We start from the raw sequence: 57,671 nt of genomic DNA, 5'->3' as shown, positions 1-57,671 counted from the left end.
GGATTAAAACCTGGGACGAGCGTTGCCGCGAACCCGCCCATCGTACGCCGGGGAGGACCCAGCCAGAGCTGCTCGGCGTGCCAGTGTGGGCCGGATCGCGCCACGTGGAATCGAACAGCCGGACGTTCAACCCGCGGGCGGTTGGGCAGATCCCGATCCGCGGGAACCGCCTCTGCAGCAATAGTGCGGCAAGCCGTCTCGCCGGTCGTGATGTTCCAGATACCCTGCGAACGGTGACCGACATCACGATAGCATTGAGTGCGGAATGTCACCTGAAGGTGCCCGCCGCCCATCGCCCGACGCGGTCGGCACGTTCCGCCGGCGCTCGCAGGACTCAGGCAGTCTGCACGGCGTGCTCCAGATCCCGGATGAGGTCCTGCGGATGTTCGAGCCCCACCGACATCCGCAGCAATCCGGGGGGCGCCATCGTCTGCGGCCCTTCCACGGACGCCCGATGCTCGATCAGCGAGTGGGTGCCTCCAAGGCTCGTCGCACGCGTCACCAGCTGCAGGCGACTCGCCGCGCGCATGGCGGCGGGTGCCCCACCGCGCACGATGAACGACAGCATGCCACCGAAGCCGGTCATCTGTCGGGCCGCGAGCGCGTGACCCGGATCACTGGGCAGCCCCGGATACAGTACCCGCTCGACCGACGCGTTCCGCTCGAGCGACTCAGCGACCAGCTGTGCACCCCCGCAGTGCGCGCGCACGCGCACGGGCAGCGTCTGCATGCCACGCAGTGCGAGCCAGCAGTCGAAGGGGGAGGGGACGCTGCCCTTGTGATGCTGCACCATGCGCAACGGCCGCTCCAGCGCCGATGCGTGCGGCAGCAGGACGATGCCAGCCATCATGTCTGAATGGCCGCCGATGTATTTCGTCGCAGAGTGCATGACGGCGTCCGCGCCGAGTTCCAGTGGGCGCTGCAGCACCGGCGTCGCCCAGGTGTTGTCGACCACCGCGAGCGCGCCATGCGCGTGTGCGACGTCGCAGATCGCCTGCACATCCACCACGCGGACGAGCGGGTTGGAAGGCGTCTCCATCCACACGAGGGCCGTCGGCGCGACGCCCAGCGCGGCGGTGAAGGCGCCTCGCTTCCGTTCACCATCGCCGCGCCGACGATCACCCGCCGCCCGCCGCCGCCTGGAGCGCCGCACGGACCCGGCGGCTCAGCGCGTCCGTGTCGTCACTCGCACTGCCAGCCCCTGCCACCGCGCCCCGGAACGCGCGACGGAACTCGGCGTGCGGCCGGCACCGCTCGCAGTGCGCCAGGTGCAGCTCGATCTCGCGCATCCGCTCGACCGTCAGCTCACCATCCAGGTAGTCCCACAGGCGACGCATCACCGTCTCGCAGTCCAGCATCGACGTCATCATGAACGGAGGTCCTCCCTCGGCACGTCGGGTGTGGCGACGGCGGCGAGCCCGGCATCGCGCGCATGCTCGATCAGGCGTTGCTGCAGGATGCGCCGCGCGCGAAACAACCGTGAGCGGATCGTGCCGACCGGGACGCCGAGCACCGTCGCGGCCGCGTCGTAGGTGAGTTCGTGCCAGTCCACGAGCAGGGCAACGTCCCGGAACGGCTCGGGCAGGGTCACCATCGCATGACGAATCGACTCGCGCAGGTCGTCGCGCTCCAGCAGCTCCACGAAGTGCCCCGGTGTCCCGGACGCCGTGAGTGCGCCGACGGCGAGTGACTCGAGCTCTGCATCATCCACGGGCACCTGGCGCTGCGCCCGCGAACTGATGCGATAGAACCGGTGCCGGCAGATCGTGAAGAGCCAGTTCCGGCAGTTGGACCCCGGGTCGTACTGGTCCCAGCTGCGGAGCGCGGTCAGGTACACGTCCTGCACGAGATCCTCGGCCGTGGCCTGGTCGCGCGTGAGGGACCGCGCGAAACGCAGCAACTCGGGCAGGAGCGGCAGCGTGACGGCTTCGAAGGATGGCAGGGCGGTGATCAGTGCCGTGGTCATGTGGTGAACATACGACGGCTGACACAGGCGTGATGCGAGTCGGCCATCGCTCGGTCCGGAGTGTCCCCGCAGTGTGTTCGACGTGTGAGACGATGACTGGACGCGCCCGCCGCCCATCGTTCCCGGCGCACGCGCTGGGTGCGCTGGGCGACAGTTCCCGACGGTGGTACCGCACGTCCCGGCCGAGGCGATATGACCACAGCGCAGCGACACCGAGCACGGGACGGCATCCGCGAGAATCATACGCTTGACAATATATATAACAAGGTATATGTATTGGCATGGCCCCCGACTTCAACGCACTCGCCGACGCCACGCGGCGCACGATCCTGGCGCTGCTGCGACTCGAAGGTGAGCTGTGTGTCTGTGAGCTGGAGGCGGCGCTCGACCTGATCCAGCCGGTCGTGTCCAGGCAGCTCGCCCTGCTGCGCGAGGCAGGCTGGGTGGAGGGGCGCAGGGAAGGGCGACGGATGTTCTACCGCCTCCCGGCGGCGCTGCCAGCGTGGGCCCTCCTGGTCGTCCGCGGCTGTGCCGAGGGTGGCGTGCCAGCAGACCATGTCGTGCGGGCGCGGGCCCGGTTGCACCGGTTCGAGGGGCGTCCCACGCGCACGGCAATCCAGGTCGCGTCGTGAACGTCGTCCTCGGCTTCCCGCGGCGCAGCCCCCGGCTGTTCGTCGGCGTGGCCATCGTCCTCTGGTTCGCGACCTACCGGGCGCTGGCGCCGTTGGCGACGGCGCTCGTCGCGTCGCTGCCGGTGGCATCGGGCAGCCACCTCGCCGAGTCGATCACCTTCTTCCTGTACGACGCGCCGAAGGTGCTGCTCCTCCTCGCCGGTGTCGTGATGGTGATGGGCATGGTCAACTCGTACTTCACGCCCGAGCGGACGCGAGTTCTGCTTGCCGGCCGGTCGGAGGGGGTCGGCAACGTACTCGCCGCCGTCCTCGGCATCGTGACGCCGTTCTGTTCGTGTTCAGCGGTGCCGCTGTTCATCGGGTTCGTGCAGGCCGGTGTGCCGCTCGGGGTCACGTTCTCGTTCCTGATCGCGGCACCGATGGTGAACGAGATTGCGCTCACGCTGCTGTTCGGGATGTTCGGGGTGCGCGTGGCCGCACTCTATCTCGGCCTCGGGCTCGGCATCGCGATCCTCGCGGGCTGGGTCATCGGGCGGCTCAGGATGGAAGGTTCGCTCGAGGACTGGGTGCAGCAGATGCCGCGGACCCGGGCGACCGCCGTGCACGACGTCCTCACGTTGGCCGATCGCATCGAGGCAGGGTTCGCGGCGGTGCGGGAGATCGTGGGCAAGGTGTGGCCGTACGTGCTGGGCGGCATCCTCGTCGGTGCGGTCATCCACGGCTACGTGCCCGAGGAGTTCATGGCGCGCCGGATGGGGCGTGACGCGTGGTGGTCGGTACCGCTCGCCGTGCTGGCCGGGATTCCGATGTATGCCAACGCCGCCGGCATCATCCCGATCGTCGAGGCGCTGCTGGCGAAGGGCGCGGCACTCGGGACCGTGCTCGCGTTCATGATGAGCGTGATCGCGCTGTCGCTTCCCGAGATGATCATCCTGCGCAAGGTGCTGAAGGTCCGGTTGATCCTCACCTTCGTCGGGGTGGTGGCGTGCGGCATTCTCGCCGTGGGATACATCTTCAACGCGGTGCTCTGAGCACCGACGAGGCAGGCATGACGACGATCAAGGTGCTGGGCAGCGGCTGTGCGAGCTGCAAGGCGACGGTGACGCTCATCGAGGACATGGCCCGGGCTGCCGGCAAGTCCGTCACCGTGCAGAAGGTCGAGGACTTCCAGGACATCGCGCGCTACGCCGTGATGTCGACCCCGGCGGTCGTGATCGACGAGACGGTGGTGCATGCCGGCGGCGTGCCGTCGCGCGAAAAGATCACGGGATGGCTCAGCGCGGTGTGACTTCGGTGACACGTGAAACCGGTGACATGAATTCGGTGACAGTGCACGAATAGAATTCGGTGACAGTGCACGAATGGCAGGCAAGAAATGCACTGTCACCGGATTGCCCGAGTGCACTGTCACCGGATTGCCCACCGACTTCCCACCCGGCACTCACTCCGTCGTGATGCCCGCGAAGGTCTCCGTGTCCGCCTCGGCGTCGGCGCGCGTGTGGTGGCGGACGCCGTCACGGTGGTTCGGCGGGGAATAGACCGTGTACACCTTGAGGGGCTCCGCACCGGTGTTGACCAGGTTGTGGGTCGTGCCCGCCGGCACGAGGATCGCGAAGCCCTCGCGCACGGCCGTCGTCACACCATCCAGGACCGCCTCGCCCACCCCGGCCTCGACGCGGAAGAACTGGTCGAGGTGGTGCACCTCGGACCCGATCTCGCCGTGTGGCGGGATCGACATCACGACGAGCTGCGAGTGCGTCGCGGTGTAGAGCACCTGGCGGAAGTCGGTGTTCGCCTCGGCGATGGCGCCGAGGTCCCTGACGAATCCGAGCATGACAGTTACCGGAAGTGAGGACGACGGTGGCGGATGGTGCCACCATCGCATGCAATCAACGACGCGTGACGAGGGTGCGCCAAAGAGCTCGGTGTCACGCCGCATGTGCTGGCGGGTTGGGAGACCGTGGACTCGCCGACCGAACCGCAGTTGGTGGCCCTGGGGAAGCGCTGCTTCGCGGCGCATGCGAGCCCGCTGGAGCGCTTGCGGAAGGCTGAGCAGTGGACCCGGAACGAGTGCACTGTCACCGATTTGTGCCTGAGCGGTGGACCCGGAATGGGTGCACTGTCACCGGATTGTCCACCGGATTGCCCGAGAAGATCACGGGATGGCTTGGCGCGGTGTGACTTCGGTGACACGTGAATTCGGTAACACGAATTCGGTGACATGAATTCGGTGACAGTGCACGAATGACATGAATTCGGTGACAGTGCACGAATGGCAGGTAACGAGTGCACTGTCACCGGATTTCCCGAGTGCACTGTCACCGGATTTCCCCCGAGTGCACTGTCACCGGATGGGCGCTCGCAACGAGTGCACTGTCACCGGATTTCCCTGTCACCGGATTTCCCGAGTGCACTGTCACCGGATTTCCCGAGTGCACTGTCACCGGATTGCGCCATCGATTTGCGCGATGCACACGGGCATCGTGCAGGGCCGCGACCTGCCCTGGAACGGGAGTGACAGGACGGCACCTGCAGCGAGCACATGTATCGCGACGTCAACCAGCAATCGCACGGGCGCGCCAGGCACCTCACGCCGATGGCGCCCTGACCGTGGGAGGCGGGCCGGGCGCCATCAGGTCCTGCCCGGTCAGGAGAGCGCGCGGGCCGTGGCGGTGGCGACCGACGTGACGCCGTAGCCGGGCTCCGTCGGCTTCTTCTTGTCACAGGCAGCGAGGAGCAGGACGATGGCCGCGATGCAGAAGGCAGACTTGCGCATGGGGAGAGTTCCTCGGTGGGTAGGATGCTCGAACAGGTGGCGTACCTGCGAATGACGCGCAGGCGGCACGGGTTCTTCTCACTCTGCATGCGGGCCCGGCCGCGCGCGTCCTGCGGATGCGGGTCAGCGCGCGCGCCGGATCCGCAGCGGGATGGGTTGCGCGAGGCCGGCGTGCAGCCCCCAGCGGCGGTCGGTCACGAGCCCGCGTGCGACGTCCACACGGATCGCCGCCCTGCGCAGTCCTGCCAGCCCGAACCGCAGGCCGGCGCCGCCATCCACATAGACGCGATGCGCGGCGCTCGCCGGCGCGAGCACGGCCGCGTCCACGAAGATTCCGGCCCCGATCGACAGCGGGCCGCGCGTGGTGATGGTGCGGTCGGCCGAGGCACCCCCGTGCAGCACCCGATGCGAGATGCGTGTGGCGGGGAGTACGCCGCCGGCGTTGTACGGATGGGCACGCAACGGGATGTCACGCAGGAGGTCGCCGCCGGCGAGAGGTTGCAGCCCTCGAGGCGTGTCACCACTCGTCCAGGCGCCGCCAGCCCTCAGCGCCCAGCGGTTGGCCCAGCGATCGGGAGGCGGGTTGAGTGTGACACGCGTGTCGAGGCGCCGGTACCAACGCCCGCGGCCGACCGGCGCGGCATGCTCCGCCGACAGCACCCACACCGTGCGATCGCGGCGGTCGTGCACACCGACGCCGAGCAGCAGCGCGAGGCGTTCGCCGCGATCTGCCCACCGCTCGTGCCGCAGGCCGGCCAGCCCCTCCATCGCGGGCGCCATCCAGCCGGTGAGGCTGGCCTGGGTGCTGCTGCGCCGTTCCTCACCGAAGCCGGCGGGAAAGCGGAACCGGTCCCAGCTCCGCTCGACGTGCAGCACGGCCGGTGCGCCGACCCTGACGGGGATCGAGAGCCGCAGGGCCAGGCGCGGGTCCGAGGACTGCCATCGCCACTGCGCCGACCATGTCTCGCCGGCGCCCAGCGGCGAGACTACCACGAACGTGGCATCGCGGCGGATGATCGCACCACCGATGCCGAGCACCAGAAGCTGGGGCAGGGGATCGACGAGCGGCCGCTCGGTCACCGCAGCGCGCACTTCCACCACGCCACCCGCGACCGCGGCGTAGCCCACGCGCGCGCCGTCGAGCGCCGGCACGTCAGCCAGGCGGCGCGCGGCGAGTGCGAGTGCCGCATTGGTCAGCACTCGCCCGTGCGTGATGCCGATGGCATCAGCAAGCACGCGGAACCGGATCCGCCGGCTGCCATCGATGCGCAGCAGGTCCGTGACGGGCTTGCCTACGGCTCGCCAGGCGCGCAGCGCACCGGCCTCGTCGCCCGCCAGGTACCGGCTGGCGGCCAGGACCTGCCAGCCGCGCGCGTCACCGGGTACGCGCTGTGCGTACTCGGCGGCGAGCAAGCCGGATTCGACGTGCCTGCCCTGGAGGAATCGCACACCGGCGAGTTCGCGCAGCACGACCGGCTCATCGGGGCAGAGTCTGGCGGCGGTTGCGAGCAGCTCCTCGGACTGCGCCAGGCGCGCACCGGCAGCGGCGTCTGCCGCACGGTCAAGCCAGGGGCGGCAGGGCAGCGCGTCGGTGACCGGGCCGTCGCTGCGGTCACCGGTGGGCCGCGGGACCGGCGCTGTGATGGCTGCGGCGGACGGTTGCACGACCATCGCCCAGTTCCGGCTTCCCGACCAGCGGCGCAGGAATGTGGCGCTGTCCACCCGCACGAACGGAGACGCGGCCGGGTCGTGGTAGATCACGACGCCGTCATGCCAGCCGGTGATGACGACGTAGTGGAACCGGCGTGGCCTGACCTCGATGAGTGCGATGACCGGGGCGCTGTCGGCCAGCAGCATCTGCACGCTTGCGGCATCCATCGCGGCGGCCGACACGGTCCATCCCCGCTCACGCATCACGCGCGCGAGGTCGGTGGTGCGGATGCCACCCTCGTCGACTCGCACGAGCGACGCGAACTGCTCGGCATACACGCCTCGCCGGCCCCACCAGCGCTCGACCATCGCGGCGGCAGCGCCACCGCAGAGCAGCACCGTCTGTGCGAGGTACGGCACCTGCAGCGCGACGGCGGGGGCGGCGGCTGCAGGCACCGCCTCGGGCAGCCGCAACCGCGTCGTGGTGCAGGACGCACACAGCGCCGCCAACCCGGTGATCATCCACGGGCGGCGGCGCACGTGCAGGCCCGGCAGCGTCAGGCGCGCGTCAGCACGAGGATGAGCAGCAGGCCGATGATGATGGCGGTGGTGCTGATCACGACGGTGGACTCACCGCCGGCCAGCACCTGGTCGGCAACCTGCCTCACGCCGGCGTCGTCGAGCGTGGCGAGACGCGCGGCGACAGCCTCCGGGCCAAGGCCAAGCGTCGCGGCGGCAGCACGGGCGCGAGGAGTGGTCAGGATGGCGGTGACTGCCGCACGATTCGAGTCGGGGCGGGCGGACATGGCCGCGTCGAGCGTACCGGCATCGACGATGCTGCGCGACTGCGCTGCGAGCGGCGAGGCGATGACGATGGCGGTCAGCGCGGCCATGGCGCCAAACGATCTGTGCAGAGACACGTGAGCTCCGGTTGTGATATGTGTGCGACACCGGACTCCTGTCGCACCATGCACGCTACGGATGCGTGCGCGAATCAGCCATCGCTCTCAGGGCTCATCCTCGTGTACGCCGGTCATGTCACTCCGGCCTCGGTCGCTCGACTGGCGCTGGCGTGAGCAGGTTCACCGATCGCTCGAAGCGCGCCGGGATCGTCGTCGAGCGTGGCACGGCGCCTGTCGGCCTCGCCACGAACTGGCCGAATGCCAGGCGGCGCTTGACGGTCGAGGTCGAGAAGACGTGCGCCAGCCACACCGACGTGCCTGCGGGATCGAGGCTGATGCCGCCGATGTCGGTGGTCAGTCCTGTCCACCGTCCGCTCCCGGACTTGAGCAGGCGACTCGAGCGCAGGTCGTCCTCGCCGGCATACCAGACGCTGTAGCGCACCTCCTGCCACGTCGAATCCGTCGCGGGGTGGCGCACGTAGCTGACGACGAGATCGCCCGCCGCGGTGATCGCGAGCGCCGGGAACTGATAGACGAATCGCGCCGTCGGACCGTCCTCGACCTCGGATCGCAGGCCGAACCGACGATCGATGTCGACCTTCCCCTTGGCGAGGTTGATGCGCGTCAGCCGGATCGACGTCAGGCAGCCGGGCTGCCCCGGCCAGCAGTCGTGATGCGCCACCCAGATCATGCCGTCACGGTAGACCGCGCTCATCGGCCACTGCCAGTCATGATACGCCTTCGGCAGGATCGGGTAGCGCGTCACCGTGATCGCATCGTTCATGTACGTGTAGAGCGTCAGGAAGTTGATGCCGGCGACGAGCGAGCGGTCGATGTACGAGGTGACGAAGAACGCCTCTGCAAATGGTGGCGTGTCGGAGAGCCGCACGTGGGGGTTGTACATCGTGACCGGCCGCACCCCGCGGGCCATGCCATGGGCGAAATCCGTCCTCGCATTGTCCGCCCAGTCGGTGACCCAGTTGTCGTGGTCGATGAACAGGCCGAATGATCGCCCCGTGGGACAGTGCGCCACGCCCCCTCGCCCGCGCGAGACCGAATCGCAGCCCGCCGCCAGCTTGTTCGCGTCGATCAGCATGAGATGCGAGTAGAACGGGCCGCACCACTTCGAGAATGTCCCGTGGTGGATGAAGCCGGTCTCGCATCCACGCCATCGCTCGGCCTTGGCCAGGGTGGAGACATCGAATGCGGGATTGAAGTGGTTCACCGCCGCCGTCACCGTGAACGTCTTCTGCGCGATCGCGATGCTCGGATAGTCGCCGCCTTCACCCGAGATGGAATAGTCTGCATCTCCACAGGGCTGCGCGACGTTGCACGATCCATTGCGGTACGTCTCGTCCCACCAGTAGGTGATGAATCCGTCTCGCGGATCCTCCGATCGAGACACGGCCACCATCGACTTGTTCCGGCGTGTCACGCGGAGGATCGGAAACTGCACCAGTTGCGTCCCGGTGTCGGGGCGCAGGTTCCGCGACCTGGCATAGACCCAGAACCGGCCGCGATATCCGTCGTACGCCACGCGCACGTCGCCGTATCCGACGATGCCCTTGTCGAATTCTGCCGGCACGTTCGCCGGCATGTTGAGGTGCGTGTTGGCATCATCCTTCGCCTGCCGGAACAGCCTGCTGATGCTGATCTTGAGCGGAAAGACGCCGCGCTGCACGAGCGTGCCGTCCCGCCGGTACACGGCAATGCCGTTCTCGTTGTCGCTGAGCAGCACGAAGTGCCTGCCCGCAGCAATGCCGGGGTCGATGCCACCGAGCTTCGCCGTGTCGACGAACACCGAGAACGGTGGCGGCGTGCGCACGTCGTTCGGCTGCGCCGCCTGCGGCGTCACGATCTGGGCGCGGACGGGGTCGTTCGCGTCGGGAGTGCCAAGTGCGTTGCCGGGCACGAACCAGGGCCCGTGAATCGTGAAGCTGCGCTTGGGGATTCGACGCGGTTGTGCGTCGGCAATCGTCGTCGCAGCGGCGAGCATCGCCATCGCTGCCAGGGCAGTGACCCTCGTGACCGTGCGCATCGCGTCCTCGTGGGTGAGTGTTCCGCCATACCTCTTCTGCGCAACGCAGTTGTTGCGCATTGAGGTGACGTCGAACTCGATCGCACAGTCTCGCGCGAATGCAGCCTCAGCCTTCCGTATGGTGCCGGTCAGGTCGACGTGACGGCAGTACGACAGGAACCGAGAACAGTACAGTTCGGTCGCGACGCACGGCTGAGGCTACTGAATGTCAACTGAGTTCCGGCGTCGCGGTGACCTGCCCGATGCGCGATGCGCCGACCGCCGCCGCATGCGGCTCGGTGCACGACATCCGTCAGGATGGAGTGCCGGCACCGTTCCCGTTACGACCGTGCGGATGCGTCATTGGCGGGGTCCACCGCGCAGTCACGCAGCCGGCTTGCCACCGCTCCGAAGGAACTGCGCGAACTCCTCGGGCAGGCCGGCGGCCACGACGCCGCGCGCTGCCGCCTCGACGTCATACGCGACGCGCACGAACTCGACCGCCGGCCCCGTCGCCGTGAACGCCAGGCGGACGTAGCCGGCACGCCAGTCACCGTCCTTCGGGCGCCCCACACTGCCGGTGTTGATGAAGTGGATCCCGTCCACCTCGCGGAGCCACGGCTTGTGGGTGTGCCCGAATGCGATCACGTCGCCCGCCTTCAAGCCCGCCACGGCGGCCATCTTGAGGCAGAAGTCGTCGCTGCGGTCCTCGGTCCAGTAGAGCGTGTTCAGCGTCGGTGTGCCGTGCACCAGCACCAGGCGCGGTCCGACGGTGTGACCGCCATGCGGCCGGATGTCCAGCGAGAAGGGCAGGGCGCCGAGTGCGCGCTTCGTGGACGCGCTCACGGTGCGGCGCGTGTACTCGTAACTGATGTGCGCCAGCTCTTCCTGGCGCGGGGTCTCGCTGCGGCACCCGCAATGCTGGTAGTCTGTCGCGACCGTGGAGTCGTAGTTCCCGGCGATGCCGGTGATGCCGCGCCCGGCCAGCCGCTCCACCACCTCGTTCGGGTGCGCCGAGTAGCCCACGAGATCACCAAGATGGTGGATGGTGTCCGTGTCGCCCCGCGCGTCGATGTCCGCCAGCACGGCGTCGAGGGCGTGCAGGTTGGCGTGGATGTCCGAGATGAGGGCGTAGCGCATGCCAGTGGCCGTGCCCTGCGTTGCCTCGCGGTGGGGGGTGGTGCGGGACGGCACAGACGGTGACGATCACGAGGGAGGGAGCCAACCGATGCGGAGAGGCACATCGAACTTGCCTGCATGCGCATCAGCGCGTCAATCACATCACCCGCACGGTGACGCGTGCGTGACGGAGACGCGGTGCCGCGGCCGGGACGTCGCGACTCCAGCGCCGTCCTGCCTTCGGACCCACTGCCGCGCCGGGCGCCCGGCTACCCGGTGTCCGGCACCGGGTGGCCAGCGCGGCTTCCCGTCAGGACAGGGTGCCGGTCCCGACGAGGGGCGTCGTGACCCCAACGTTTGCGGCGGGCTCGGCGGTCCGGGCGTCGACTTCGGTGGGCTGCTTCTTCTTGTCGCAGGCGGCGAGCAGCAGCAGGGCGGCGGCGAGGCGGAAGGCGTTGGTGCGCATGGGTGGAGTTCTCCTGGGGAGTGGCGCGTGACGAGCGGGTGATGCTGGTAGAGACGCCACGGAGGACGCGGTCCTTCTCACGGATCACGCGCACTCACCGTAGCACGCGCACTCACCGTATCACGCGCAAACACGCGTGACCCTCGCCTGGAGCAACGGGCTCATCGGCGCCTGCGCCGTGGCATCGTTGGCCGATGCCGCTGATGCAGGGCGCCGCGGTGGCGCCTACATGCCGTGCGTGTGGGCCGACGCGCCCGCGCCCCGCGCGATCATCAGGTGGTGCCGCGTGTGGTGTGCCCCCTGCACCAGCAGCCCCATGAAGCCCAGCCCGCGGATCCGGGCCACGGTGGCACTGTCGGCAGCGTCCCGGGCGACGACGGTGAAGCGCAAGCCGCCGGCGATCGGTGCGGTGCTGGCGCGCCAGCCGCCGAGCGACTGCAGCATCGGTGCATGCGCACCGACCATCCGACGGATCGAGGCCGCCACGGTGGCATCGCCGGTGACGTCCATCACCAGGCCGCCCGCAGTCAGCGTCGGCCGCACGCGCGCGCGCATCGTCACGTTGTCCATGTCCAGCAGGTGCTGGCGGAGTGCCTCGAGGTCCACCCGCGTCCAGTCGGTGGTGGAGTCGGCCTCCAGCAGCGTCACGATCTCGGTCACGGCGGCGAAGACGGCCTGGCCGGACTGGGTTGGCTGTGGCGGTGCGGCCGGATGCTCCATGCCGGGCGTGTGCTGCATGCCCGGCGTGTGGGTCATGCCGCCCTGCGCGCCGAGGGGATGGAGCGCGCCGAGGCTGGCGAGAATGAGCAGGGCTGGGATCTGTCGCATGGGGTGAACTCGGGGTTGGGGCGTGGCGAAGAGTAAGCGATGCAGGCGCGTCGCCACGGTGCGTCGGCAGCCCGGCTCGAGCGCGGCGGCGGCCGGACCGGTGAGGCGGACGGCCGGGCAGGTGCGCGGGGCGGTGCCGCCCACCCAGATTCCCGAATCACGTTGTCCCGATGCCTGCTTCCCTCGACCTGCCCCACAGACCCATGCGTCCCCTGGCCGTCGTGATCCTCGCTGCCGCCACCGCGGCCCGTGCCGCCCAGCTCCCTGCGCAGGCGAACCTCGACACGGTGCAGGTGCGCGTGACGGCACTGGCACCGACGCTGCACGTGTTGTTCGGGGCCGGAGGCAACATCGGCGTCTCCACCGGGCCGGACGGCACGTACATCATCGACGACCAGTTCGCGCCGCTCACCGCGAAGATCGTGGCCGCGATCCGGACGATCACGCCGACGCCGGTGAAGTTCGTCTTCAACACGCACTTCCACGGCGACCACACCGGCGGCAACGAGAACTGCGGCAACGCCGGCGCGATCATCATGGCCCACGCCAACGTGCGGAAGCGGATGTCGGTGGCGCAGTTCAACGCCGCCGTGAACCAGCCCGCGCGGGCCACGCCGCGCGCCGCCCTGCCGGTGATCACCTTCGTGCAGTCCGTGACACTGCACATCAACGGAGACTCGGTGCAGGTGATCCACGTGCCGCCCGCCCACACCGACGGTGACGCGATCGTGCACTTCACGCGCGCCAACGCGGTGCACATGGGCGACGTGTTCAACAACACCGGCCTGCCGTTCATCGACCGCGCGAGCGGCGGCAGTGTCGACGGCATCATCGTCACGGCCGACAACGTGTACGCCATGAGCAACGCGGCCACGCGCATCATCCCCGGGCACGGCCAGGTGACCGATCGCGAGCGCCTGAAGGCGTGGCGTGACGCGATCTTCACCGTGCGCGCGGCCGTCGAGCGCGAGGTGCGCGCCGGCCGCACGGTCGAGGCCGTGCTGGCGATGAAGCTGGCCGCCGCCTACCAGCAGGAATGGCCGGGCGGGCATGACCGTTTCATCCGGGCGGTCTACGAGGAACTGACGCAGCGCTGACGGGTCGGAACCTTCGTCACCGGCCGCGTTGGACCCCGGCCGGCCGTTTCCGCGTTCCCCCACGGTAGACACAGCAGCCCAACCCGAGGTCTCTCCATCCCCGTGGACGCGGTCGTCGAGTTCCTGCTCAAGTACCGGCCGGCCGCGTTCGAGCGTGGTGCGGTGGCGTTCGACCCGGTGATACCGGCGTGGGTGGTGGTCATCGCAGCGGTGCTCGCCGCAGGGCTGGCCGTCGCGGTCTCACTGCGCCCGGGTCGCGCGATCCCGCTCGGTACACGGCTCACCCTCGCCGGCCTGCGCACCGGGGCAGTGGCGGTGCTGGCCTGGTGCCTCTGCCGGCCGGTGCTGGTGGTGGCGGAGGCGCTTCCGCAGCGCAACGTGGTCGCGGTGCTGGTGGACGACTCCCGCTCGATGCGGATTGCCGATGTGAACGATGGCGCGCGCGCGGCACAGGTCCGCACGCTGGCCGGCGGTCCGGACAGCGCCCTCCTCCGCGCGCTCGCGGCGCGCAACCAGGTGCGCGTGTACCGCACCAGCGGGACGGGGCGCGTGCCATCCGTCGCGGCGCTCGCCTTCGACGGGACGCGCACACGGCTCCTCGCCGCCATCGCGCGGGTGGAGGACGACCTCGCCGGCACGCCACTGTCGGGCGTGGTCGTGCTCACCGATGGTGCAGAGAACGGCGGTACCGTCTCGGGCGCGCCATCCATCGCCGACCAGCTCGCGACGCTGCGCGCCCGCGGCGTGCCGGTCTACCCGGTGGGGCTCGGGAGCACGCGGTTCGCGCGCGACATCGAGGTGGCCGAGGTGGCCGCACCGCGCCATGCATTGCGGAACGCCACGGTGCTGGTGGACGTGGTGATCACGCACCGGGGGTACAGTGGCGTGGTGCTGCCGGTGGTGGTGGAAGACTCGGCGCGGGTCGTCGCCACGGCGTCGGTGCGCCTCTCGCGTGATGGCGAGGCGACGCCGGTGCGGTTGCGCGTGCCGGTGCCCGAACCCGGCGCCCGTGTGCTGACGGTGCGCGTGCCGCCGCAGGCCGGTGAGCTGGTGGCCGAGAACAACGCGCGGCGGACGATGGTCTCGGTGAATGACCGGCGCGAGAAGGTGTTGTACGTGGAAGGGGAGCCGCGGCCGGAGCTGAAGTTCGCACGCCGCGCCGTGGACGGCGACCGGCAGTTGCAGCTCGTGACGCTGTTGCGATCGGCGCGGGACAAGTACCTCCGGCTTGGCGTGGACGACTCGCTCGAGCTGGTGAACGGCTTCCCGTCGTCGCGCGCGGAGCTGTTCCGGTACCGCGCGATCGTGCTCGGCTCCATCGAAGCCTCGTTCTTCAGCGGCGACCAGATGCAGATGCTGCGCGAGTTCGTCGGAGAACGTGGCGGCGGCTTGCTGCTGCTCGGCGGACGCGCGTCGTTCGGCGAGGGGGGCTATGCCGGCACCGCCCTCGCGGACGTCTCGCCCGTGGACATCGAGGCCAGCACGCGCGCCGAGAACGACAGGCTGGTCGAGATGAAGGCGATCGCGACGGCCGAGGGGCTGCGGCATCCGGCGCTCCAGCTCTCGGGCTCCGACTCGCTGGTGTCGGCACGCTGGCGCACGCTGCCACCACTGACGACCGTCAACCTGCTGACGCGCGCCAAGCCGGGTGCCACCGTGCTGCTGCAGGGACGTGCCGAGGAGCTTGGCCTCACGCGCCCGCTGCTGGTGGCGCAGCGTTACGGGCGGGGCCGCGTGCTGGCGCTGGGGTCGCAGGATGACTGGCTCTGGCAGATGCACGCCGCGATCGCGGTGGAGGATTCCACGCACGAGGTGCTGTGGAGGCAGATGCTGCGCTGGCTGCTGAACGACGTGCCGGACCGGGTGGAACCCGTCACCGATGACGAGGGCGTGCCCGGCGAGGCCATCCCGCTGCGCGCCGTCGTGCGCGACAGCGGCTTCCTGCGCCGCAACGGTGCCACGGTGACGGCCACGGTGCTGGCACCCGACGGAGCGAGCCAGTCGGTCGCGCTCGACTGGACCGGCGACCGGGATGGCGAGTATGCCGCGTCGTTCATCCCGGCGGCGTCGGGGCTGCACACGATCCGCATCGCGTCCGCGTCCGGCAGCGACACGGTGAGCGCCGCGCCGGCGTGGGTGAACGTTGCCGAGCCGATCGACGAGTACTTCGGCGCCGAGCGACGGGATGCGCTGCTCGAGCAGCTCGCGCGCGAGACGGGCGGCCGCACCTACTCCCCGGCGCGTGCCGCCGAGGTGGCGCGGGACCTGGCCTACAGCCGCGCTGGCGCCACTGAGGTGCGCCGCCTGGATCTCTGGGATGCGCCGGCCGTGTTCCTGCTCGTGCTGCTGCTGCTGTCCGGGGAGTGGGTCCTGCGGCGCCGCCGGGGGTTGGCATGACGCGCGCGCCGTCGCGCCGACGCCTGCGCCCGCTCGCCATGGTATTGGCGCTGCTGTCAGCCGGGCACCCGCTGCGGGCGCAGGCCACCGGCGAGACGCACCTGGTGATCATCGCGGGCCTTGGCGGTGAGGCGCGCATCGTCACGGAATGGCACGGCATGGCGATGGCGCTCGCCACGGCGGCCGCCGAACGCCATGGCATTCCTGCCGCACGGGTGGTGGTGCTGGAGGCTGACTCGCTGCGCGACGCCGGACGTGTGCACGGTCGCTCGACGCGGGCCACCATCGAGCGGGTGCTCGGTGCCCTGGCGCGCCGGCTCACCGCGGCGGACCGGCTGGTCGTGGTGCTGATGGCGCACGGCTCATCGCTCACCGGTGACACCCGGGTGAACCTGCCGGGGCCGGACATGTCGCCCGCCGACTTCGCGCGGGTGCTGGGTCCGGCGTCGGCGCCGCAGCTGGTCTTCGTGCACACGGGCAGCGCCAGCGGGGAGTTCGCCACCGAGCTTGCCGGCCCCCGCCGCATCATCCTCACCGCCACGAAGAGCGCGCGCGAGCAGAACGAGACGCTCTTCCCGGGCCCGTTCGTGCGTGCGCTCACCACCGACGTGGCCGATGCCGACAAGGATGGACGCGTGTCGCTGCTCGAGGCCTACACGTATGCGACGCACGAGGTGGAGCAGGTGTTCACGAGTGGCGGGCTCCTGGCGACGGAACACGCCCTGCTCGAGGATGGTGCCGATGGCGCCCGGGCGCGTGGGTTCTTCCTTGCCGCCGGACCGGCGGCCCGCGCGGGAGGGAGCCCGGCCGTCGCGGCCGCGCTCGCGGCGCGTGCCGAGGTGCAGGCGCGCATCGACGCATTGCGCGCGAGACGGGCCACGATGACGGAGGAGGTCTACCTCGATGCCCTCGAGCCGCTGATCGTGGAGCTGGTGGAACGGACGCGCGTGCTGCGCGCGGCTCCGGTGGACAGACCATGAGGCAGCCCGTGCAGCACGCGGGGCAGATCGCATGCCTGTCATGGGTGTTGTGGTGTGCGTCGATCGTCGCCGCGCCGCTGGTCGCGCAGCCGGCAGTGCGCACCACGGCGGCGCCGCGCACCGATGCGACGTCGCTGCTTGGGCGCGGTGACTACACCGCGGCCGTCGCTGCCGCAGCCACGGGGCCCGGTGGCACGGCGCTGACGCCTGCGCACGCCGTGGTGCTCGTGCGTGCGCTCGTGGCGCTGGGGCGCGCCCATGAGGCGGTGGAGCGCAGCGCGCGGTGGCGCGGCGATCCCGCCGTGGCTGGTGCGCTCGGGATGGCGCACGAGGAGACGGGCGACCTGGACGCGGCGGATGCCTCGTGGGTCGTCGCGGGCCGCGGGGCCGATTCGCTGCGTGCGAGGGTGGAACGCCTGCGGCTGCAGTACGCACGTGGCGGTGGCGACAGCACGCTCGCACGGCTGCGAGGTGTGCTGTCGGTCGCGGAGGCTCGCGGGGCGCCGCGCACGGCGGGCGAGGCACATGCGCTGGCCGCCGCTGCGCGCCTGCTGGGTCGCACCGACCCGCCGCGCTTCAAGGATGCGCTGCGGCTCTACGATCGGGCGCTGGCACTGGAGCCGGCGCGCCAGGACGCGCGTGCCGAGCTGGCTGAGCTGTTCCTCGAGAAGTACAACAGCGCCGAGGCGCGCGCGACGCTCCAGCAGGTGCTGGCCATGAATCCGCGCCATCCTCGCGCGCTGGCCGCGCTGGTGCGGCTGGACGCCTTCGACGGGCGTCGCACGCCGCGCGATCCACTCACCACGCTGCTGGCGGTGAATCCGTCGAGTGCGGTGGGGCACGCGCTTGCGGCACGCCGCCTGGTCGACGCCGAGCGGTACGACGATGCCGTGGCGCAGGCGCGGCGCGGGCTGGTGCTGGACAGTGTGGCGCCGGCGCCGCTGGTGGCGATCGCGGCGGCGCGCTGGATCGCGAACGACACGGTGGGCCACCGCGTGGCGCTTGCGCAGGCGCACCGGCGGCTGCCCGGGTCGGCCGCGGCCGAAGTGGAGCTGGCGGAGGTGTCGGCACGCAACCGGCTGTATGCCGATGCGGTGACGTTCGCTCGCGCGGGGGTGGCCCGCGATCCGCGCGATGCCCGCGCCCTCGCTCTGCTCGGCATCAACCTGCTGCGCACCGGCGACGTGGTGGCGGGGCGCGCGGCGCTCGACCGGGCCTTCGCGCTGGATCCGTATGACGTGTGGGTGAAGAACACCCTCGACCTGCTGGATGCCTTCGCGACCGCCCGCATTGTCGCGACGCCGCACTTCGACCTGGTGGTCGAGCGGGACGATGCGGAGCTGATGGCACTCTACGCGTCGCCGTTGGCGGAGGCGGCATACGCGGCGCTCACGTCCCGCTACGGCTTCCAGCCCGACGGCCGGGTGCGTGTGGAGTTCTTCCGGAGCCACGCCGACTTCAGCGTGCGCGCCGTGGGGCTGGCTGGTCTGGGTGCCCTCGGCGTGGCCTTCGGGAACGTGCTCGCCATCGACGCGCCGCCGGCCCGGCCGCGCGGTGCGTTCAACTGGGGCGCCGTGCTCTGGCACGAGTTCGCGCACACCATCACGCTCGGTGCCACCGCGAACCGGGTGCCGCGCTGGGTGTCGGAGGGGCTCTCGGTGCACGAGGAACGGCGTGCGCGGCCGGACTGGGGCGGCGGGGCGACGCCGACCCTCATCGCCGCCTACGCCGCCGGCCGGCTGCAGCCGGTCAGCCGCCTCAACGACGGCTTCGTGCACCCCCGCTTCGGCGAGGAAGTGATCCTGTCGTACGCCCTGTCCGCGTACGTCTTCGAGATGCTGGAGCAGCGGCGCGGCGTGGATGGCCTGCGTGCGCTGCTCACCGGCTACCGCGCCGGCGGCGCCACGCCGGCGCTGATGCAGGCAGTGTACGGCCTCACCCCCGACTCGCTCGACGCCACCTTCGACCGCTGGTTCCGCGCGAAGTTCGCCCGCGAGTTCGGCGCCGTGCAGGCCACCCCTCGCGATCCCGCTGCGAAAACCGGTGACAGTGCACTCATTCCCGACGAATCCGGTGACAGTGCACTCAGTGTCGGCGGGACGTTCCGCGAGGTCATGACGGCCGCCGCCGCCGCCGCCCAGCGCCGCGACTGGCACGCCGTGGTGCCCGCCGCCACCCGTGCCATCAGCCTCTTCCCGGGCTGGGCGGACGCGGGGAGCGGATACCACCTGCTGGCCACCGCCAGCCTTGCACTCGGTGACACCGCCGCCGCGATCCGGACACTCACGCGCCTCACGGAGCAGAACGGCGATGCGATCGAGGAGAACCTGACCCTCGCCCGGCTGGCGGAGGCCACGGCCGACACCGCCCTGGCGGTGGCGGCGCTGGAACGCGCGACGGCCATCGACCCGTTCGATGCGGCGACGCAGGTGCACCTGGGCTCGCTGGCCTACGCCCGCGCCGCCTGGCCCGCCTCGATCCGTGCGCGGCGCGCCGTGCTGGCACTCGGTCCCGCCGATCGCGCCGGTGCGTACTATCAGCTGGCACTGGCACTCGACGGGGCAGGCGACCGCACCGCCGCGCGACGCGAGGTGCTGCGCGCCCTCGACCTCGCCCCCACCTTCGAGGCAGCCCAGGACCTGCTGCTCCGTCTCCGCGCCCCCGGGAGGGCCCCATGACCCGTCGCCGCCTGCGCTGGTGGATCGCCGGCCTGCTGGTGCTGCCGCTGCTGGCCCTGCCGGCCCAGCGGTTCCGCCGCGGCTCGCCTGGGGAGACGCCGAGCAAGAACGCCCAGTACACCGGCCGCTTCACCTTCCTGCGCGTCAAGTTCACGCCCCTCGGCGGCGGGCGCGACCTCAAGTGGGACCACGACTATCCCACCTCCGAGACGCACCTGATGAAGATCCTCGACGAGGTGTCGACGATCCGGCCGCAGCTCGAGGGCACCAGCATCCTCTCGTTCGCCGACACGGCGCTCTTCACCTATCCGGTGGCGTACGTGTCGGAGCCGGGCTTCTGGACGATGACGCCGGCGGAACTGGCCGGGGTGCGCGCGTACGTGCACAAGGGCGGCTTCATCATCTTCGACGACTTCGCGGGCCGGCACTGGCAGAACTTCGAGGAGAAGTGGCGCGAGGCGTTCCCGACGCTGGTGCCGGTGAAGCTCGACGCGTCGCACGCGATCTTCGACTCGTTCTTCCGCATCGAGAAACTCGAGATGTCGCACCCGAACTTCGGCGTGGCCTCCGAGTTCTGGGGGGCGTACGAGGACAATGACCCGTCGAAGCGGCTGGTGATGGTGGCCAACTTCAACAACGACATCGGTGACTACATGGAGTTCTCCGACCAAGGCCTGCTCCCGGTCTCGCTCACCAACGAGGCGTACAAGCTCGCGGTGAACTACGTCGTCTACGCCCTCACTCACTGACCATGACCGTCCCTCGCACCGACGCCACCCCCGTGGACGACATCGCTCTTGCCGCCCGCCTGCGCGACGGCCGCGCCGCGATCATGGCCGAGCTGCGCAAGCTGATCGTGGGGCAGGAGGCGGTGATCGAGCAGGCGCTCATCGCCCTCTTCGCCGGCGGCAACTGCCTGATCATCGGCGTGCCCGGGCTGGCCAAGACGCTGCTCGTGCACACGCTGGCGCAGGTGCTGGACCTGCAGTTCGCGCGGGTGCAGTTCACGCCGGACCTGATGCCGAGCGACATCACCGGCACCGACATCATCCAGGAGGATGCCGAGACCGGGCGGCGGCGGATGGCGTTCGTGCCCGGCCCGCTGTTCACGAACATCCTGCTGGCCGACGAGGTGAACCGCACGCCACCCAAGACGCAGGCCGCGCTGCTGGAAGCGATGCAGGAGCGGCGCGTGACGGTGCAGGGCCGCACGTACCCGCTCGAGCCGCCGTTCTTCGTCTTCGCGACGCAGAACCCGATCGAGCTGGAGGGGACCTACCCGCTGCCCGAGGCGCAGCTCGACCGCTTCATGTTCCAGGTGATGGTGGGCTACCTCACGGAGGACGAGGAGCTCACCGTGGTGCAGCAGACGACCGCCGTGCAGCGCCACGACTTCCGGCGCGTGATGACGGCGGCGGAGATCGTGGCGTACCAGCAGCTCGTGCGGCGGGTGCCGGTGGCGGAGGCGGTGGCGCGCTACGCGGTGCACCTGGTGCGCGCGACGCGCCCGGAGTCGCCGCTGGCCCCGCCGCAGGTGCGCGACTGGGTGAGTTACGGCGCGTCGGTGCGGGCCGCGCAGTACCTCGTGCTCGGCGGCAAGGCGCGGGCGCTGATGCACGGCCGCTACCATGTGGGCTTCGACGACATCGCCGCACTCGCGGCACCGGTGCTGCGGCATCGCATCCTGCTCAACTTCCATGCGCAGGCCGAGAAGGTCACCACCGACGCACTGGTCGAGATCCTGCTGGCGTCGGTGCCGCGGCCGCGGGCGGGCGTGGCGTGAGCACGCCGCTGCAGATGGATCCTGCCACGCTGGCGCGCATCGGCAACCTGGAGCTGGTGGCGCGCTGGGTCGTGGACGGGTTCATCGCGGGGCTGCACCGCTCCCCGCACCTCGGCGTGTCCACCGACTTCGCCGAGCACCGGCCGTATGCCCCGGGGGACGACATCCGGCGCGTGGACTGGCGGGTGTATGCGCGCACCGAACGCACCTACGTCAAGACCTACGAGTCGGAGACCAACACCAACTTCACGATCCTGCTCGACGTGTCGGCGTCGATGGGGTTCGGGCACGGCGGGATCACGAAGCTGGCGTATGCCCGCCTGGTGGCGGCGACGCTGGCCTGGTTCTCGCGCCGGCAGCGCGACCGCGTGGGCCTGGTCACCTTCGCCGGCGATGCCCTGCGCGAGATCGTGCCGCCGGCGGCGCGGCACCTGCCGAACATCCTCCACGCGCTCGGGCGCGCGACCGCGTCCGGCAGGGGGACGCTCGCGCGACCGCTGCTGACCGTCGCGCAGTCGCAGCCGCGCCGCGGGGTGTTCGTGCTGCTGTCGGACCTCTACGAGCCGGTCGATGACGTCTCGCGCGCGCTCGCGCCGCTCACGGGCGCCGGCCACGACGTGATCGTGATGCAGGTGCTGGATGCAGCCGAGCGCTCCTTTCCCTTCGACGGGGCGACGACGTTCCGCGACCTCGAGAGCGGCGAGCGCATGGCGGTGAGCCCCGCCGCGCTGCGGGCGCGGTACGTGGCGGCGATGGACGCACATGTCGCGGCGATGCGTGCGCGGCTGGGTGGCGCGCGCGTCGACTACTCCCTCGTCGACACCTCGATGCCCCTCGACCGGGTGCTGTTCGACTACCTCCTGCGGCGCGAGTTCCTGCGCACGGCCGCCTGATGCCGGTGCTCGCGCCGCTCTTCCTGCTTGGCCTCGGCGCCGTGGTCGTGCCGCTGCTGGTGCACCTGGTGCAGCGCGAGCGGCACGAGCCCACGGCGTTCCCGTCGTTCATGTTCCTCGATCGCACCCCGTCGCCCGTCTCGGCACGGCGCCACCTGCGCAACCCCTGGCTGCTGCTGCTGCGCGTGCTGGCCCTGGTCGCGCTCGCGCTGGCCTTCGCACGCCCCGTGCTGGGCCGCCGGGCCGCCGGCGCCGGCGTGGACCCGCGCCGGCGCGACGTGGTGGTGCTGCTCGATCGGTCGTTCTCGATGCGGGCGGGCGCGCGCTGGCAGGCGGCACGGGCCGCGGTGGACAGCGTGATCGGCACGCTGACACCCGCCGATCGCATGACGCTGGTGCCGTTCGACCGGCTCGCGATCGCCGTCACGCCGGCCACCGGTGACGCAGCGGTGTTGCGCGCCGCCCTCGCGACACTCGCACCGACGGATGAGTCGACGCGCCTCGCCGCCGGCGTGGCGGTGGCGCGCCAGCGACTCGATGCCGGTGACGCACCGCGCAAGGTGCTGGTGGTGGTGTCGGACTTCCAGCGCAGCGGCTGGGACCTCACCGAGGATGCACGACTGGCGCCTGCGACGGAGATCGTGCCGGTGGACGTGGCCGGCGCGGCGCCGGTGCCGGACCATGCGGTGCGCGCCGTGGAGGTGCGGATGGTGCGCAACCAATCGCGGATGGAGGCGGTGGTCGGCGCGCGGCTCTCGAACCAGGGCGCGGCCGTCAGCGACATCGCGGTCACGCTGGAAGTGGGCGGTCGCGTGGTGCAGCAGCGCACCGTGAGCCTGCCGCGTGACGGTGGCACCACCGTCACCTTCGACGCCGTGCCGGTGACGCCGGAGGTGGTGCCTGCACGCGTGCGCCTGGCCCCCGATGCGCTGCCGGGCGACGATGCCTTCCACTTCCTGCTGCAGCAGGAGGCGGTGGTGCCGGTGCTGGTGGTGGCGCAGGATCCTGGCCCGTTCCTCACCCGCGCCCTCTCCATCGGTGAGATGCCGCGCTTCGACGTGACGGTGCGGACGCCCGGGCGCGTGAGCGCCGCGGACCTGGCGGGCCGTGCCCTGGTCGTGCTCCCGGATGGGGCGTTCCCATCCGGGCTGGGGGCAGTGCGGCTGACGGCGTTCGTCGGGAACGGTGGCGGGTTGCTCGTCGCGCGTGGCGCGGCGGCGGAGGAACGGAGCTGGCCTGCGTCGGCGCGCAGCCTGCTCCCCGGCGCGATCGGGCGCGTCACCGACCACAGCGCGTCGGGCGGTGCCGTGCTCGCATCCCTCGACGCGCGCCACCCCGCGCTGGCGCTGCTGGCCGGCCCGCGTGCCGGCGACCTCGCGGCAGCGCGCTTCCAGCGTGTGCGCGCCATCGACACCACCGCCGGCGTGCTGGCGCGGTTCGACGACGGCACGGTCGCACTCACCGAACACGCAGTGGGACGCGGACGCGTGCTCACCTTCGCGTCGTCGCTGGATGGCCGCTGGAACGACCTCCCGCGCCAGCCGGCATTCCTGCCACTCGTGCAGCAACTCGCGCTGCACGCCGCGGCCTGGCGCGAGGCGCCGCGGGCGATGGAAATCGGGGCGAGCGTGCGGCCCGCCGACCTGGCTGGTGCGGCCGGCGCGGGTGTCGCCCGCTGGAGCGTCACCGCACCCTCCGGCGCGCGCACGACGATCGGCGGTGCCGGCGCGGCGGCGGTGCTCCAGCCTCGCGAGGCTGGCGTGTTCGCGCTCCGGCCGGGTGGCAGTCCCGGCGCACGGCCGGTGCTGGTGGCGGCCAACATCGCACCGGCGGAACTCGACTTCGCGTCGTTCGATGGCGCTCGCCTTCCGGCCGCCCTGGCTGGCGCACCTGCGGCAACGTCGGCGACCCGGGCCGAGGCACTGCAGGAGTCGCCCGCGGACCGCGAGGCGCGCCAGTCGGGCTGGTGGTACCTGCTCGCGGCCGCCGCACTGTTGCTGGTGGTGGAGGGCCTCGTCGCACGCACCGTGCTCACGTCGTCGATGGCAGACGACATCGAGCGCGGGGCAGTGGCGCCGGCACCGGCGGGGCGCTCGCGATGAGCGCGCAGCCGGTGACCTCGCCGGCGTCACTCGTGCCGCTGCTGCGGCAGGCGCGGCGCCGCTGGCGCCTGCGTCACCTCGCCGTCGGTGTCGCGATCACGGCCGGTGCAGTGTGCACGGTGCTCGGCATCGGCGCACTGGTGCTGGAGGCGGCCCGCTTCACGCCGGCGTCGATCACGTGGGCACGGATCGCCCTCGGCATCGTCACGGCCATCGCCGTGGCGCGGTGGATGCTCTGGCCCCTGGTCAGGCGGCTGCCGGACGACCGGCTCGCGCTGTACCTGGAGGAGCGGGTGCCGCTGCTCGGTGGTGCCGTACTCACCGCCGCCACGCTCCGCTCCCGGGATACGACCGGCCACTCGGCCGTGCTCGAGCGTGGTCTGGTGGCCGATGCCACGCGTCGGCTCGATGCGTCGCCAGCCGTGCGCTCGCTGGAACGCCCCGCCACGCTGCGCGCGCTCGCGTGTGCGGCTGGCGCAGTGCTGGTGTTCGCGCTCCTGCTGCACTTCGGGCCACCGTACCTGCGGCTCGGTGCCACCCGGCTGCTGTCGCCGTCGCAGGCGGCGGCGCTCACGCCGGTCTATCACATCGCGCTCACCCCGGACTCGCTGGTGGTGCCGCGCGGCAGCGACGTGCAACTCGGTGCGGTGCTCGCGGGCTTCCGTCCCGAACTCGTGGAGCTGGTGATCCGCCGCGGTGCCGACACGGTGCCGGAGCGGATCGCCATGGGCGCGGGCACTGCGCCGGGGGCGCATGTCGTCCGCCTGTTCGATGTGACGGAGGATGCGGAGTTCCACGTCGAGGCCGCCGGCGTACGGTCCACGATGGGCCGCCTGATCGTGAAGGACCTGCCCGGTGTGGAGCGCATCGGCGTCGAGCTCCGATTCCCCGGCTATATGAACCTGGAGCCATCCGTCACGGACGACGGCGGCGACATCGCCGCGCCGGCCGGTGCGACGGCGCTGCTGAAGGTGCACGTCACGCGTCCCGTGTCGGCCGGTGTGCTGGTGTTCGACGCCGGCCCGCCGGTGCCGCTCACGCGGCTGGACGATTCCACCGTGACCGCGCAGTTCGGCGTGCGCCGCGACGGGTTCTACCGCGTGGAGCTCACGGCGCCCGATGGCACCGTGGTGCGGGGCACGGTCGAGTACATCGTGGACGCACTCGAGGACGCGGCGCCCGAGGTCCGCATCCGGCAGCCGGGCCGCGACCTCCGCCCGACCAGTGTGGACGAGGTCTTCATCCAGGTCGAGGCGTCCGACGACTATGGTGTCGGGCGGCTGGAGCTGCTGTACCGCGTGAACGGTGGCGCCGAGACGGTGGTCACGCTCACCGGCGGCACCGGCGTGCGCCCGCGTGACGTCATCGCGGCACACACGCTGTTCCTGGAGGAGATGTCGCTCGCGGCGGGTGACGTGGTGAGCTACTACGCGCGGGTGCTGGACAACGACCAGCGTCCACGCCCGAAGGCGGGCGTGAGCGACATCCAGTTCCTCACCATCCGGCCGTTCCGGCGCGACTATCGCCAGAACCAGCAGGGCGGCGGCGGCGAGGCCGGCGGGCCCCAGGAGATGAATCCGGGTTCACTCGTGCAGCGGCAGCGCGACATCGTGGCGGCCACATTCCGGACGGAACGGGATCGCGCCACCGCCGGCGCGTCCGCGCTGCGCGGTGACCTCAGCACGTTGCACCTCTCGCAGGGGCGTCTCCGGGCGGAGCTCGAGGCGCTGCTGCGGCGGGTGGCGCGTCCGGCGGCGCAGGCGGCCGACAGCAACTTCCGTGTGCTGGCCGACGTGCTGCCGAAGGCGGGCACCGAGATGAAGGCGGCCGAGGAGTTGCTGGTGCAGGGCCGCACCGGTGACGCACTGGCACCGGAACAGCGCGCGCTGCAGTGGCTGGAGAAGGCCGAGGCGGCCTTCCGCGAGGTGCAGGTGAGCATGCAGCAGCAGGGCGGTGGCGGCGGCGGTGGAGGCGGCAACGCCTCGGACCTGGCCGACCTGCTCGAGCTGCAGACCGACAAGATGCGCAACCAGTACGACCAGGTGCAGCGCTCCCGTGAGGAGGGTGGCGCGCGGCAGGCCGACGAGACGCTGGAACGGCTGAAGCGGCTCGCCGCGCGGCAGCAGCAGGAACTGGCGCGGCAGCGCGCATCGCAGGGGCAGCAGGGCAGTGCGGGTGGTGCGTCGCAGCGCCAGCTCGCCGAGGAGACGGAGGCTGCCGCCCGTCAACTGGAGCGACTCGCGCGCGAGCAGCAGTCGCCGGCGCTGTCACAGACCGCGCAGGAGATGCGCCAGGCGGCTGACGCGATGCGCCGTTCGGCGGCATCGGGTGGCAGCGGCGGCGGTGCCACGCAGGGCGGCGCCGCGGCACAGGCAGCGGCCGAGCGGCTCGAGTCCGCACGGCGCGCGCTGGAGTCCGCACGTGGTGCGGCCGCCAGCGCGGGGATCGGCGGCGCCACCGATCGTGCGCGCGCGCTGGCCGAGTCGCAGCGCGCAGTGCAGCGTGACGTGCGCGACATGGCCGCGACGGGAACGACGCGCGTCGAACAGCAGCGCACACTCGATGCACGGAAGCAGGAGATGGAAGCCGGCGTGACTGCGCTCGCGGCTGATCTCGACCGGCTCGCACGTGAGAACCGTCGCGCCAATCCCCGTGCCGCCCGCGCCGCGCAGGACGCCGCGGCCTCGATCCGGTCATCGCGCGTAGGTGAGAAGATCCGGTTCTCGCGCGACGTGCTGCGGTCCCGCGGCTCGGGTGAGTATGCGCGGAACCTGGAGCGCTCGATCCAGCAGGACCTGGACAGCCTCGAGCAGCGCGTGGCCGGTGCCGCGGTGGCCGCGCGCGAGGGACGCGACTCGTCGCAGCGGTCAACGCGGGCGCTGGCGCAGGCGCGAGACCTCGTGCGCGGCCTCAGCTCACTCGACGATCGCGTGCGTGAGCGCGCTGGCTCACCCCGCGCTGGCTCACCCGGCGCTGCTGCACCGGCTGAGGGTACCGCCGGCGGCGGCGCGCCGGAGGGACGCTCCGCGCAGGGTGGCGGTGCCGGGCAGGGCGCCCCGGGTGGCGGTGGCGGCGCGGGACGCCTGTCGGATGACGCGCGCCAGCTTTCGCGCGAGCTGGCGGCGCAGGGCGCGGCGGCACGGCAGCTTCGTCGCACGCTGCAGGGTACCGGCGCCGACACCCGTGAGCTGGATCGCGCCATCACGCGCCTCGACGCCCTGGACGGCGCGCAGGTGCTCGGCGACTCCGCCGCGCTGGCGCAGTTGCGCGGAGGGGTGGTCGAGAACCTGAAGGCCTTCGAATTCGCCCTGCGCCGCAAGCTCGGCGCCCCGGACGCCGGCGGGCCAGCGCTCGGCGGGTCGGGCCGAGTGCCGGCCCGGTACCGGGCGATGGTGGACGAGTACTTCCGGTCCCTGTCCGCTCGGCCGTGATGGCAGCCTGGCACCGCCATGCGAAACGCATGGCGCACGTGCCTCGCACGCGACGTCCGCCCCCCGCTGGGGGCGATGTGACGACCTCAAGTTCGCCCGTCGGGCGCCGACAATTGAGACAGGCCGTCCGGCAGTGCAGTCGGCCACCTACCCGTCGTCCGGAGACGATCTTGATGCAGTGGTTCTCGAACCTGAAGCTTCGCGCCAGGCTGCTGGTGGCCTTTGGCGGCGTGCTCACCCTCACGACCCTGCTCGGCGGCTTCGCCGTCTACGAGATGGCGACGATGAACGGCGCCACGGAGCGGATCACGACCTACTGGATGCCGAGCGTGGACGCGGCGCGCGACATCCGGACCGCCGCGCTGGAGTTCCGCATCGCGCAGTTCCGCTTCCTCGCCGATTCCTCGGAGGCCGGCGAGAAGATCGGCGTCGCGCAGCTCGAGGAGGCGCGTGCCGCGCTCGGCGCCGCGATGAAGGAGTACGAGCCGACCATCGTCACGACGGCCGACAGCGCGAACTATGCGCTCTTCACGCAGCGGCTGGCGGTGCTCGAGAAGCACTGGGACCAGCTCACCTTCATCCGCTCCTCCGGGCAGCTCGACATCGCGCAGGCACGGATGGTGACGGAGTCGCGTCCGCTCTTCTATGCGATGGACACGGCGCTGGTTGCGATCGTGAAGTTCAACAACGACGGCGCGGCGGCCTCGACCGCCGAGGCCACCAGCACCTTCCACGCCGGCCGGCTCACGGTGATCGCGCTGATCGCCGTCTGCATCGTCCTCGGCGTGGTGATCTCGCTCTCGATCGCCTCGCGGATCAGCCGGACGGTCACTGGCGTGGCCACGCTGGCGTCCGAGGTGCAGTCCAAGGTGCTCACCGGGATGCGTCGCGCGCTGGAGTCCATGGCGCAGGGCGACCTCACGGCGACGGTCACGGCGCACGTCGAGCCGCTGCGCGACACCGGGCGTGACGAGCTGGGTGACCTCTCACGCAGCGTGGACCTGATGCTCGGCGACATGCAGGCCACGATGGCCGCCTTGCAGGGCACGCAGTCGGTGGTGCGCGACCTCGTCACGGAGACCCAGACGCTCGCCACTGGGGCACAGGCCGGTGCGCTGAACGATCGTGCCGACGCCATGAAGTACGCCGGCGCGTTCCGCGACCTGGTCGCCGGCATGAACGGCACGCTCGACGCGGTGGCAGCGCCGGTCGGTGAGGTGCAGGCCGTGCTCGCGCGTGTCGCGGAGCGGGACCTGAGCGTGCGGATGACCGGCGACTACCAGGGCGCGTACGCGGCGATCAAGTCGGCCGTCAACTCCGCCGTCGAGAACCTCGATCAGACACTGGTGCAGGTCAACGCGGCCGCCGAGCAGGTGGCGTCGGCAGGCGGGCAGATCACCGGCGCCGCGCAGGCGCTGGCCAGCGGCGCGAGTGAGCAGGCGGCCAGCCTGCAGCAGGTGTCGGCCAGCGTGCACATGTTCGCGTCGATGGCGCAGCAGAGTGCCTCCAACGCCGGTGAGGCCCGCGCGCTCGCGGCCAGTGCGAAGAGTGACACGGCCGAGGGCACGGCACGGATGGAGCGGCTCACCCAGGCGGTGGAGGAGATCCGCAAGTCCAGCGCGGACACTGCGCGCATCGTCAAGACCATCGACGAGATCGCGTTCCAGACTAACCTGCTTGCGCTGAACGCCGCCGTCGAGGCGGCGCGTGCGGGTGACGCCGGACGCGGTTTCGCGGTGGTGGCCGAGGAGGTGCGCTCGCTGGCATTGCGGGCCGCGGAAGCCGCGAAGAACACCGCCACCCTCATCGAGCAGGGCCAGATGAGCGCGGATCGGGGTGTGGCGATCAATGGCGAGGTGATGCAGAGCCTGCACCGCATCAACGACCGGGTGGAGAAGGTGGCACTGGTGACGGCCGAGATTTCCGCCGCCACCGAGCAGCAGGTGGAGGGGGTGTCGCAGATCAAGCAGGCCGTGGACCAGATCAGTGGTGTCACGCAGCAGGTCGCGAGCAACGCGGAGGAATCCGCGAGCGCCGCGACCGAGCTCGAGAGCCAGGCGCAGACCCTGCGCGACACGGTGTCGGAGTTCACACTCACGCGCGCGGCGGGCCGTGATCCGGTGCGCGAGTCGGCGCGACCGGTGGTGCGTCCCCGTCCGTCGCAGGCGCGACCGGCGCCGCCGATTCCGCGCAGTGGAGCAGGCCGGCGGAACCCGATGCCGGTGTCCGAGCCGGCGCTGTCCGGCAGCAAGGCCGGCCGCGCCGCGGACCTGATCCCGTTCGACGACGACGACTCGTCGACCCTCAGCGCCTTCTAGCGGGCGGTGCAGGGCGGCACGGCGGGGTCGCGTGGCAGCCAGCCGCCGCGCGACCCCGCTGTGCTGTCAGTCCGAGTACGGATAGTCGGGATCGGAGAGCCGCTCGGCCAGGGCCACGCCCTCGGGACCGGCGAGGTCGCGGGCCATCTCCACCAGTCCCTCGCTCAGGTGGCCGCCGAAGCGGATGAGCTGCACGGCACGGTTGCGCTTGGCGAGCAGCCATGCCATGGTCGTCTTGTCGGCCTTCGCGATGTTGCAGGCGAGGCAACAGAGGACGAGGTTGTCCCGTCGGTCATAGGCCGTCATGCCGCGGCGCGGCGCGACGTGGTCGAGCGTGATCTCCTGCGCGCGCACCTTGCGGGCGCAGTAGGCGCAGGTGTTGCCGTGCCGCGCGACCAGCCAGCGCCGCGTCTCGGCATACGCCGCGCGGCCGGTGGGCATCGACGACAGCGCGCTTTCCTGGCTGGCGGCCCCACCGCCGCCACCGCGTCCGCGGCGTGAGCGGGACCGCTTGGCAGCGGGTGCCTTCTTCGCGGCCGCGTGTGCGGCGGCGGCCGGCTTCGGGTGCGCGGCGGGCTTCGGGTTGGAGCGAGAGGGCATGGAGCAGGGTGGGCGACGGTGATCGGCGAAGCTGAATCCTAGCGGGCGAGCGACGCCGGGGTCAGCCGTCGCGCCCGGGGCGGCGGCGCCATTGCCATGACAGGCGGGGGGCAGCCGACGGCACCAACGACTTCGGGAGGGCACGCGTTGCCCATTTGCGCGACGTGACCGGTTCGCGCAGGTTCGTCAGGGCGCGCCTCCCTCGCGCCGCAGGTCACCCGTCGATGCCGGCTGCTCGCCTCCCCGCTTCCCGCCCGCCGATGCAATCGCAGCGCACCGCTCCATCGCGCACGCCCTCACGCTGGTCGTTCCGTGTCGCGCACACCGCGTGCGCCGCCGCGCTGCACACCGGGGCGCTACTCGTGCCGGCCGCTCTCGCGGCGCAGCAGGGTGCCGCGCCCGCGCCGCGCCCGATGACCTGGCTGGACATGCAGTCCATGCGCCAGGTGCAGGTGCCGGTGCCCAGCCCGGATGGCAAGTGGGCGGTGTACGTGACGAGCACGCCCGACTGGAAGGAGGCGCGTCGTCAGTCGGATCTCCACCTCGTGTCGCTCTCGCAAGGCATTGCCAGCGCACGCCAGCTCACCTTCACCGCCGAGAAGAACGAGACGAACCCCGCCTGGTCGAGGGACGGGCGCTTCTTCGTCTTCCTCTCCGACCGTGATGCACCGGCCGGCGGTGGCGGCGCGCCGCGGGGCAGCACACTCCCCACGGCGGGTCCGGGCATGCAGTATCCGCCGCCGGCAGCTGGCGGCGGGATGGGTGGCGCGTCATCGCAGCTGTACCTCATGCGCCCCGACGGCGGCGAGGCGCGCCGCATCACCGACGCGAAGGACGGCGTGACTACGTTCGCCTTTTCGCCCGATGGGAAGTGGCTGGCCTATCGCTCCGGCATCGCGACCCAGGAACAGCTCTTCGTGCTGCCTGTCTCGACGCTGCTGGCCGGCTCGCCGGTTGCCGCGACGCCGCTGCTGCGGCACCCCACCGGGGTGGGCCTGTGGCGCTTCTCGCCCGACGGACGCCGGATCTTCTACGCGGCGCCCGACACCGTGGACGGCGACGAGCGGCTCCGCCTCGAGAAGCGCTTCGACGTGCGGGTGCGGAACGCGGAGACCCCGCTCTACAGCCTGTGGGCGCTGGACGTGGAGACGCAGCGCACCACGCGGCTCACGCGTGACTCGACCTACAGCGTCGGCGACATGAGCCTGTCGCCGGATGGACGCTGGATCGGCTTCCACGGCCTGAGCACCAGCCGGTTCGAGCGCAACATCCTCGAGCAGAACGGTTTCGCTGACCTGTACCTGCTGGACGTGTCCTCCGGTGTGGTGGAGCGACTGACCACCAACCGCGAGATCGGTGAGAGCAGCGTGAGTTTCTCGCCGGACAGTCGGCTGGTGGCGTTCTCGGCGCCGGACGACTTCATCATGCGCCACAACCTGCGCGTGTACCTGCGCGAGGTCGCCGCGAAGGGCGCCGCGTTCCGGAAGCTGGGCGCCGGGTTCGACGGGCCCGTGACGATCGGCTTCTGGGCGCCTGACGGCGGCACGATCTACTTCAACGTCGGGATCAAGGCGACGGACCAGGTGGCCGCGCTGGACATCGCCGCCAATCGCGTGACGCCGCTCACCGCGGAGCAGGCGAGCCTGCGCGCCACGCAGGATGACGACACCGACCGGATCTTCATCACGCGCAGCGATCCGCGGATGCCGGCGACGATCTTCGCAGTGCCCTCGTCCCGGGCCATCGCCGAGCGCGGCACCTGGGTCCAGCTCACGGACGCGAATCCGTGGGTGCGCGACCGTGCTCTCGGCGCGGCCGAGGAGATCACCTGGCGGGGCAGGGATGGCACGCCGGTGGGTGGGGTGCTGGTGAAGCCCGTGGGGTACCAGGCTGGCACGCGCTACCCGTTGATCGTCTCCATCCACGGCGGGCCGCAGTCCGCCGACGTGCTCACGTTCAACGGCGGATACGGCTCGCAGGTGTACGCCGGCGCTGGCTACATGGTGCTGCTGCCCAATTACCGGAACAGCACCAACTACGGTCAGCGGTTCGAGATCGAGAGCCAGGGTGACTACTTCACGAAGGGCTACGAGGACATCATGGCCGGGGTGGACCACCTGATCCGCGGCGGCCTGGTGGACAGTACGCGGATGGGGGTGCTGGGGTGGAGCGCCGGTGGCCACTGGTCCAACTGGATCCTGACGCACACCACCCGCTTCAAGGCGATCTCCACCGGTGCCGGCGTCTACAACTGGATCTCGATGTACGGCGAGAGCGACACGCAGCGCGGGCGCCAGTGGTACCTGGGCGACAAGATGTACTGGGACGACATGCTGCACTGGTGGAAGCAGTCGCCGGCGGCGTACATCCGGAACGCGAAGACGCCGACGATGATCCACGTGGTGGACGGGGACCCGCGCGTACCACGCCCGGAGAGCGAGGGGCTGCACATGGCACTCAAGCGCCTTGGCGTGCCGACGGAGTTCTACGTCTATCCCGGCAACACGCACGGCATCCCGGATGCGCGCAACCAGCTGCTGAAGGCGACGGCCGAGATGGCGTGGATGGACTACTGGGTCCGGAACTCCGGGCATCGCTTCGCGTGGCGCGACGTGCTGCGCACGGTGGAGGAACCGACGCCGGCGCGTCCGGCGGCGGCAGTGCCCTGAGGCGCGGCTGCCCGGCGACCGGTCGGTGCTCGTGCCTGTGAACGTGGTCGTGCAGGTGCACGTGACGCCGTGACGGCGTCGGAAGGTCGAGGTCCTGCTGCACCCCGGTGGCCACCACACCGGGCGCTCCCACCCACCCTGGAGACTCAGTCATGTCCACTTACTGGCGCCGTTCCGCGGCGCTGGCGGCGCTGCTGGCGCTCGCCGCCCTCCCTGTGCGCGCGCAGCAACCTGCGGGCGGGACCGTCGTCGTGCGGGTCACCAGTGCGGCCGACCAGCGACCGGTTGAGTCTGCGCGTGTGTTCATCCTGAACACGAACATCGCCAACCAGACGCTGGCCGACGGCCGCGTCACCTTCCGCAACGTGGCGCCGGCCACCTACACCGTCCGCGTGCTGCGCGTGGGGTACGCCGAGCAGACGCGCCGCGTGACCGTCACCGCCGGCGCCACCGCGACGGTGGACGTCGCGATGAACCAGGCGGCCATCGCACTCGCTGCCGTCGTCACCACCGCCACCGGCGAGCAGCGGCGCGAGGAGATCGGCAACGCGACCGCGAACATCGACGTGGCCAGCCTCGTCGAGTCGGCTCCGGTGGCCAACCTCAACGACCTGCTGAACTCCCGCGCGCCCGGCGTCACGGTGACCAGCGGCACGCAGACCGGCACCGGTGCCCGCATCCGCATCCGCGGCAGCAACTCGGTGAGCCTGTCGAACGAGCCGATCTGGATCATCGACGGCATCCGCATGACCAGCACCAACCAGAACTTCAACGCCCCCACCGGCAACGGCGTGGGCGGCAACACCGGCGGCAACAACGCCAGCCGGATCGGCGACCTGAACCCCGACGAGATCGAGAGCATCGAGATCGTGAAGGGTCCGTCGGCCGCCACGCTCTACGGCACCGACGCCGCCAACGGCGTGATCCTCGTGACGACCAAGAAGGGCCGCGCCGGCGCCCCGCGCTGGTCGGTGTACAGCGAGGGCGGCACGGTCGTGGATCGCAACACCTATCCAACCGCCTACAGCCTCTGGGGCAAACGTCCCACCGAGACCGTCTCGTCGCGGGCGTTCTGCAACCTGCAGCGCGTCGGCACCGGGGAGTGCCTGGCCGATTCCACCAGCTCGCTGAACATCTTCGAGGAGAAGGACCTCACGCCGCTCTCCACCGGCAACCGCCGCCAGGTGGGCGTGCAGGTCTCGGGCGGCAGCGACGCGGTGCGCTACTTCGTGGCCGCCGAGGACGAACACGAGGTCGGCGTGCTGGAACTCCCGGAGTTCGAGCGCGCGCGCTTCGACTCGGTGGGCCTTCCGATCCGCTCGTGGACCGACCGACCCAACCAGATGAACCGGCGCTCGCTGCGTGCAAACCTGAACGCGACCATCTCGCCGAAGCTCGAGCTGGGGATGGCCACCAACTTCATCAACATCGCGCAGCGGTACTCGCTCGAGTCGAACGCGACCGCCGGGCTGGGCTCGCAGGTGTTCGGCGGGCCGGGCACCCGCGCCAACGGCACCGTCAGCGGCCTGGGCACCCCACTCAACGGCTATCGCGCCTGGACGCCCGGCTACTCCTGGCAGGAGAACACGGCCCAGGCGGTGAACCGGTTCATCTGGTCGGCGCAGGCGAACTGGCGGCCGTTCACCTGGCTCGCCAACCGCGCCACGGTCGGCAACGACTTCACCTCGCTCAGTGACGAGAACCTGCTCTATCGCGGTGAGGGACCGCCGCTGACGGCCACCACGCGGCTCGGCTCGCGCGGCATCGGCCGGGTGTCCACCAACAACCTCACCGTGGATGTCGGCTCGACGGCGCAGTACCGGCTGTTCGGCCTGTCGCACAAGACCACCGCCGGTGCGCAGTACATCGGATTCCGCAGTGCCCTCGCGTCCACCGGCTCCACGCAGCTCGCGCCGGCGTCGCAGAACGTGGGGTCCGGCACGTCGCCGTCGGTCTCCGAGGCCACCACGATCACCAAGACGTTCGGTGTGTTCGTGGAGCAGGCCCTCTCCATCAATGACCGGCTCTTCCTCACTGCCGCCGTCCGCAGTGACCAGAACTCGGCCTTCGGCACGAACTTCCAGAGCATCGTCTATCCCAAGGCCTCTGCATCGTACCTGATCTCCGGGGAGGACTGGTTCAAGTCGCCCTCGTGGCTCACGTCGCTGCGCCTGCGGTATGCGTACGGGCAGTCCGGCGTGCAGCCGGGCCCGAACGACGCCCTCCTCTTCTTCGGCGCTGGCACCACCAACCTGCAGAACGCCGACCAGCCCACCCTGGTGCAGTCGGCGCTCGGCAACCCGGACCTGAAGCCGGAACGCTCGACGGAGAACGAGACCGGGTTCGAGGCGAACATGTTCAACAGCCGCCTCAGCCTGGACGTCACGTACTACCACAAGATCACCAAGGACGCCCTCATCGCCGCGGTGCTGCCGCCGTCGTACGGCTCGGTCACCACCCAGCTCCGCAACCTCGGTTCGGTCAAGAACAGCGGCTGGGAACTGGGCGTCACGGCGCAGATCATGAACCGGTCGTATTTCACGTGGGACGTGAACGTCTCCGCGTCAGGCAACGCCAACGTGGTGCAGTCGCTGGGTGACACGCCGCCACAGATCGGCACCGTGACCCGCACCGTGGCCGGCTATCCCATCGCCGGCTACTGGGCGCAGCCGATCCTCGGCTGGCAGGACAAGAATGGCGACGGGCTGCTCACCTACTATGCCGACACCGCGCGGAACGAGGTGTTCGTGGCCGACACGTCGGTGTTCCGCGGCTATGCCACGCCGCGCTACAACACCACCGTCACCAACGGCTTCGAGTTCCTGAACCACAAGCTGCGCTTCAACACGATGTGGGACATCCGGCGCGGCAACCTGTGGTACAACAACACCGATCGCATCCGCTGCACCCGCCCGAACTGCAGCGGCCGCAACAACTTGGACGCGGACCTCATCGACCAGGCCACCAACATCGCGGCCAACGAGCATGTCGTGCGCTCGCTGGACGGCTTCCTGCAGCAGGGCGGCTTCGTCCGGCTGCGCGAGGCCTCGCTCGAGTACACGTTCTCGCCTGCGCTGGCCTCACGCCTGCTGAAGGCCCGCAGCCTGTCGGTGGTGCTCGCCGGCCGGAACCTGCGCCTCTGGACCAAGTACCGCGGCGCCGACCCGGAGTCGGGCTTCAACACCACCAGCGGCACCGATGCGCCGTCCGAGTTCCAGACCATCGCCCCGCCGAGCTACTTCACGTTCCGCTTCAATCTCGGCTACTAGGAGCCACGACCCATGTCTCTCATCAACACGACGAACATGACGGGCCGGCGTTCCTCGCGGGTGCGCCTCGGCACCGCGGCCGCTGTCCTGCTCTCGCTCACCGCTTGCCAGGCGGCCAACGACCGCCTGCTCTCCGTCACCGACCCGGACATCATCATCCCGGCCAACGTCAACTCGCTGGAAGCCGCCAACGCGCTGGCCAACGGTGCGGTGGCCACGTTCCGCACCAGCACCGGCGCCGGCGAGAGCACCTGGCTCTTCGGCGGCCTGCTGGCCGACGAGTGGGCCACCAGCTCCACCTTCATCGAGAACGACGAGACCGACCAGCGGCGCATCCGCGAGCAGAACGGGTCCGTCACCACGCAGCTGCGCGTGCTCTATCGCGTGCGGACCCGCGCCAACGCCGCGCTCGAGGCGCTGACGCAGTTCAACCCGACGGCCCGTGCCAGCATCGCCGAGATGTACCTCGCCCGGGGCTACTCCGAAATGCAGCTCGCGCTCGACTTCTGCAACGGCATCCCGATCGGGGCCACCGGCGGGATCCCGCCCGAGAACAGCGCACCCCTGTCCAACGCGGCGGTCTTCGCGCTGGCCGCGGCGTCCCTCGACTCGGCGATCGCGTTCGCGAACGGCACCGACGCCCAGAGCACGCTGATCAACCGGGCCTCCCGCGTGGCGCGTGCGCGCGTGGCGCTGGCCGTCGCCGACTTCACCGGCGCCGGTACCTTCGTCGCCGGCATCCCGACGGCGTTCGCCTACCAGCACACGTTCTCGCTCACCACCGGCACCAACACACTCTGGGGGCAGGGGCTGAGCTCACGCCGCTACAGCGTGGGTGACAGCGTGGAGGGGAATGCCCGCAACATCCCCGTCGCCAATGCGCTGCCCTTCGCGTCGTCGCGCGATCCGCGCATTCCCACCACCATCCCGACCACCGGCGCCATCAACGGCCAGGATGGGCAGACGTATGCCCGCACCACCACCATCTACGGACAGCTCACCTCCGTGGACGTGGCGAACGGTATCGATGCCCGGCTGGTCGAGGCGGAAGTGGAACTCAAGAACGGCAGCGGCAGCTGGCTGACGATCCTGAATGCCCTGCGCGCTGCCCCGCCGAAGCTCGGCGAGGTCTCGCCGGCGGCGTTGCCGGCGCTGGTCGACCCGGGCACCGATGACGCACGGCTCGCACTGCTCTTCCGCGAGAAGGCCTTCTGGACCTTCTCGCGCGGCCAGCGGCTCGGTGACCTGCGCCGCCTCATCCGCCAGTATGGCCGCACGGCCGCCAGCACCTTCCCGCAAGGCGTGCACTACAAGGGCGGGAGCTACGGCGTGGACGTGAACCTGCCGGTCGTCACCGACGAGCGGAACAACCCGAACTTCAAGGGGTGCACGGATCGCAATCCGTAGCCGCATCGCACGTCCCCGTCCGTTGCAGTGCGACGCCCCGGAGCTTCACGGCTTCGGGGCGTCGCCTGTATCGGGGCCGTGCGTGGGTGTCACGGTCACCGCCTGTCACGCGCCGGCTTCCGGACCGGTCGCACGGCGCGCCGCTCCGCACGCTCCTCGCGGTCCTCATCCTCGATGTCCACCGCCAGCGGGAAGAACAGCGACCGCTTCACCTCCGGATAGGGCACGCGCCACCCCTTCGACTCGGCCCACAGGATCCGGTTCAGCCGCTCCGTCGGCGCGGCGTCAGGCTCGCGGAAGTTCATCCGCGCGCTGGCCACCGCAGCGGCACGACGGGCCGCGGCATCGGGTCCGGTGATCTCGCCCACCCGCAGGTTCACGTCGTACAGCGACTGGCGCGGCTGCCGCACCCGGTACGGCGTGAAGTCGGGCGCCTCGCCGGGACCGATGAAGCTCGCGCGCATGTCGGTGGCCACGAGGTCGAACATCGTGAGCGCCGGCAGGCCGAGCATCAGCTCGATGGTCTTCACCATGCTGGGCTGGCTGTAGAACGTGCTGTCGATCACGCCGCGTCGCGCGTATGGACTGATCGCGAGTGCCACCGTGCGGTGCCCGTCGATGTGGTCCACGCCGTTCTGCGCGTCGTCCTCGACCACGAGGATCGCCATCGACTTCCAGAACGACGAGTGGCTGAGCGCGTCCACCAGGCGGCCGAGTGCCAGGTCGTTGTCGGCGACGCAGGCGGCGGGCGTGCACCAGCCGGGGCTCGTGCCCTGCGTGTGGTTGTTCGGCAGGATGATCAGCGAGAGGTTCGGCATCCGCCCCGCCGCCTCCCATTCCTTCAGGTGCTCGAGCACCACGTCCGCCTTCACCACGTCGGGCACCTCCTGCGTCCACCCGGGATACTCGCGCACGAGGATGCGGTCCAGGCTCGGGATCTCGCTGCGGGTGGTGTAGGTGCGCGCGAGGGTGCGCCGGGCCAGCGCGGCGCTGTACGTGGTCGAATCGCGGAACATCGCCATCAGCCGCGCGCGCATCGCCGGCACGGAATCGCTGGGCGCCGGCGCGTACTCGCCGAAGCTCACCACGCGCTGTCCCAGTCGCATCGCCGATTCCCAGAGGAAGCCGCCGGACGAGTAGGTGAGGGGGTCGTTGCCTTCGCTCGGGTAGCTGCGGCCGGAGTACAGGGGCCACATCGGGTAGGCCGTCTCCAGCGACTGCGTCAGCCAGTTGTGTCCGTCGGCGGAGTTGCCGCCCGAGGCGAAGAAGTGGTCGAGCAGGACGAACTGTTCGCTGAGGGCATGGGTGTTCGGCGTGACATCGCGGCCGTACATCGTGAGCGAGGAGTCGCTGGCCCCCTTGCCGATGTCGCCGAGCACCTGGTCGTAGGTACGGTTCTCGCGGATGATGTACACCACGTGCTGGATCAGGCTTGCCTCGCCGGGCCGTTCCGGCACCGCGCGCGCCACCACACCGGCACGCGGCGTGATCGACGGCGCCGCCGGCCCGCTGGCGAGGTGGAATCGGTTGTTCTCCGCCACGCTGGTGGTGTACGCGGTGAGCGCGGCGTCGGTCGGCACCGGGATCACGTTCAGCGAGCCGCGCTCCGCGAAGACGTAGCGTCCGTCGCGGCCGGCGGTGCGGCCGGTGCCGGCACCCACGCCGAAGAGCGTGCCGACGGCGAGCGTGGTGCCATCGGCGCTGACGTCGATGCTGCTGGGGTACCAGCCGGTGGGGATCAGGCCGCGCAGCGTGGCCCCCGCGTCGCGCACGTCGTACACGGCCACGGCATTCGCGCCGCCGAGCGTCACGTACAGCGTGCCGCCATCCGGCGCGAGCGCGAGTGCCGTCGGTGTGAGGCCGATGCGGCGCTCGCGGAACGGGGCGATCGCGATGGTGGCGACGAGGGTGTTGCGGCGGGTGTCGATCACGCTGATCGCATCGCTGTTGCCGTTGGCGACGTAGAGCCGCTGGCGTCCCTCGTCCCAGGCCAGCCCGGTGGGGTGTGCCCCGACCGAAATGCGGTGGGTGACGGTGCCGGTCGTCACGTCGATACGATCCACCGTGCCGGGCAACGCGATCCCGCGCGCGTCGACACGCACCGGCTCGGCGGCGGGATCGCAGCACTGCGTGGCGCGCCGCTGCCGCCCCGTTGGTTTCGGCCCGCCGAAGACGCTCACCCAGGCCACGGCCCCGTCGGGTGAGAGCACCGCGGCGATGGGCAGCACGCCGAGGGCCACCGTGCGCAGCGTGGTGCCGTTCTCGGCGTCGAGCACGACCAGCTTGTCGTCGGCGGGAAGTGGCAGCACGGCCACGCGATGCCCGTCCGCACCGCGCGTGGCCGCGATGGCCGGTGCACCAGCCATGAAGTCGCCCAGCGGGCCGGATTGCATGGTGATCGTCGCGGCGCTGTCGGTGTCGTAGGCCACGAGCTGCGCCACCGACTTCGCGCGCTCCAGCGGCGGTCCGCCCGGCGTGCGGCTGGCGGCGACGGCGGCGGGGAGCTTGCTCACCGAGCTCACGAGCACGCGTCGCGTGACCGGATCCATCGCGATGCCGTGTACGCCCGGTCGACCCGCGAACTCCGCGCGCGCCACGACGCGGTTGTCCCGCCACGCCATGCGCCACGCACTGCCCGGCACGGCGGCCCATACCTCACCCGGCGTCGCGCCGAACCGGACCGAGGCCACGCGGCCGCCGAACACCGTCTGCACCCCGGCGGGGGTGACGCGCTGGCCCACGGCCACGACGCCCGGGTCGGTGACCGTGCGGGGCGGCGGCGGGGGAGCAGGCTGCTGGAGCAGCGCGAGCAGCGGGAGGAGCATGCGCAAGCGAGTGAGGTGGGGTGGAGGGCCGGCAGATCGTCGCGGGGCGTTCGTTCAATGAGACCGTGCAAGGGGACGGGGATCTTGAACGCGTCTTCCCATGGGGATGCCGTTCAAGGGGACGGAGATCTTGAACTCGAGATCCCCGTCCCCTTGAACCGGCACGTGGTTCAAGATCTCCGTCCCCTTGAACTCAAGATCCCCGTCCCCTTGAACTCCCACCAGCACCTCACCGGAACTTCCACCACGTGAACCCGTCCCGCGTGGGCGTCTGCACCGGTGTCACCACCCCCACCCCGCCGTCCGCGAGGAATACCGCCGCGAGATACTCCCCCGCCGGCGCGCGCACCGGCGCCGCCGCCGTCGGCCCGGCCGCCTGCGGATCCCAGCGGAACGCGTCCAACGGCAGCGGCGACGAGCGACGGATCTTCGGTGCCCGCATCCGCGCCCCGGCCTCGATGCGGGCGGCGTGCCAGCGCAGCCGCTCACCCTCACCCGCATGCCAGGTCACGGCCAGCGCACCATCTCCCTGTGCGATCAGGAACGGGTAGTAGGGCGTGTCGCCGCCACGGGCGACCACCCAGGTCTGCCAGGTGCTGCCACGGTCTGCCGACCGCGCCAGCAACAGCGTCGAGTCCTCCGCCCACGCCGCGTACAACGCGCCGCGGGCATCCCACGCCAGCGGCTCCACCCAGCGCGAGAGGTCACCCGCCCGCCACGTCGGCCGGCCGGGCACCATGCGCGCCACCCACGTCGTGCCACCATCGCTGCTCACCAGCAGCTGGTCGGCCTTCGCATCGAAGCGGTTCCCCGATGCCGACACCGGCGCCACCCGTACCGCCATCACGCCCCCGGGCCCGATCGCGAGATGGCTCGACCCGCCACGGGCGCTGATGCGCGGCCGGTCGGTCCACGTGCGGCCGCGGTCACGGCTGGTCACATACCGCACCCCGCTGCCGTCGTTCCAGATCACGTGCGCCGAGCCGTCGGGGGCCACCTTCACCCAGGGACGGTCGTCGAACCGTGTGGTGGAGAGCACCGTCCAGCGGAAGCTCCGACCCGCGTCGTCCGACACGCCGATCGCGATCCGCCGCCCTTCACCCACGCTCCGGTCGAAGGTCATCGATGCGAAGTAGATCGTGCCGTCCGGTGCCACGGCGAGGTCGGTGTCGGAGTTGCCGACCGCGGTGCTGCTCCCGTCGCTGATCGCGACACTGTCCCAGCGCGCGCCGCCATCGGTGCTCCGCCACAGCGCCTGGGTGCGCACGGCATAGCCAGCCACCAGCAGCGCCCCTGACCCGTGCTGCACCACCATCGGTTCGCGGGTGCGGGTACCCTGCACGTCCACGCGCGCCTCGAGCGCCAGCCGCGGACCCAGGGAGTCCGCCGTGGAAGGCACCCGGGCGCAGCCGAGGAGTACCAGGCTGCAGAGCAGCCGTCCCGTCCGGGCCGATGCCGGCCCGGCGTTCCGTCGTTGTCCGTTCCGCATGCGCGACGCTCCGGCAGGGAGGGGGCGCCACCAGGGGCGCTCGCCAAGTGAAGTGCGCCACCACGGCCGCCGCAAGCACGCACCAGGGGACCGCGCCACCCGGCCGGATTATCTTGTGGCCTCAACGCCCGCTGCCCGCTCATGGCCCTCCCTCCTGACAGGCTCTGACTCGATGCGTCGTTCGTGTGTCGAAAGCCGCCGTACTGCCGTCGCCCTTGCGCTCCTCGCCTGCGTCCCGGGCGCGCTGCTGGCCCAGTCGCCGGTGCCGGAGTGCCCCGCCGCCGGCCCCGACTCGATCCGCGTCAGCGGACCCAGCATCGCCCTCGACGCCGAACCCGGCGTCAGATACCTCGTCGGGGACAGTGTCCGCATCGGCCTGTCCCTCAACAACGCACCCGCCGGTCGCATCTCCTTCGCCGCGATGGGCGTTGATCGCGGAGTGGTGGACGCCGGCAACGTCTTCCGCTGGCGTCCGGGACGCGGCATGGAGGGCGCCAACTACCTCACCGTCGCGGCACGCGCCGGCGACGCCACCGTGGCCTGTCGACAGGTGCGGCTCACCGTGGACCGCGCCCAGCGGGCGCCCATGCTCCGCATCTCGGCGCGGCAGGTGCAGGCCGGTACCACGCTGGACTTCATGGTCGGCGCCACGGACCCCGACGGCGACTCGCTCAGCTACTCGGTGACGGAACTCACGCCCGGCTCCCCGTCGGCCACCGTCGACTCCACGGGCCGCTTCCGCTGGCGCGCACCGCTCTCCGCGAGTTCCAACGGCTCCACCTACCAGTTCAAGGTGGAGGCCTCCGATGGGCTCAACATCGCGGCCGCGATCTTCGGCGTCACGGTGAGTGGCCTGAACGTGCGCCCCGAGTGTCCCCTCACCATCGCGACCGTCACGGCCGCCGAGGGCATGACGACGGTGCTCCCGATGGCCGCCACCGACGCCAATGGTGACCCGCTCCGCTACCGGCCCGAACGCGACCTCACCAATGCGCGCGTCGATTCGGGCGGCTACCGCTGGGAGATTCCGTACGGCACGGTGGAGAACGGCGCCGCCGAGCGCCTGGTGGAGGTCGAATGGCGCGCCGTGGATGCGCAGAATGCCCAGTCGGATCTCTGCAAGACGCGCGTGGTCGTGCGGGGCCGGATGGAGCCGGAGCGCCTGCGCACCGAGCAGGCGGGCCATGCGCGCTTCCTCGCCGCCGCGTCGCTCACGGGGCAGGAGCTCGACGAGCGGCTCGAGCAGCTGCGTGACCGCATCAACTCGAGCGACAACGCCCGCCGCCGCCGCAGCATCGCCGCCCTCGCGACGGCGTTGCTCGCGGGCACCTTCCAGCTGGCGCGAGCCGAGGACACGCGGCGCTGGGCCGGTGGGGCCAACACGCTCACCTCGGTGTTCTTCGCCGGCTACAACGCACTCGCGCAGGGCACTGACGGCTTCAAGAGCGACGCGCGCAAGTTCGAGGACGAGATCGCGAAGTACTCGCCGCTGCTAACCGCCTTCCGCACGACCTACGGCGAGACCATCACCGAGCAGTCACTGCGGAGTGCGCAGTACCGTGCCGACCGCATCGCGCTCGAGGCGGAGCAGATCCGCGCCACCGCCCTGATGCGGTGACGCGTGTGACGTGGCGTGGCGTCAGGCCGATCCTGCCGCCACCGCCGCCGCGCCGTGCTCGCTGATCAGTGACTCGACGGTCCGCCGCAGCGCCACGCCGCTGATCGGCTTGGCCAGGAACTTCACCGCGGCATCGGCCGGCCACGCATCGGGCAGCGGCCGGTCCATCTGTCCCGACACCACCAGCACCGGCAGGTCGATGTGCTCGGCGAGCATGGTCTCCACCAGCTCGATGCCGCTCATGCCGGGCATGCGCACGTCCGTGACCATCGCGCAGTAGGCGGCACCCGGCGCGTGCAGGAGGTCCAGCGCTTCGCGACCGCCGCCGGCCACGCGGACCTCGTAGCCGCCCGACTCGAGCTGCCGGGAGAGCACGCGCCGCACGCTCTCGTCGTCGTCCACCAGCAGCACCGTCGGTCGCGCATCTGCGGGTGACGGCAAGGGACCCGCCGCCGCCGGCGGTGCCGCGACGCGCGTCCGCGGCGGTCGCCCGCGCCCGATGCCCGGTGTGGCGTCCGTGCGGTGCGGCCTCGCGGGAGGAACCGGGTCGCTGGCGTCGGGGGCGGCAGCGGTGGGCCAGTACACCGTGAAGCACGAGCCGAACCCCGGCTTGCTGCTGACGGTGATGGTGCCCTGGGCCTCGTGCACGATGCCGTGCACGATCGACAGCCCGAGCCCCGTGCCGCGGCCATGGGGCTTGGTGGTGAAGAACGGATCGAAGAGGTTGACCAGCACGTCGTCGGTCATTCCGCTGCCGTTGTCCTCGACGGTCACGCGCACGTGCCGGCCCGGCGTCACCACGCCGAACCGGTGCGTGATGGCCTCGCCGACGTCGATGACATCGCAGCTGATCCGGAGCATGCCGCCGCGCGGCATCGCGTCACGCGCGTTGCCCACCAGGTTCGTCAGGACCTGCCCCAGGCGCACGGCGTCGGCGCGGATCCACTCCTGCTCCAGCGCCGGTGCCACGCGCAATTCCACTGCGACCTGCTCCCCGGCCATGCGCTGCAGCAGCGCCGCCGAGTTGCGGAGCAGCGGCGCGGGCTGCATGACGGCGGGCGCGATGTGCTGCCGCCGGCTGAAGGTGAGCAGGTGCGCCGTCAGTGCCGTGGCACGGTCGGTTGCGAGCTCGATGTCCGACAGCGTCTGCGCCGCGGCGGGCACGGTGCCCACGTCCAGGCGGAGGAGTTCACTCGACGACCGGATGATCGTGAGCAGGTTGTTGAAGTCGTGCGCGACGCCGCTGGCCATGCGGCCGAGCACCTGCATCTTGTGCGACTGGCGCAGCTCCTCCTCGGCCTGCCGCTGGCGGGTGATGTCCTCGAAGGTCACGACCACGGCGTACGGAGCCGACACCTCCGGCTGGAACAGCGGTACGGCGCGAACCGAGATCCAGACGCGCTCCGTGTCGGGGCGGGTGATGCTCATCACGCCGGACGACGGTCGCGCGGTGCGCAGGGCGATGGTGCAGAAGTGGTCGGAGGCCAGGAGGTCGTTCCCGTGCTCGTCGATCGCCTGCCACGCGGGATCGAACGCGGTGCGTCCATCCATCTCACCGGCCGTGAACCCGAGGATCTGCTGCGCCGCGGGATTGCTGAGCCGGATGGCGAGCGTCTCGTCCATCAGCACGACGCCCTCGGCCATCGCGCCGAGCACGGCCCGGAAGCGTGCCTCGCTGAGTTGGAGCGCGCGCTCGGCCTCGCGCCGGCCGGTGAGGTCGCGCAGCACCACCTGGATCGCATCCGCACCGTCGAACACGATCGGGGCGCCGCGCGCCTCGGCTTCCAGCACGGTCCCGTCGTGCCGCAGGAAGCGGATCGCCAGCGGCGTGGTCGGCGTCTGCGACGTGAGCACGTGTGCGGTGCGGGCCTGGATCAGTTCATGGTCGTCCGGGTGCACGATGTCGTCGATCGTGAGCGACGCGATCGCGCGGGTGCCGGCCAGCTCCGCGGTCGCGGCGGCGTTCGCGAACAGCAGCTGTCCGCCGCGGTGCACCAGCACGCAGTCCGGGTTGTCCTCGGCGAGCTGGCGGAACGTCGTGGCGCTGGCCTGCAGCATCGCGGCGCGATGCCGGCGATAGCGCAGCGTCGTCATCCCCACGATGGCGGTGATGAGCACGGCCGCCAGCGCGCAGAAGCCCTGCACCCGGAGGCCGCGGTGCTGCACCGCGGTCATGACCGCCAGCCGGTTGCGTTCCGAGGCCGACATGCGGTCGAGGAGTCGGGCGATGCCGGCGCGCAGCCGGGCACGATCCGGTGCGTTGAGCACGGCACGCGTCTCGGCGTGGGTGCGCGTGGCTGCGGCGAGCGAGGCGGTGCGGAGACGCGCCGCGGCCCGGAAGGCGACCCGGATGGAGTCGATGCGGGCGGTGTGCAGGGGATCGAACTGCGTCAGCTGACGGAGCGTGTCGAGGTCCGCGTCGGCCCGCTGCGCCGCAGCCGCATACGCCACGCGCGACTCCGCGTCTTCGGTGAGCATGTACGCGTGACGGTTCGCGCGCTCCTCGAGGATGTCGCGCTGGACCAGCTCGAGCCGGTGCAGCACCACCTGGGACCGTTCGACGCGTCGCATGGCCTGCGTGGAGCTGTACGCCACCCAGACCAGCAGGCACACGATGGCGACGCGCGCGAGCACGGCGGCCGTTTCGGCAAGCCGCAGGCGGCGCTCTGTTTCCTGGTGGGACGACGTCGCGGGCATTGCACTCCAGACTCATGCGATCCGGCGCGACCGCCGACGGCCGGCGATCGCTCCCTGATTCCCGCGCCGCAGGCGGCGGTGCGCGGTGACCCGGCGGGCCGCCTGACATTTCAGCGGACACCGGTGTCCGGATGAGGTATCGGCAGGCGCAGGGAATGGGATGACCGGACCTGTTGATCCATGGCAGCGGCCACCCGCGGCACGTCCCGCCCGCGTGGTTTCTTCATATGCAGAGGCGGCAAGATGAGTGCGTCTTCACCTGAGATGCCGAGCTCGTGCATTCGTGCCTTTGTCGCGGGCAGGGTGTCGCGCCGGTCGCGGCCGGTTGAACTTTCCGGCGATGGCGCGCGGATCAGCGCCCGGTGACACAGGCCGAGAGCACGGAGCAGGGATGACGAACCGGATGGCATGGCTGGCAATCGGAGCCGCAGTGACGGCGCCGCACCTGGTGGGTGCGCAGGCACGCGCCCTGTTCAACGGCCGTGACCTGAGCGGCTGGCACGCCGATGTGCCGGTGCGCGACACGACTCCGTCCATGCCATCGCCGTTCAGCGTCCGCGATGGGATGATCGTGGTCGCCGGCGAACCGCGCGGGCACCTCATCACCGATGCCGTGCACCGCAACTACCGCCTCGAGGTGGAGTACCGTTTCACCGGCACGCCGGGCAATGCCGGTGTGCTGGTGCACGCCTCCACGCCGCGCGCGCTCTACGCGATGTTCCCGAAGTCCATCGAGGTGCAGATGGAATCCGGCAACGCGGGAGACTTCTGGTGCATCGTGGAGGACATCACGGTGCCCGACATGGAACGCCGACGCGGGCCGCGCGCGGAGTGGGGCATCACGGAGGGGAAGGGGCGGCGGATCCGGCACCTGGTCGACGGACGTGAGCATGCCGTCGGTGAGTGGAACCGGATCGTGATCGAGGCGTCCGGCCGCGCGATCACCGTCTGGGTGAACGGCACGCTGGTGAACCGGGGCACGCGCGCCACCGCCGATCGCGGGCAGATCGCCCTCCAGTCCGAGGGCGCACCACTGGAGATCCGGTCCGTGCGCCTCACCCCGATGCGCGCGCGCCGCTGAGCGCCGCGCACCTCCCTCCATCCCGTATGCCGCGAGGCCAGATGTTCGACGCACCGGTGCCGCACCAGGACCCGGGCAGCACGCTCCCGCCCGAGTGGTACCACGGCGCCATGTACGAGGTCTTCGTGCGTGCCTTCCAGGACAGCGATGGTGACGGCATCGGCGACCTGCAGGGCCTGATCGCGCGCCTCGACTACCTGCGCGACCTCGGGGTCACGGGACTCTGGCTGATGCCCGTGACGGCCAGCCAGGATCACGATCACGGCTATGCGGTGGCCGACTATCGCGCCATCGACCCGCAGTATGGCAGCATGGCGGACTTCGACCAACTCCTCGCGGAGGCGCATGCGCGGGGCATGGGTGTGATCCTCGACTACGTGATGAACCACGGCGCCGCCACGCATCCGGCGTTCCGTGAGGCGCGGGCCGCGCGCGACAGCGCGTATCGCGACTGGTTCCTGTGGGCGGACACGAACCCCGGCGGCTGGTCGATCTATGGCGGCGACCCGTGGCACGCCGACGCGACCGGACACTACTTCGCCGCGTTCTGGGACCAGATGCCCGACTGGAACCTGCGGAACCCGGCGGTGCTCGCCTGGCACCACGACAACCTCCGCTTCTGGCTCAACCGCGGCGTGGACGGCTTCCGGTTCGATGCCGTCGGCAACCTGGTGGAGAACGGCGCCCTCGCGTACCAGAACCAGCGCGAGAGCTACGCGATCGTGAAGTCGCTCGAGGAACTCATCGACACCTACGCCAATCGGTACATGGTCACGGAGGCGCCGGCGGACCCGCTCGGCTTCGCCCGCATGCATCCGGGGGGGAGTGCGTTCGCATTCGGCCACCAGCACGACCTGGTCGCGGCCGCGCGCGGTGACACGCGGGCGCTGGAACTGGTGGCCGGGTTCCCGCCGGTGGCACCACCGACGATCGCCACCATCCTCTCCAACCACGACGCCTTCGCCGGCCAGCGCGTGTACGACCAGCTCGGCGGCGATCATGCCCGGCTGAAACTGGCCGCGACGCTGTACCTGCTGCAGCCGGGCGTGCCATTCATCTACTACGGCGAGGAGATCGGCATGGCGGGCGGCAGCGACATGCGTGCCGACGAGAGCCTGCGGACGCCGATGAGCTGGACCCACGGCGATCATCGCCCCGCCTTCACCACCGGCACGCCGTTTCGCGGCCCCTCGGTCAACGCTGCGACGCACACCGTGGAGGCGCAGCGGGCCGACCCCGATTCGCTGCTGCACTTCTATCGCGCCATGCTGGCGTTGCGTCGCCGCCGCTCGGTGGCCACCGGCGGCTACGGTGACGTGGTGGTGCAGGGCGCGTCGCTCGGCTTCATCCGGCGTGCGGGCGCCGAGCTCACCATCGTGGCGATCAACACCGGTGACACTGCGGTGGCGGTCCCGATGCGCGGCCTCGCACCCGGGGCGAGCTACCGGGCGCTCTGGCCATCGGAGTGGCTGCCGCTCATCGCCGACGGGGACGGCGCCCAGACCATCGTGCTGCGCCCGCAGTCGCTGGCGGTGTTCGGCAGCTGAGCGGCCATCAGCGCTCGCCCGCCGCAGGCTCGCGAGACGCGGTCGGGTGGGAACGCGTCCACCGATGCAAACGAAAACCGCCCCGGCATGACCCGGGGCGGTTGGTACATCGTAGGTCGGACGCTTCCGCTCAGTTCCCGCTGCGGCGCCGGCGCACCAACGCGCCCAAGCCCAGCAGCCCGGTGCCCATCAGCGCGTAGGTGGACGGCTCGGGGACCACGCTGCTCGCCGGACCACTGTAAAGCGCGATGTGGGAGACGTCCTGCGGAAGGCCACGCACGTTCACCGCCACGCCGATGGTCTCGTACGGCAGCGAGATGATGCCGGCCAGGCCGCCATCGAACTCGTAGAACGAATAGCGATTCGACGCCTTCACGCCGAGCACGAACTTGCCGGTGATCAGCGCGTCGAACGTGATCGTGCCGGACGTCGTCCCTGCGGGGTCGCCAGCGAACGGTCCTGCGGCCGAGTCGTCCGACTTGCCGAGGTAGGTCCAGACGCCGCCGAACAACGTCGAGAGATCCGTCAGTTCGCTCGCAGACCCGTTGAGGTTCCCGCCGAACGAGCCGGCGCAGGCGACATAGCCGCTGAACGCGGTCATGGTCGTGGCAGCGGTGCAGACGGGAGCCGATTGCGCCAGGGCCGTGCCCGGCGAGAGAAGGAGGGCACCGATTGCCGCCGTGAGCACAGCGATCTTCTTCATATGAGGTACTCGATTGGGAGGGGACTGCACATCAGGGCGCTGCCCGTTCGGGGATGAGTTTCAGCAAATCCCGCTCCGCGAGTGTGTGCTGCAGATTGGCAATGTCCAATCACTGCAAGATGTTGTGTTTCAACGACATGGAGATTCTGTGGTCCCAGTGGTTGAGAGTCGCCGAAATTCGGGACATCGAGGTGAGGCATTCGCGCCTCACATGGTGTGGACGAGACCGCATTTCCCCGGCACTGGAGCGTCGTCCCTCGAGCTGCATCATGTCGCGCCATCCCAGCAGGTTGCGCCACCGGCTGGCGGGCAGGCGAATGTGAGCCAGATCGCCCGCGATCGCCGCGTGAGGGGAGCTGACCCGTTCAAGCCGACCTCCCACCGCTCTGAAGCCCATGCGCCTCGCCTCCCTCTTCGCCATCCCGCTGCTCGTGATCGGTTGCACCAGTTCCGGAGCCGGTGGCAACACTGGCCGCGCGGAAGGCGACGCCCCGTCGGGCATGCGCAGCCTCCCGACCGACGGCTCCGGCCAGGTGTTCACGACCACGCTGTCCGGCAGCCGCAGTGCGCGGCAGCTGGCGCAGGGGCTGATCCGCGGCATGCAGGAGTATCTCGGTGGCAGTGCGCAACTGCTCCAGGCCATCTCCGATCCGGGTGACACCCGCCTCCAGGCCGCCTTCAGCGCGCAGCGTGACGGCACGCCGCTGATGGGGCTCATCCTGATCGAGGTGGAGGGCGACGGCGGGCGGGCCGTGGTGATGCTGGACGAGCGGCAGGCAATGGCAGGATCGGTCGATCGCCTGATGCGGGTGGCCTCGCTCGGTGGGCCCGCCGGGGCGGCGGAAGCCGATGCACCGGTGGAAGACCGCCTCACGCGCACGCCACTCCCCGATGGCTCGGGCCACATCGACCTCGGCCCGGGATGGGTGATCCGGTTCGCGGACAAGGGGGCGGTGGACATCCAGGGCCCCGTGCCGGGCAGCGGCATGAGCCTCGGCGCGGTCGCGCCGGTGCCGCTCACATCGTACGACCCGGTCGAGGCGTTGCGGCGGGGGACGGAGATGCTGGGGCAGCAGGCGGGCAAGCGGATCGCCCTCACGATCCTCGATTCGCGCCCGATGGAGTGGGTGCAGGGGGGCCGTGCGGCGCTCATCCGCTATCGCGCCGTGACCGACGGACAGAGCATGGACTACTTCGGCCTGATCGGCATCACGCCGTTCGAGCCGGGGCAGGTGTTCCTCTACACGAGCTACATCCAGGCGCCGTCCCGCGACTTCGCGCGCCACTTCCCGACGGCGATGCGGAGCTGGGCCAGCTGGAGCATCAACCCGGCCGTCTTCGCGCAGCGGCTGCGCGCCGCCGCAGCGAGCATGCGGGAGACGGGTGAACTGCTGAAGGGTGGTGGCAGTTCGTCGTCATCCCGCGCGTTCGACGGCGTGAACGAGGGCTGGGGACAGTACATCCGCGGCGTGGCCACGCTCGAGGATGGCGACCGCAATCGCAGTGAGGTGGACCAGCGCTTCGCCGAGCGCGTGGTGCAGGCGGATCCGAACGGGTTCCGCATCGTGCCGACCAACGAACTCGTGCCCTGACGGCGCGTCCGCGTGGCGGCACGAGCCATACGCACGACGGGCCGCCACCGGGGATCCGGGGCGGCCCGTAGCATCCACCTCCCGTCAGGTCAGGCCAGCCCGAGCTTGCGCAACACTTCCGGCGGCGGCGCGTCGAACTTGGCCAGCGGGACGTTGCCGACGTAGCCCAGATCCCGCATGCCGGCATCACTGGTGTAGAAGCCGCTCTGCGTCAGGTTGCGGATCTCGCCGAAGAAGCGGGCGGCGGCCTTGAACTCAGGCTTCGCCGTCATCCAGTAGCAGATGTCGTCGCAGATCGGCGTGCGCTGCGCCACGGTGAGTTGCACGAATTGCTTGCCGAACCGCTTGGCGCTCTCGACATCGAGCCAGGCGAGGCCGCCGCGCACGCGCACGAGCGACCGTTCGGCCCAGTCGTACGGGGCGCTCACATACTCGTTGATGTACGCTGGCACACCGACCGTGGACGCGGCCGGACTCCTGTCGTCGGCCGGGATGATCATGTCGCAGAGTGCCGTGAGCGTCGCCAGCTCCGGCGCACTCAGGAGGCGCGGCCAGTTCGCCCTGGCGTTCAGCAGGTCGGGGTCGGTGGGTGTGCCACGCGGCCCGGTCTTCGGTGGCGCGGCGGCGGCCGGCCGGCGACGGGGTGCGATCTGCACCGTCGCCTGTGCGTCCGCGGTCGACGGGAGGGCGGCGTCGCCGAGTGAGGCGGCGGCAGCCGCCGTCGCGATCACCTTCAGCGCCTCGCGCCGGTCCATCGGGGTGGTGTCCTGTTCGTCGCTCATCAAATGTTCCCCCGCTGCATCTCGGCCAGGATGTGATCACAGGTGCGCCACGCGAGGGCGAGGATCGAGAGCGTGGGGTTCTTGTCGGCGTTCGACACGAACGGGGCGCCGTCGGTCACGAAGAGGTTCTTCACTTCCCACGACTGGCAGTACTGGTTGAGCACCGACGTCTTCGGGTCGGTGCCCATGCGGCAGGTGCCCACCTCGTGGATGATCTGGCCACCGGCCGCGATCACCTTCGCGCCGTCGGTTTCCACCTTTTCGTTCACCGTGCCGCCCATCGCCTCGATCACCTCTGCGAAGGTCTTCACCATGTGCGCGGCCTGCTTCGTCTCGTGCTCCGACCACTTCCAGTGGAAGCGCAGCACCGGGATGCCCCACTGGTCCACCACGTTCGGGTCGATCTCGCAGTACGAGTCCTCGTTCGGGATCATCTCGCCACGCCCGTCGAACCACATCCAGCTCCCGTAGTAGCGGCGCGCCTCCTCCTTCAGGCGCTTGCCGTACGCGCCGTTGGTGAGCGCGTCCATCCCGCCGAAGATGCCGGGCCCCGGCATGCCGCGTCCGCCGCCGAACTCCACGTGATATCCGCGTGCGAACCCGAGCTTGCCCGCGAGCTGCTCCTTGTACAGCCACCACGGCATGTACATGTGCATGCCGCTGGCGCCGTCGGTGTTGTGCGGCGGCAGGTTCTCGAGCGCGGGGATCTGCCCGCCGATGCCGGCACCCACGGTGTCCATCAGGTACTTGCCGACCAGGCCACTGCCGTTGGACACGCCGTTCGGGAAGAGGGAGCTCTTCGAGTTCAGCATGATGCGTGCGGTCTCGCCGGCGCTGGCGGCCAGCACCACGATGCGCGCGGTGACCTTCCGGTCGGTGCGCGTGGTCTTGTCGATGTAGTTCACCCCCGTCGCCTTGCCCGTCGCATCCACCGTGACCTCGCGCACCATCGCATCCGGCACGATGTCCACGTTGCCGGTGAGCAGTGCCGGCGGCAGGAGCACGGTGGTGGACTGGAAGTTCGCCTTCACGCTGCAGCCCCACCCGCACGGCGTGGCCCACAGGCAGGCGGCACGCTGCCGCATCGACTGCGCCAGCACGCGTTGCGCCAGCGGGTTGTCAGGGTGGATCTTCTTCGGCAGCACGTCGGCATCCTGCCGCTGCGTCATGATCGCGAGGTGCGCCGGGATCACCGGGATGCCCAGTGGCGCGGCGTGCTTCTTCGTCAGCAGCTCGGTCGCGCGCGGGACCGGGGCAGGCTGCAGCACACCAGCCGGTGAGCCGGGGGTGTTCTCGAGGTCGTCGTCGCCGCCGTAGACGCCGATCAGCATCTCGGTGCGGTCGTAGTACGGCGCCAGTTCCTGGTACGTCAGCGGCCAGTCGGCGCCGAGGCCGTCGCGCGTCTTCGGCTTGAAGTCGTACTCACCCATCCGCAGCGAGATGCGGCCCCAGTGGTTGGTGCGCCCGCCAAGCATGCGGGAGCGCCACCACTTGAAGTCGGTGCCGGGGGCGTTGGTGTACGGCTCACCGGGCACCTCCCAGCCGCCATCGACAGTCGCGTCGTAGAAGCCGAAGGGCTTGTGCTTCGTGCCGGCACCGAGCAGCGGGGCCTGGCGCGGCAGCTTGAACATCGGCGTCTCGCGGACCGGGTCGTAGGTCCGACCGGCTTCCAGCACGAGGACCTTCAGGCCCGCCACGGCGAGCTGGTAGGCTGCCATGCCGCCACCGGCACCCGATCCGACCACGATCACGTCGTACTTCGTCTCTGACTTGGGACTGGCCTGAACCACGTCGAGCGCTCCATGGGATGAGTGTCCGGGGCGGAACTTAGCGGGGGGCGCGGCCGGGGGAGGGAGGGCCCGCGCTCGGACTCGGCCGGCTGTGCGCACTGCGCCGCGCCGCCGAGGAACGGACCGCCCGACGCGTCCCACCGCGCGCAAGCGGTGGCCGTGCGGGCGTGGTGGCGCTGGGGCTTTCGTTCGGTACGGGCACGGTGCGCCGTGCGTCGCGCATGGGCCACGTCGACGCCATCCGTCACTTCAGCGCCGGGGTGTTGGCGTTCCACCGTGCCGCGTAACTTGGGTCACGATGCGACACAAGCCTGGGGCGAAGGGCGCGCGAGGGACTGAATCCAAGGCGTCCGCGGCCCGGAAGGCACGGGCAGCGGAACGGGAGCGGAACGCGCGCGGCATCGCTGCGCTCCCGGACGCCGAGGTCGCGAGCGATGTCCGCATCGGCATCGTGACCGGCGACACCGTTGCGACCGGCGCCGTGTGTTCGCTCGAGCTGCCGGAGGCCACGGTCGCCGCGCCGACGCCGGTGCGCGTCGCCACGCATGCCGAGACTGACGTCACGCCGGTGCCCGATGCGGAGCACCCCACCGCCGGCAGCGACGTGGCGGTCGCGTCGGAGGCGCCGTTCGTGGAGGTCGTGATCACCCCGGCCGCGCCGACCGTGACCGATGCCGCTCTCACGGCGCCGATCGAGGGGATCGCACCACGGGACGATGATGCCGACGGCGACGGTGACGGTGACGAAGGCCAGGAGCACGGCGACGCCGCGCAGGCCGGCACCGGCGACCACGACGCAGCGTCCGGCGATACCGCAATCGCTGCTGGTGATGACGCGGATGACGACGAGTGGCCCGACCTGCCGATCCTCGAGCCGGAGGCCGCGGAGCTCGCGCGCCAGGTGCGCGCCGCGTGCGACGACTGCGAGCGCGGCCTCGCCGTCGCGGTGCAGACACGCCAGGAGCAGGAGATGGCGTGGCTGGTGCTCTGCGATCGTGGCTGGCCCTCCGACACGATGGTGGCCGACCGCGCGATCCCGGTGGTGGAGGAGTGGCTCGCCTGCTGGCGCGACTTCATCGCACTGCCTGTGAAGGTGGACGGCATCCGCGACCGCTTCCGCCTGCGTGGCGTCCAGCAGCGCTTCGAGAAGCTCGAGGCCACGCTCCGGTCGCTGCTCCCCGGCGCTGTCTGGCAACTCGTGCTGCCACTGGACGCAACCGGCCGCGCCACCCTCGCCTACATTCTCCAGGCCATCCACGCGCTCGAGGCCACCCGCACCCGCGCCCAGGCCTCACGCCGGCTCCGCGAGCAGCTCATCGCCCGCTTCAATGCGCTCCGCGAGCCTGCCATCGCGCTCGGCCTCGAGCCGCCCGATGCGCCGCTCGACACCGCGTACTGGCGCACACTCGCCACCGCCGCCTACCGTCGCGCAACGCGTCCGGTGTAGGTAGTTCTCGATCGTGAACGGCATGACGCAAAGGCGCAATGGGCGCGAAGGACGCAAAGGAACTGCTGGAGGAACTGCGCGCTCAAGTTCGGAGCGTCCACGCGATCGTCGTTCCCCTTTCAGGCTGTTGCCCTTCTTTGCGTCCTTGGCGCCTTTGCGTCATGCCGTTTCTCTTGACGATCCCCCGAATCTACTGATCGGCCAGTGTCGGAGCTGGCACTGAACGAGTAGGCTGCGGCATGCCGCCGCGCCGCCCGCCACCGTCCGTCGATCCCATCGCCCGCAGCGGCAATGCGCCGACGCGCTCGTTGCGGGACCGGCTCGGCGCGATCCGCAACATCCCCCCGTTCCTGGCGCTGATCTGGGCCACCAGCCGCTCGCTGACGGTGTGGACGGTGCTGCTCCGGCTGGTGAGGGCGGTGCTGCCGGTGCTCACGTTGTACGTGGGCAAGCTGATCATCGACGGGGTGATCGTGCGCGTGGGAGCCGGCGGCGTGCCGGCCTCGCTCAGCGGCTGGCTCTCGGCCGTTGCGTCGGAGCGGCTGCTCTGGCTGCTGGCGGCGGAGTTCGGGTTGGCGGTCAGCTCGGACGTGCTGGGGCGGCTTGTGTCCCTGCTCGACTCGCTGCTCTCGGAGCAGTTCTCGAACGACACCAGCGTGCGCCTCATGGAGCACGCCGCCACGCTCGACCTCGAGGACTTCGAGGACAGTGAGCAGCAGGACAAGCTGGAACGCGCACGCCGTCAGGCGTCGGGCCGCATGACGCTGATGAACCAGCTCTTCGGCCAGGCGCAGGATGCCATCACCATCGTGAGCTTCGGCATCGGCATGGTGGCCTACGCACCGTTGCTGATCCTGCTGCTGTTCGTCGCGCTGATCCCGGCCTTCCTCGGCGAGGCGTACTTCAACGAGCGCAGCTACTCGCTGGCGTACTCGCGCACCGCGGACCGCCGCGAGCTGGACTACATCCGGCAGACCGGCGCCAGCGTCGAGACGGCGAAGGAAGTGAAGATCTTCGGGCTCAATGGCTTCCTGATCGAGCGCTACCGTCGCCTGGCCAACGATTTCTATGACGCGAACCGCCGTCTCGCCATCCGCCGTGCGGCGTGGGGGGGCGGACTCACGGCGCTCGGCACGCTGGGCTACTACGCCGCGTACGCGATGATCGTGTTCCGCACGCTCACGGGCCAGTTCTCGATCGGCGACCTGACCTTCCTGGCCGGCTCGTTCCGCCGCCTGCGCAACCTGCTGGAAGGGTTGCTGATCGGCTTCACGCAGACCGCCAGCCAGGCGCTGTACCTCGATGACCTGTTCTCGTTCTTCGAGGTGCAGCCCGAGATCCGCTCCCCCGCGAACCCGCGGCCGTTCCCGCCGGTGCTTCAGGGGGGAATCGTGTTCGAGGACGTGGGATTTCGCTATCCCGGCGCCGAGCGGTGGGCGGTGCGGCACCTGAGCTTCACGCTGCGTGCGGGCGAGGTGCTGGCACTGGTGGGTGAGAACGGGGCCGGGAAGACGACGATCGTGAAGCTGCTGGCCCGGCTCTACGATCCCGACGAGGGCCGCATCCTCGTGGACGGGCACGACATGAGCGAGTATGACATCGGCGCGCTGCGGGCGAACATCGGGGTGATCTTCCAGGACTTCGTGCGCTTCAACATGACGGCGGGCGAGAACATCTCGGTCGGCCGGATCGACGCGCGCGGGGACCAGGCGCGGATCACCGCCGCCGCCGACCGCAGCCTGGCCAGCGACGTCATCGCCCGGCTGCCGCGGGGCTACGACACCCCCCTCGGCAAGCGCTTCCGGAAGGGCGTGGACCTGAGCGGTGGCGAATGGCAGAAGGTGGCGATCGCGCGCGCCTACATGCGCGACGCGCAGCTCCTGATCCTCGACGAGCCCACCGCGGCCCTCGATGCGCGGGCCGAGTACGAGGTGTTCCAGCGCTTCAAGGAGCTGAGCGACGGCAAGACCGGCGTGCTGATCTCGCACCGGTTCTCGAGCGTGCGCATGGCCGACCGCATCCTCGTGCTGGCCGACGGCCGGGTGGAGTCGTCGGGCACCCACGCCGAGCTGCTCGCGCAGCGGGGGCGCTATGCGGAGCTGTTCGAGCTGCAGGCGGCA

At 70.7% G+C, this 57,671-nt stretch carries 39 protein-coding genes (1 of these 39 cut by a window edge); 22 read left to right on the top strand and 17 right to left on the bottom strand.

Annotation, left to right across the window (positions count from 1 at the left end; translation table 11 throughout):
- Window positions 1–334 precede the first annotated feature (334 nt).
- From IT355_01575 to IT355_01565, 3 genes are all read right to left on the bottom strand, one after another.
- Window positions 335–1,039 (bottom strand): PLP-dependent transferase, encoded by a 705-nt coding sequence (locus IT355_01575; protein MCC7051925.1) that lies wholly within the window; start codon window positions 1,037–1,039, stop codon window positions 335–337.
- Window positions 1,040–1,118: 79 nt separating this feature from the next.
- Window positions 1,119–1,370 carry a zf-HC2 domain-containing protein gene (locus tag IT355_01570; protein MCC7051924.1) on the bottom strand — a complete coding sequence of 84 codons (252 nt, stop codon included), beginning with the start codon at window positions 1,368–1,370 and terminating at the stop codon, window positions 1,119–1,121.
- A complete protein-coding gene (locus IT355_01565) occupies window positions 1,367–1,966 on the bottom strand; it encodes a sigma-70 family RNA polymerase sigma factor (GenBank protein ID MCC7051923.1) in 600 nt (199 codons plus the stop codon). Before IT355_01565 ends, IT355_01570 begins: the two co-directional genes overlap by 4 nt.
- A 281-nt stretch (window positions 1,967–2,247) precedes the next feature.
- On the opposite strand from IT355_01565, the gene IT355_01560 reads away from it, so the two are divergent.
- Genes IT355_01560 through IT355_01550 form a run of 3 tightly spaced genes read left to right on the top strand, consistent with a single transcriptional unit; the run spans window position 2,248 to window position 3,886 of the window.
- Entirely contained in the window at window positions 2,248–2,598 is a 351-nt protein-coding gene (locus tag IT355_01560; GenBank protein ID MCC7051922.1) for a metalloregulator ArsR/SmtB family transcription factor, read from the top strand.
- Entirely contained in the window at window positions 2,595–3,629 is a 1,035-nt protein-coding gene (locus tag IT355_01555; protein ID MCC7051921.1) for a permease, read from the top strand. Before IT355_01560 ends, IT355_01555 begins: the two co-directional genes overlap by 4 nt.
- 17 nt (window positions 3,630–3,646) lie before the next feature.
- A complete protein-coding gene (locus tag IT355_01550) occupies window positions 3,647–3,886 on the top strand; it encodes a thioredoxin family protein (GenBank protein MCC7051920.1) in 240 nt (79 codons plus the stop codon).
- Between the two features lie 153 nt (window positions 3,887–4,039).
- Here the strand turns inward: IT355_01550 and IT355_01545 are convergent, their stop codons facing one another.
- The 7 genes from IT355_01545 to IT355_01515 all read right to left on the bottom strand — a co-directional run bounded on the left by IT355_01545 (window position 4,040) and on the right by IT355_01515 (window position 12,356).
- Entirely contained in the window at window positions 4,040–4,432 is a 393-nt protein-coding gene (locus tag IT355_01545) for a cupin domain-containing protein (GenBank protein ID MCC7051919.1), read from the bottom strand.
- Window positions 4,433–5,497: 1,065 nt separating this feature from the next.
- Entirely contained in the window at window positions 5,498–7,564 is a 2,067-nt protein-coding gene (locus tag IT355_01540; protein MCC7051918.1) for a C39 family peptidase, read from the bottom strand.
- Window positions 7,565–7,581: 17 nt separating this feature from the next.
- Window positions 7,582–7,944, bottom strand: coding sequence for a hypothetical protein (locus tag IT355_01535; protein ID MCC7051917.1), 363 nt, complete (start codon window positions 7,942–7,944; stop codon window positions 7,582–7,584).
- A 118-nt stretch (window positions 7,945–8,062) separates the two neighbouring features.
- Window positions 8,063–9,964, bottom strand: a complete 1,902-nt coding sequence (locus IT355_01530) for a hypothetical protein (protein ID MCC7051916.1) — start codon at window positions 9,962–9,964, stop codon at window positions 8,063–8,065.
- A gap of 363 nt (window positions 9,965–10,327) precedes the next feature.
- A complete protein-coding gene (locus tag IT355_01525; protein ID MCC7051915.1) occupies window positions 10,328–11,083 on the bottom strand; it encodes a metallophosphoesterase family protein in 756 nt (251 codons plus the stop codon).
- 289 nt (window positions 11,084–11,372) lie between these two features.
- On the bottom strand, window positions 11,373–11,528 hold the full coding sequence (locus tag IT355_01520; protein MCC7051914.1) for a hypothetical protein: 156 nt from the start codon (window positions 11,526–11,528) through the stop codon (window positions 11,373–11,375).
- A gap of 225 nt (window positions 11,529–11,753) precedes the next feature.
- Window positions 11,754–12,356, bottom strand: a complete 603-nt coding sequence (locus IT355_01515; GenBank protein MCC7051913.1) for a hypothetical protein — start codon at window positions 12,354–12,356, stop codon at window positions 11,754–11,756.
- Window positions 12,357–12,526: 170 nt separating this feature from the next.
- On the opposite strand from IT355_01515, the gene IT355_01510 reads away from it, so the two are divergent.
- From IT355_01510 to IT355_01465, 10 genes are all read left to right on the top strand, one after another.
- Window positions 12,527–13,453, top strand: coding sequence for an MBL fold metallo-hydrolase (locus IT355_01510; protein ID MCC7051912.1), 927 nt, complete (start codon window positions 12,527–12,529; stop codon window positions 13,451–13,453).
- 102 nt (window positions 13,454–13,555) lie between these two features.
- Window positions 13,556–15,850, top strand: coding sequence for a hypothetical protein (locus IT355_01505; GenBank protein ID MCC7051911.1), 2,295 nt, complete (start codon window positions 13,556–13,558; stop codon window positions 15,848–15,850).
- A complete protein-coding gene (locus IT355_01500; GenBank protein MCC7051910.1) occupies window positions 15,847–16,830 on the top strand; it encodes a hypothetical protein in 984 nt (327 codons plus the stop codon). Before IT355_01505 ends, IT355_01500 begins: the two co-directional genes overlap by 4 nt.
- Entirely contained in the window at window positions 16,827–19,508 is a 2,682-nt protein-coding gene (locus tag IT355_01495) for a tetratricopeptide repeat protein (protein ID MCC7051909.1), read from the top strand. Before IT355_01500 ends, IT355_01495 begins: the two co-directional genes overlap by 4 nt.
- Window positions 19,505–20,257: a DUF4159 domain-containing protein gene (locus IT355_01490; GenBank protein MCC7051908.1), complete on the top strand. Its 753-nt coding sequence runs from the start codon at window positions 19,505–19,507 to the stop codon at window positions 20,255–20,257. Before IT355_01495 ends, IT355_01490 begins: the two co-directional genes overlap by 4 nt.
- Window positions 20,258–20,259: 2 nt before the next feature.
- The gene (locus IT355_01485; protein ID MCC7051907.1) at window positions 20,260–21,291 is read left to right on the top strand and encodes a MoxR family ATPase; all 1,032 of its coding nucleotides are present in this window, start codon (window positions 20,260–20,262) and stop codon (window positions 21,289–21,291) included.
- Entirely contained in the window at window positions 21,288–22,184 is an 897-nt protein-coding gene (locus IT355_01480) for a DUF58 domain-containing protein (protein MCC7051906.1), read from the top strand. The genes IT355_01485 and IT355_01480 overlap by 4 nt, the downstream gene beginning before the upstream one ends.
- A complete protein-coding gene (locus tag IT355_01475; GenBank protein MCC7051905.1) occupies window positions 22,184–24,286 on the top strand; it encodes a VWA domain-containing protein in 2,103 nt (700 codons plus the stop codon). The genes IT355_01480 and IT355_01475 overlap by 1 nt, the downstream gene beginning before the upstream one ends.
- Window positions 24,283–27,717: a DUF4175 family protein gene (locus IT355_01470; GenBank protein ID MCC7051904.1), complete on the top strand. Its 3,435-nt coding sequence runs from the start codon at window positions 24,283–24,285 to the stop codon at window positions 27,715–27,717. Before IT355_01475 ends, IT355_01470 begins: the two co-directional genes overlap by 4 nt.
- A 173-nt stretch (window positions 27,718–27,890) precedes the next feature.
- A complete protein-coding gene (locus tag IT355_01465) occupies window positions 27,891–30,035 on the top strand; it encodes a methyl-accepting chemotaxis protein (GenBank protein ID MCC7051903.1) in 2,145 nt (714 codons plus the stop codon).
- A 66-nt stretch (window positions 30,036–30,101) separates the two neighbouring features.
- On the opposite strand, the gene IT355_01460 is transcribed toward IT355_01465, so the two are convergent.
- Window positions 30,102–30,635, bottom strand: coding sequence for an HNH endonuclease (locus IT355_01460; protein ID MCC7051902.1), 534 nt, complete (start codon window positions 30,633–30,635; stop codon window positions 30,102–30,104).
- Window positions 30,636–30,997: 362 nt separating this feature from the next.
- Here IT355_01460 and IT355_01455 point away from each other — a divergent pair, with 362 nt between their 5' ends.
- From IT355_01455 to IT355_01445, 3 genes are all read left to right on the top strand, one after another.
- Window positions 30,998–33,304: a S9 family peptidase gene (locus IT355_01455; protein MCC7051901.1), complete on the top strand. Its 2,307-nt coding sequence runs from the start codon at window positions 30,998–31,000 to the stop codon at window positions 33,302–33,304.
- 152 nt (window positions 33,305–33,456) lie between these two features.
- On the top strand, window positions 33,457–36,573 hold the full coding sequence (locus IT355_01450) for a SusC/RagA family TonB-linked outer membrane protein (GenBank protein MCC7051900.1): 3,117 nt from the start codon (window positions 33,457–33,459) through the stop codon (window positions 36,571–36,573).
- A 12-nt stretch (window positions 36,574–36,585) separates the two neighbouring features.
- Window positions 36,586–37,980 carry a hypothetical protein gene (locus IT355_01445; GenBank protein ID MCC7051899.1) on the top strand — a complete coding sequence of 465 codons (1,395 nt, stop codon included), beginning with the start codon at window positions 36,586–36,588 and terminating at the stop codon, window positions 37,978–37,980.
- Between the two features lie 95 nt (window positions 37,981–38,075).
- On the opposite strand, the gene IT355_01440 is transcribed toward IT355_01445, so the two are convergent.
- Together IT355_01440 and IT355_01435 are read right to left on the bottom strand one after the other, a co-directional pair.
- Window positions 38,076–40,805: a bifunctional YncE family protein/alkaline phosphatase family protein gene (locus tag IT355_01440; protein ID MCC7051898.1), complete on the bottom strand. Its 2,730-nt coding sequence runs from the start codon at window positions 40,803–40,805 to the stop codon at window positions 38,076–38,078.
- 229 nt (window positions 40,806–41,034) lie between these two features.
- Window positions 41,035–42,294: an exo-alpha-sialidase gene (locus tag IT355_01435; protein MCC7051897.1), complete on the bottom strand. Its 1,260-nt coding sequence runs from the start codon at window positions 42,292–42,294 to the stop codon at window positions 41,035–41,037.
- Between the two features lie 172 nt (window positions 42,295–42,466).
- Between IT355_01435 and IT355_01430 the strand changes: the two genes are divergently transcribed.
- Window positions 42,467–43,912, top strand: a complete 1,446-nt coding sequence (locus IT355_01430; GenBank protein ID MCC7051896.1) for a hypothetical protein — start codon at window positions 42,467–42,469, stop codon at window positions 43,910–43,912.
- A 21-nt stretch (window positions 43,913–43,933) separates the two neighbouring features.
- Here the strand turns inward: IT355_01430 and IT355_01425 are convergent, their stop codons facing one another.
- Entirely contained in the window at window positions 43,934–46,609 is a 2,676-nt protein-coding gene (locus tag IT355_01425) for a PAS domain S-box protein (GenBank protein MCC7051895.1), read from the bottom strand.
- A 391-nt stretch (window positions 46,610–47,000) separates the two neighbouring features.
- On the opposite strand from IT355_01425, the gene IT355_01420 reads away from it, so the two are divergent.
- Both IT355_01420 and IT355_01415 read left to right on the top strand, forming a co-directional pair.
- Window positions 47,001–47,690 (top strand): DUF1080 domain-containing protein, encoded by a 690-nt coding sequence (locus tag IT355_01420; protein ID MCC7051894.1) that lies wholly within the window; start codon window positions 47,001–47,003, stop codon window positions 47,688–47,690.
- Window positions 47,691–47,731: 41 nt separating this feature from the next.
- Window positions 47,732–49,237 (top strand): hypothetical protein, encoded by a 1,506-nt coding sequence (locus IT355_01415; GenBank protein MCC7051893.1) that lies wholly within the window; start codon window positions 47,732–47,734, stop codon window positions 49,235–49,237.
- A 130-nt stretch (window positions 49,238–49,367) separates the two neighbouring features.
- Here IT355_01415 and IT355_01410 read toward each other — a convergent pair whose 3' ends face one another.
- A complete protein-coding gene (locus tag IT355_01410) occupies window positions 49,368–49,940 on the bottom strand; it encodes a PEP-CTERM sorting domain-containing protein (protein MCC7051892.1) in 573 nt (190 codons plus the stop codon).
- Window positions 49,941–50,335: 395 nt separating this feature from the next.
- Here IT355_01410 and IT355_01405 point away from each other — a divergent pair, with 395 nt between their 5' ends.
- The gene (locus IT355_01405; GenBank protein MCC7051891.1) at window positions 50,336–51,532 is read left to right on the top strand and encodes a hypothetical protein; all 1,197 of its coding nucleotides are present in this window, start codon (window positions 50,336–50,338) and stop codon (window positions 51,530–51,532) included.
- Between the two features lie 89 nt (window positions 51,533–51,621).
- Here the strand turns inward: IT355_01405 and IT355_01400 are convergent, their stop codons facing one another.
- Window positions 51,622–52,314, bottom strand: coding sequence for a gluconate 2-dehydrogenase subunit 3 family protein (locus IT355_01400; protein MCC7051890.1), 693 nt, complete (start codon window positions 52,312–52,314; stop codon window positions 51,622–51,624).
- Window positions 52,314–54,032 (bottom strand): GMC family oxidoreductase, encoded by a 1,719-nt coding sequence (locus IT355_01395; GenBank protein ID MCC7051889.1) that lies wholly within the window; start codon window positions 54,030–54,032, stop codon window positions 52,314–52,316. Before IT355_01395 ends, IT355_01400 begins: the two co-directional genes overlap by 1 nt.
- 370 nt (window positions 54,033–54,402) lie before the next feature.
- Here IT355_01395 and IT355_01390 point away from each other — a divergent pair, with 370 nt between their 5' ends.
- Together IT355_01390 and IT355_01385 are read left to right on the top strand one after the other, a co-directional pair.
- A complete protein-coding gene (locus tag IT355_01390) occupies window positions 54,403–55,551 on the top strand; it encodes a hypothetical protein (protein ID MCC7051888.1) in 1,149 nt (382 codons plus the stop codon).
- A 239-nt stretch (window positions 55,552–55,790) separates the two neighbouring features.
- Window positions 55,791–57,671, top strand: the 5' portion of a protein-coding gene (locus tag IT355_01385; GenBank protein ID MCC7051887.1) for an ABC transporter ATP-binding protein. It continues 12 nt past the right edge of the window; the window shows 1,881 of its 1,893 coding nt (coding positions 1–1,881); its start codon is at window positions 55,791–55,793; the stop codon falls past the right edge of the window.

This window comes from Gemmatimonadaceae bacterium, from assembly GCA_020851035.1.
In the GTDB taxonomy this organism is placed as follows: domain Bacteria; phylum Gemmatimonadota; class Gemmatimonadetes; order Gemmatimonadales; family Gemmatimonadaceae; genus JACMLX01.
This window is presented reverse-complemented; position numbering and strand designations above follow the sequence as displayed.

Coding starts and splice junctions, on each gene's coding strand:
- IT355_01500 (MCC7051910.1), top strand. CDS start 15,847: ATGACGCGCGCGCCGTCGCGCCGACGCCTGCGCCCGCTCGCCATGGTA.
- IT355_01570 (MCC7051924.1), bottom strand. CDS start 1,370: ATGATGACGTCGATGCTGGACTGCGAGACGGTGATGCGTCGCCTGTGG.
- IT355_01490 (MCC7051908.1), top strand. CDS start 19,505: ATGACCCGTCGCCGCCTGCGCTGGTGGATCGCCGGCCTGCTGGTGCTG.
- IT355_01525 (MCC7051915.1), bottom strand. CDS start 11,083: ATGCGCTACGCCCTCATCTCGGACATCCACGCCAACCTGCACGCCCTC.
- IT355_01465 (MCC7051903.1), top strand. CDS start 27,891: ATGCAGTGGTTCTCGAACCTGAAGCTTCGCGCCAGGCTGCTGGTGGCC.
- IT355_01520 (MCC7051914.1), bottom strand. CDS start 11,528: ATGCGCACCAACGCCTTCCGCCTCGCCGCCGCCCTGCTGCTGCTCGCC.
- IT355_01495 (MCC7051909.1), top strand. CDS start 16,827: ATGAGGCAGCCCGTGCAGCACGCGGGGCAGATCGCATGCCTGTCATGG.
- IT355_01565 (MCC7051923.1), bottom strand. CDS start 1,966: ATGACCACGGCACTGATCACCGCCCTGCCATCCTTCGAAGCCGTCACG.
- IT355_01435 (MCC7051897.1), bottom strand. CDS start 42,294: ATGCGGAACGGACAACGACGGAACGCCGGGCCGGCATCGGCCCGGACG.
- IT355_01400 (MCC7051890.1), bottom strand. CDS start 52,314: ATGAGCGACGAACAGGACACCACCCCGATGGACCGGCGCGAGGCGCTG.
- IT355_01475 (MCC7051905.1), top strand. CDS start 22,184: ATGCCGGTGCTCGCGCCGCTCTTCCTGCTTGGCCTCGGCGCCGTGGTC.
- IT355_01560 (MCC7051922.1), top strand. CDS start 2,248: ATGGCCCCCGACTTCAACGCACTCGCCGACGCCACGCGGCGCACGATC.
- IT355_01420 (MCC7051894.1), top strand. CDS start 47,001: ATGACGAACCGGATGGCATGGCTGGCAATCGGAGCCGCAGTGACGGCG.
- IT355_01470 (MCC7051904.1), top strand. CDS start 24,283: ATGAGCGCGCAGCCGGTGACCTCGCCGGCGTCACTCGTGCCGCTGCTG.
- IT355_01550 (MCC7051920.1), top strand. CDS start 3,647: ATGACGACGATCAAGGTGCTGGGCAGCGGCTGTGCGAGCTGCAAGGCG.
- IT355_01440 (MCC7051898.1), bottom strand. CDS start 40,805: ATGCTCCTCCCGCTGCTCGCGCTGCTCCAGCAGCCTGCTCCCCCGCCG.
- IT355_01575 (MCC7051925.1), bottom strand. CDS start 1,039: ATGGAGACGCCTTCCAACCCGCTCGTCCGCGTGGTGGATGTGCAGGCG.
- IT355_01405 (MCC7051891.1), top strand. CDS start 50,336: ATGCGCCTCGCCTCCCTCTTCGCCATCCCGCTGCTCGTGATCGGTTGC.
- IT355_01395 (MCC7051889.1), bottom strand. CDS start 54,032: ATGGCAGCCTACCAGCTCGCCGTGGCGGGCCTGAAGGTCCTCGTGCTG.
- IT355_01410 (MCC7051892.1), bottom strand. CDS start 49,940: ATGAAGAAGATCGCTGTGCTCACGGCGGCAATCGGTGCCCTCCTTCTC.
- IT355_01510 (MCC7051912.1), top strand. CDS start 12,527: ATGCCTGCTTCCCTCGACCTGCCCCACAGACCCATGCGTCCCCTGGCC.
- IT355_01390 (MCC7051888.1), top strand. CDS start 54,403: ATGCGACACAAGCCTGGGGCGAAGGGCGCGCGAGGGACTGAATCCAAG.
- IT355_01485 (MCC7051907.1), top strand. CDS start 20,260: ATGACCGTCCCTCGCACCGACGCCACCCCCGTGGACGACATCGCTCTT.
- IT355_01450 (MCC7051900.1), top strand. CDS start 33,457: ATGTCCACTTACTGGCGCCGTTCCGCGGCGCTGGCGGCGCTGCTGGCG.
- IT355_01445 (MCC7051899.1), top strand. CDS start 36,586: ATGTCTCTCATCAACACGACGAACATGACGGGCCGGCGTTCCTCGCGG.
- IT355_01530 (MCC7051916.1), bottom strand. CDS start 9,964: ATGCGCACGGTCACGAGGGTCACTGCCCTGGCAGCGATGGCGATGCTC.
- IT355_01460 (MCC7051902.1), bottom strand. CDS start 30,635: ATGCCCTCTCGCTCCAACCCGAAGCCCGCCGCGCACCCGAAGCCGGCC.
- IT355_01425 (MCC7051895.1), bottom strand. CDS start 46,609: ATGCCCGCGACGTCGTCCCACCAGGAAACAGAGCGCCGCCTGCGGCTT.
- IT355_01430 (MCC7051896.1), top strand. CDS start 42,467: ATGCGTCGTTCGTGTGTCGAAAGCCGCCGTACTGCCGTCGCCCTTGCG.
- IT355_01545 (MCC7051919.1), bottom strand. CDS start 4,432: ATGCTCGGATTCGTCAGGGACCTCGGCGCCATCGCCGAGGCGAACACC.
- IT355_01515 (MCC7051913.1), bottom strand. CDS start 12,356: ATGCGACAGATCCCAGCCCTGCTCATTCTCGCCAGCCTCGGCGCGCTC.
- IT355_01415 (MCC7051893.1), top strand. CDS start 47,732: ATGTTCGACGCACCGGTGCCGCACCAGGACCCGGGCAGCACGCTCCCG.